This window comes from Herbaspirillum sp. 1173, from assembly GCF_031455335.1.
Taxonomy (GTDB): domain Bacteria; phylum Pseudomonadota; class Gammaproteobacteria; order Burkholderiales; family Burkholderiaceae_D; genus Herbaspirillum; species Herbaspirillum huttiense.
In genome coordinates, this window is sequence record NZ_JAVDSP010000012.1 from 108,326 (window position 1) to 164,015 (window position 55,690).

General features: G+C 55.7%; 35 protein-coding genes and 2 pseudogenes (1 of these 37 only partly in view). 18 read left to right on the forward strand and 19 right to left on the reverse strand.

Features of this window, described 5'->3' with window-relative positions:
• The 6 genes from J2X56_RS25390 to J2X56_RS25415 form a co-directional block, all read right to left on the reverse strand.
• A protein-coding gene (locus tag J2X56_RS25390; RefSeq protein WP_310163767.1) for a hypothetical protein crosses the window boundary here: on the reverse strand, positions 1-193 show its 5' portion. It extends 599 nt beyond the left edge of the window; 193 of the gene's 792 nt are visible here — the first part of the coding sequence; the start codon lies at positions 191-193; its stop codon lies off the left edge, out of view.
• Between the two features lie 10 nt (positions 194-203).
• Positions 204-7,055: a filamentous hemagglutinin N-terminal domain-containing protein gene (locus J2X56_RS25395; protein ID WP_310163770.1), complete on the reverse strand. Its 6,852-nt coding sequence runs from the start codon at positions 7,053-7,055 to the stop codon at positions 204-206.
• Between the two features lie 95 nt (positions 7,056-7,150).
• Positions 7,151-7,999 (reverse strand): peptidyl-prolyl cis-trans isomerase, encoded by an 849-nt coding sequence (locus J2X56_RS25400; protein ID WP_310163772.1) that lies wholly within the window; start codon positions 7,997-7,999, stop codon positions 7,151-7,153.
• Positions 8,000-8,049: 50 nt separating this feature from the next.
• Positions 8,050-9,837: a ShlB/FhaC/HecB family hemolysin secretion/activation protein gene (locus tag J2X56_RS25405; RefSeq protein ID WP_310163775.1), complete on the reverse strand. Its 1,788-nt coding sequence runs from the start codon at positions 9,835-9,837 to the stop codon at positions 8,050-8,052.
• The gene (locus J2X56_RS25410; RefSeq protein WP_310163777.1) at positions 9,831-12,428 is read right to left on the reverse strand and encodes a filamentous hemagglutinin N-terminal domain-containing protein; all 2,598 of its coding nucleotides are present in this window, start codon (positions 12,426-12,428) and stop codon (positions 9,831-9,833) included. Before J2X56_RS25410 ends, J2X56_RS25405 begins: the two co-directional genes overlap by 7 nt.
• Before the next feature lie 1,243 nt (positions 12,429-13,671).
• The gene (locus tag J2X56_RS25415) at positions 13,672-14,829 is read right to left on the reverse strand and encodes a porin (RefSeq protein ID WP_310163780.1); all 1,158 of its coding nucleotides are present in this window, start codon (positions 14,827-14,829) and stop codon (positions 13,672-13,674) included.
• 296 nt (positions 14,830-15,125) lie between these two features.
• Here J2X56_RS25415 and J2X56_RS25420 point away from each other — a divergent pair, with 296 nt between their 5' ends.
• Positions 15,126-16,703: a hypothetical protein gene (locus tag J2X56_RS25420; protein ID WP_310163783.1), complete on the forward strand. Its 1,578-nt coding sequence runs from the start codon at positions 15,126-15,128 to the stop codon at positions 16,701-16,703.
• Positions 16,704-16,875: 172 nt separating this feature from the next.
• Here J2X56_RS25420 and J2X56_RS25425 read toward each other — a convergent pair.
• Positions 16,876-17,805, reverse strand: a pseudogene (locus J2X56_RS25425) (IS3 family transposase); the annotation flags it as partial.
• Here J2X56_RS25425 and J2X56_RS25430 point away from each other — a divergent pair.
• A pseudogene (locus tag J2X56_RS25430) lies at positions 17,797-18,243 on the forward strand (methyl-accepting chemotaxis protein); the annotation flags it as partial. The pseudogenes J2X56_RS25425 and J2X56_RS25430 sit on opposite strands and share 9 nt — an antisense overlap.
• On the opposite strand, the gene J2X56_RS25435 reads toward J2X56_RS25430, so the two are convergent.
• On the reverse strand, positions 18,188-18,601 hold the full coding sequence (locus J2X56_RS25435) for a hypothetical protein (RefSeq protein ID WP_310163784.1): 414 nt from the start codon (positions 18,599-18,601) through the stop codon (positions 18,188-18,190). The pseudogene J2X56_RS25430 and the gene J2X56_RS25435 sit on opposite strands and share 56 nt — an antisense overlap.
• A gap of 803 nt (positions 18,602-19,404) precedes the next feature.
• Between J2X56_RS25435 and J2X56_RS25440 the strand changes: the two genes are divergently transcribed.
• A complete protein-coding gene (locus tag J2X56_RS25440) occupies positions 19,405-19,704 on the forward strand; it encodes a hypothetical protein (protein WP_310163785.1) in 300 nt (99 codons plus the stop codon).
• A gap of 514 nt (positions 19,705-20,218) precedes the next feature.
• On the opposite strand, the gene J2X56_RS25445 is transcribed toward J2X56_RS25440, so the two are convergent.
• The gene (locus J2X56_RS25445; RefSeq protein WP_310163788.1) at positions 20,219-20,791 is read right to left on the reverse strand and encodes a GNAT family N-acetyltransferase; all 573 of its coding nucleotides are present in this window, start codon (positions 20,789-20,791) and stop codon (positions 20,219-20,221) included.
• Between the two features lie 111 nt (positions 20,792-20,902).
• Here J2X56_RS25445 and J2X56_RS27070 point away from each other — a divergent pair, with 111 nt between their 5' ends.
• Entirely contained in the window at positions 20,903-21,151 is a 249-nt protein-coding gene (locus tag J2X56_RS27070; protein WP_409025230.1) for a DUF2637 domain-containing protein, read from the forward strand.
• Positions 21,152-21,214: 63 nt separating this feature from the next.
• On the opposite strand, the gene J2X56_RS25455 is transcribed toward J2X56_RS27070, so the two are convergent.
• Positions 21,215-22,492, reverse strand: a complete 1,278-nt coding sequence (locus J2X56_RS25455) for an AAA family ATPase (RefSeq protein ID WP_209567020.1) — start codon at positions 22,490-22,492, stop codon at positions 21,215-21,217.
• Between the two features lie 473 nt (positions 22,493-22,965).
• On the opposite strand from J2X56_RS25455, the gene J2X56_RS25460 reads away from it, so the two are divergent.
• Positions 22,966-25,182 (forward strand): OsmC domain/YcaO domain-containing protein, encoded by a 2,217-nt coding sequence (locus J2X56_RS25460; RefSeq protein WP_310163794.1) that lies wholly within the window; start codon positions 22,966-22,968, stop codon positions 25,180-25,182.
• 118 nt (positions 25,183-25,300) lie between these two features.
• Here J2X56_RS25460 and J2X56_RS25465 read toward each other — a convergent pair whose 3' ends face one another.
• From J2X56_RS25465 to tssJ, 9 genes are all read right to left on the reverse strand, one after another.
• A complete protein-coding gene (locus tag J2X56_RS25465; protein ID WP_310163795.1) occupies positions 25,301-26,128 on the reverse strand; it encodes a hypothetical protein in 828 nt (275 codons plus the stop codon).
• Between the two features lie 150 nt (positions 26,129-26,278).
• Positions 26,279-26,686 (reverse strand): hypothetical protein, encoded by a 408-nt coding sequence (locus tag J2X56_RS25470; protein WP_310163798.1) that lies wholly within the window; start codon positions 26,684-26,686, stop codon positions 26,279-26,281.
• A 572-nt stretch (positions 26,687-27,258) separates the two neighbouring features.
• Positions 27,259-28,062, reverse strand: a complete 804-nt coding sequence (locus J2X56_RS25475) for a hypothetical protein (protein ID WP_121045715.1) — start codon at positions 28,060-28,062, stop codon at positions 27,259-27,261.
• A 336-nt stretch (positions 28,063-28,398) separates the two neighbouring features.
• Positions 28,399-29,364: a hypothetical protein gene (locus tag J2X56_RS25480; RefSeq protein WP_310163802.1), complete on the reverse strand. Its 966-nt coding sequence runs from the start codon at positions 29,362-29,364 to the stop codon at positions 28,399-28,401.
• Positions 29,361-30,785 (reverse strand): hypothetical protein, encoded by a 1,425-nt coding sequence (locus J2X56_RS25485; protein ID WP_121045716.1) that lies wholly within the window; start codon positions 30,783-30,785, stop codon positions 29,361-29,363. The genes J2X56_RS25480 and J2X56_RS25485 overlap by 4 nt, the downstream gene beginning before the upstream one ends.
• A gap of 20 nt (positions 30,786-30,805) precedes the next feature.
• A complete protein-coding gene (locus J2X56_RS25490; protein WP_310163804.1) occupies positions 30,806-33,739 on the reverse strand; it encodes a type VI secretion system Vgr family protein in 2,934 nt (977 codons plus the stop codon).
• A 39-nt stretch (positions 33,740-33,778) separates the two neighbouring features.
• Positions 33,779-34,552, reverse strand: coding sequence for a type IVB secretion system protein IcmH/DotU (gene icmH, locus J2X56_RS25495; RefSeq protein ID WP_371925474.1), 774 nt, complete (start codon positions 34,550-34,552; stop codon positions 33,779-33,781).
• A gap of 2 nt (positions 34,553-34,554) precedes the next feature.
• Entirely contained in the window at positions 34,555-35,901 is a 1,347-nt protein-coding gene (gene tssK, locus J2X56_RS25500) for a type VI secretion system baseplate subunit TssK (protein WP_039783881.1), read from the reverse strand.
• A 61-nt stretch (positions 35,902-35,962) separates the two neighbouring features.
• Entirely contained in the window at positions 35,963-36,592 is a 630-nt protein-coding gene (gene tssJ / locus J2X56_RS25505) for a type VI secretion system lipoprotein TssJ (protein ID WP_034330816.1), read from the reverse strand.
• A 367-nt stretch (positions 36,593-36,959) separates the two neighbouring features.
• On the opposite strand from tssJ, the gene J2X56_RS25510 reads away from it, so the two are divergent.
• The 13 genes from J2X56_RS25510 to J2X56_RS25570 all read left to right on the forward strand — a co-directional run bounded on the left by J2X56_RS25510 (position 36,960) and on the right by J2X56_RS25570 (position 55,599).
• Entirely contained in the window at positions 36,960-37,586 is a 627-nt protein-coding gene (locus tag J2X56_RS25510; RefSeq protein ID WP_134134468.1) for a tetratricopeptide repeat protein, read from the forward strand.
• A gap of 91 nt (positions 37,587-37,677) precedes the next feature.
• Complete coding sequence (gene tssB / locus J2X56_RS25515) at positions 37,678-38,178, forward strand: type VI secretion system contractile sheath small subunit (RefSeq protein ID WP_034330819.1); 501 nt, start codon at positions 37,678-37,680, stop codon at positions 38,176-38,178.
• An 11-nt stretch (positions 38,179-38,189) separates the two neighbouring features.
• On the forward strand, positions 38,190-39,683 hold the full coding sequence (gene tssC / locus J2X56_RS25520) for a type VI secretion system contractile sheath large subunit (RefSeq protein ID WP_134134470.1): 1,494 nt from the start codon (positions 38,190-38,192) through the stop codon (positions 39,681-39,683).
• A gap of 34 nt (positions 39,684-39,717) precedes the next feature.
• Positions 39,718-40,209, forward strand: a complete 492-nt coding sequence (locus J2X56_RS25525; RefSeq protein WP_034330822.1) for a type VI secretion system tube protein Hcp — start codon at positions 39,718-39,720, stop codon at positions 40,207-40,209.
• Between the two features lie 190 nt (positions 40,210-40,399).
• Complete coding sequence (gene tssE, locus J2X56_RS25530; protein ID WP_121045721.1) at positions 40,400-40,888, forward strand: type VI secretion system baseplate subunit TssE; 489 nt, start codon at positions 40,400-40,402, stop codon at positions 40,886-40,888.
• Positions 40,889-42,733 carry a type VI secretion system baseplate subunit TssF gene (gene tssF, locus J2X56_RS25535; RefSeq protein ID WP_121045722.1) on the forward strand — a complete coding sequence of 615 codons (1,845 nt, stop codon included), beginning with the start codon at positions 40,889-40,891 and terminating at the stop codon, positions 42,731-42,733.
• Positions 42,697-43,785 carry a type VI secretion system baseplate subunit TssG gene (gene tssG / locus J2X56_RS25540; RefSeq protein WP_121045723.1) on the forward strand — a complete coding sequence of 363 codons (1,089 nt, stop codon included), beginning with the start codon at positions 42,697-42,699 and terminating at the stop codon, positions 43,783-43,785. Before tssF ends, tssG begins: the two co-directional genes overlap by 37 nt.
• Positions 43,786-43,857: 72 nt before the next feature.
• The gene (gene tssH, locus J2X56_RS25545; RefSeq protein ID WP_121045724.1) at positions 43,858-46,533 is read left to right on the forward strand and encodes a type VI secretion system ATPase TssH; all 2,676 of its coding nucleotides are present in this window, start codon (positions 43,858-43,860) and stop codon (positions 46,531-46,533) included.
• 96 nt (positions 46,534-46,629) lie between these two features.
• On the forward strand, positions 46,630-49,500 hold the full coding sequence (locus J2X56_RS25550; RefSeq protein WP_310163821.1) for a type VI secretion system Vgr family protein: 2,871 nt from the start codon (positions 46,630-46,632) through the stop codon (positions 49,498-49,500).
• A 41-nt stretch (positions 49,501-49,541) separates the two neighbouring features.
• Positions 49,542-50,510, forward strand: a complete 969-nt coding sequence (locus J2X56_RS25555; RefSeq protein WP_204727136.1) for a hypothetical protein — start codon at positions 49,542-49,544, stop codon at positions 50,508-50,510.
• A 14-nt stretch (positions 50,511-50,524) separates the two neighbouring features.
• Positions 50,525-53,743 carry a T6SS effector BTH_I2691 family protein gene (locus J2X56_RS25560; protein WP_204727135.1) on the forward strand — a complete coding sequence of 1,073 codons (3,219 nt, stop codon included), beginning with the start codon at positions 50,525-50,527 and terminating at the stop codon, positions 53,741-53,743.
• A 2-nt stretch (positions 53,744-53,745) separates the two neighbouring features.
• On the forward strand, positions 53,746-54,696 hold the full coding sequence (locus tag J2X56_RS25565) for a DUF6708 domain-containing protein (protein ID WP_204727134.1): 951 nt from the start codon (positions 53,746-53,748) through the stop codon (positions 54,694-54,696).
• A gap of 396 nt (positions 54,697-55,092) precedes the next feature.
• Positions 55,093-55,599: a DUF6708 domain-containing protein gene (locus J2X56_RS25570; protein WP_310163829.1), complete on the forward strand. Its 507-nt coding sequence runs from the start codon at positions 55,093-55,095 to the stop codon at positions 55,597-55,599.
• The last annotated feature ends 91 nt before the right edge of the window (positions 55,600-55,690 follow it).

A 55,690-nucleotide genomic window follows, 5' to 3' on the forward strand; every position in this document is an offset into this window, starting at 1 on the left:
ATTCATTGGCTCGGTGGATAATTGGACTGACTTCATTATGCAGACCAAGCAGCCACGCTTTTACAACTGTCCCAATTTCACTTACAGCAACATTTCCCATCGGCCTGTTTTCATCATATTGCGTTCCCAGATAGAAATTGAGCATTTCATCATTAAAACCATTCGTTCTTGACTTAATTGGGTCGAATGACATCTTCCTATCCTTAACAAGGTTTACCATTACAAAATCTGACAACAGTTGAATTTCTTGCAGCGCCAGCACCAACTGTGTTGGTGCTGAAATTACCGTTTTGCAAATTCTGAAGCGCTTTCTGCTTTATCGCTTGCGATAAATTGGAATTTTCAATCGCAGCCTGTGCATCCGTAAGCGCTCCGCTCAAAGCACTCGATTGCGGTGTAAACGTAGGTGATGATGGAATGCTTCGATCGCCGCTACGGAATTTGTTATCCCACAGCGTCACTTCACCGGTTACAGAGTTCACAGACACCACATCCGCGCCGTGTGTGCCCACAGCGCCACCGTACTGAACCACCGTTTGATTAGGGAGTGCGGCAATGTCATTTGCCAAATTCAACTCCCCCACGTATGCATTTAGATGCGAGTTAGCAATGTTCGGATTAGAGGAATTCAGCGTATTGGGAGTGTAACCCAGGCCAGCTACAGGATCAGGTAAGTTCGGATTAAGTGTCACCCCGTTACTAACACGGGGGGCTGTAGCTGCCGCATCGCCCGATCTATTTTCTCCGTTAACGGAAGCGATTACTTTAGCCGAGCACAAAAATAACGAAATAGCGCACAGGGTCGGATTAATCTTCAGATTATCCCACCACTGTCCGGTCTGATTTGGCAGGCTCTTGATAGAGCTAGAGATATCATCCCCACTAGCCGGAAGAATCGTTCCCCAATTTCTAAATTGGCCAGTCTGGTTAGGTATCCCCTCCAACGCATACTCATCGTCAAGACCATATTGGTTAGGTTTTCCTGGTAGAGATAAGCTCATTCCCGGTGGCGGCATTTGCATCAACGCCGCAAGGGCCGCAGTCATCATGGAATATGCTGTTATAGGATTCGGCATCGGTAGGACATATGCAGTTACCACCTTGGGTGAGGTTGCATTGTTCGTCGCCTCGTTCTGGGCAGCAGTCGCTGCACTAACCGCATCACGACCCAATAAGGCCGCGAGACTACCCCCTGTCAGCAGCGACAACGCGGTTATCGCTGCGTTGTAATCCTGATTGTTGTACGACGTGATCGTAGTTTTTTCATTACCATTTACGATCGTCTTGACGGTCTCGCTACCTGCATAGAGGCCATCACGAATCAAAGGAGCTACCAACGCACTTGCAGCACCGCCGATTGCGCCCCCGGCGCATTCAGTATCACGTAATGCAGCAGCAGCACAGCCCAAAAGCGCATGACCGAGCACGTTCTGTATCGAGTAAGCGCTAGAGTTACCGCCGATCCCATTCGCGCCAATCGCAGCCGCATCGGCCACTACCCCATTCAAGAATGCGGTACCGAAGCTTCCCCCATAAACTGCAGAATTGATTGCAGCGCTTATGCCGCTACGAATAGCCGTGTTAGCGGTGTAGGTGCCTGGATTGGTCATAAAGTCTTTCCAGGCACCTTGACTCAGCTGGCTTGCTGAACCGCTGCTTGGCGTAACAGTGCTTGCGCTGTTTGATGCACCCTCTGCAAGTCCAGAGTCAGAAGGCGTCCCCGGAGCATTCCCAAGCACACCTGCAGTCAGTCCAGCGACCACGCCAGACACAGCGCCTGATTTGAGAGCCGTACCCAGATCCAACCGGCCCGTGGTGATAACCTGGGTTGCGATACTAGAAAGCGTGCCGATGATGGCTGCATTGATACCGGCAGCAACAATCGCTGCGGCCGAACCTGCGGCAACTGCGCTACCGGTGATGGTCTCCATTACGGCTAAACCTGCCGCCCCGCCGGTCATCACGGAAAGTGCTACCGCAACGGCAATCGCGATAACCTGACCAAACGCGCCCGGTCCACTTGTGTCTTTTATGAAATCAGTACGGATATTGTCGTGCGCAGCAACCTCGGTGAAATCTCCCCCGAGCTGCTGCCTCAGCGAATTTAGTAGTGCGTTGGTTCCTGCCACGTCACGGGTTCCATCTGCATTGACGACCCGGAACGCATCACCAATTGCAGTGATCCGGTCAGCCTGGACGTTCAGGTTGACCGCCGACATAAAGCCACCGGGCTGCAATTGCGTACCGCTGTATTCGACCCAGCCACCCTCTACCTTGTAATCCGAGACGCCAATATCGACGCTACGCTGCTCGTTGGTCAGGCTGGCCGTCTTCACGGCAAGGTTGGTGGCCTCGATGATGCCGGTATTGGTAATGCTCTGGCTGAACGTCAGTTTCACGTCATTGCCACTGATCACGCCACCCGTCGTGTTACTGGCGTAGCCAGCAGGCAAATAGACCTGCGGCATCAGTGCATTTATGCTGCCGCAAGTGGTGCTTTTGAATGAACAAGCTGGGTCAGGCACACTCTGTTCGGTGTACCACAGCATCGGCTTGTCCAGCGCGCCAATTTGCGCCTGGGTCAGCGGCTTTCCTAGCTGCAGGTTGTGCTCCACCGCATATTGGATGGCATTGTTGTAGAGAACGGCCTTTTGCTGATCGTCAATGCTGAGACTGTTTGTCGTGCTCCATGAAACACCTTTGACGAACGTACCGGACCCAGTGTCCTTGAGCGCCTCTTGCCGAATCAGGTTGCTTTCGGTCGACGCATCGTAATAGAACAGATTGGTATCGGGACGCAGAGATGCCGGCAGATTGCTCACCAGAAGGTCCGGTCCGAGAGACCCCAGTAGGCCCCCGCTGGCCATGTTGACGGCATAGATCGGGCTCTTCGTTGATGGAACACCACTGCCGTCTACTGGTGTGCCACTGGGGCCGATGGCGACCAGCTGCGGTGCCAGAGTGGACGCTGCCGTAGGCTGATTGGAATCGGTGATTCCGTTGGTAAGCGTGGAGCCTGTGAGAGAAACGTCCGATCCGTAGATGTTGCCCGTATTAAGAACATTTCCTCCGGCAATCACCGTTAGTGCATTGCCGGCCTGGATCGCCGCCGCTTGCACACCATCAGCGATGACACCATGTGTTTCGTGGACCTTGTCACTGCAGAACCAGCAGGTCTCCTCGACCCAATGTCCCTGCCAATAGGTATTGAGGGCGACCGCCGTATTGGTGATGGAGTTGCTGATATTGATGTTGGCATCCGCACCGGCAGTAATCAGCCCGCCTGTGTTGACTAGATAATCCCCATCAATGGAAACGTTACGAGCACCACTGATGATCGCTGCCGCACTCGCCTGATTCTGTCTGTCGACATTACATTCGCTTCCCTTGTACGTCCCGCCGCCATTGCATCCCTGAGCGAAAGACGGATTTTCGTTACCAAAGCTCATGTGCGTCGTTACCGGGGCTACCACGCGGTTGGTGATTGTCGATGCGGCGAGATTCACGTCTCCTGCCGTGGACAAGATCGTGCCAGCCAGGTTATCAATGCTGCCTGCCGTCAGGTTGACGTTCCCGCGCGCGGACAAGGTGCCAAACTCGTTAGCAATCGATGCCGCTTTCACGGTCAGTGTACCGCCCGCAACTACGTTGTTCGAGTTCTGTTGATAAGCGAAAGTGTCGACGTGGGCGTTGTCTTCACGGCAGGTGGCGCTCGGAAGACATCCTGGGCGAGTCGTAAAGGAGGACTGATAAGTCCCCTGATTGACAAAACTGCCTGGCAACGTGATCGTAATGTTATTGCCTGCGACAAGGTCGCCGGCATTCACTAGATTGCCAGATCCATTCAGACTGACATTCGCTCCAGCACGCAAGGTGCCACGTGTACCGAGGACAGAAGTCTCAACGACATTGCTGGGAGCGACAAGAGATGATGCGTTGTAAAAGTGAGAACCGATAAGGTAGTGGGGGAAGACAATAGGCGTTTGCGCTATGTCCGCAAACTTTTCTACGTTTTCCACGTCAAGCCGAATTGCCTGCGCGAATGCCTCCAGTGATGCCTGATTAACTGTATCACCAGCCCTGTACGTTATAACCGTATCAGATGAGCCATTGCTGAGCACTGACAAATTGGCGACCATGTTGCGGCCTGCGGAGATGGTGCTGCCACGGTTCGACAATGTTCCTGCCGATATTGCGACGTCATTCCCCGCTAAAATCTGACCAGAAGTGCCCTCAACCTGGCGCAGCATCACCCTGTCAACTGTCGGTAAGGCGTAGGTTCTTGTGCCAGTGTTCAAACAAGCTGAATCCATGCAGCTTGTGGGATTGGTGAATGTTCCTGTGACCGGATCAACGGTAGTCGACGATCCAAACAACGTGGAGATATAAACCTCTATATTCTTGTATTGGTGATATATGAGTCCAGCATCTCCATCCCCATTGGCCCAATCCGCCGTGTATAGACCGAGGTACGCAGTGCCGGTCAGGTCAACGTTGACGACTCCTTGCTGCAAAGTAAAGACGGTTGTTACGGGAGCAGCCCGATCATTATTGATCGTGCTCGCCTGAATCGAGACATCGCCCTGCGCCGCAATTGTTCCCGCAACGTTCGTGAGCGTGCCGATCCCGGTCGCAGTGAAATTCCGATTAGCCTTGATCGTCCCATTGCTGTTATCAACGTTACCGCCCTGCAGGGTCAAGTCGTTAAGCGCCTCAATCGTACCGGCATTGATCGCTCCGCCATTGATCGTGGCGTTTCTTTCTGCGTGAATCATGGCTCCCGCAGCGTTGCTAACCGGGGCATTGATCGTCAGATCCTGCCCAGTAACGATAGCTCCGGTATTGGCCAGGCTGGCACCGGAAGACGATAAGGTCAGATTGCCTGATGCCTGCAACACACCGGCATTGTTGATCCCGTTGCTACCGAACAGCGATACATTGCTGGCATTGGCCAGCCACGATCCACTGTTGGCAATCGTATTTGCATTGATGGTCAAGTTGCGTGCAGCATTGAGTTGTCCTGCGAGCGACGAGAGATCCATCGCCGCATTGGCTGCGTTGATGGTCAAGCTGTCGCTAGCTGCGATCACTCCCCCTGCATTGTTGAAGCTGCTGCCAGCGCCGCTGACCGATAGCGCCAGATTGCCGGCCGGCGCAGCATTGGCCGCCGCGTTAGGATCCCCTACATAGATGGTTCCACCAATATTGCTGTACAGGCGTCCCATCTGCAGGGTCATGCCAGTTTTCGCAAGCAGACTGCCGAAGGAATTATCAAGCGCCCCTGATAAGCGCGCGTCGACGGTCGCCCCATACAAGGTCCCGTAGTTGCGCAAATCGTTTGCAACGATGGTAGTGCCCGAAAGTCCGGAGAGATTTGCACCCAGCGCATTTCCTACTGTCGCGCCGCTCAAAGACAACTGGCCGCCCGCCGTCCAGCTTCCTGTGTTGGCAATGCCGGTCCCGCTCAGCAGGGTGATATCACCGACGACAGCGCCGGTTTGACCCGTCACGATACTGCCACTGGCATTGACCGACAGCTTGCCGCCGACGACCGTATCACCAACGATGACATTGCGGCCCGTCAGCGCTGTGTCTTGAGCGGCGGTCAGCTTTGCTACCGCCACATCGGTCCCACCCGTGACCGACGCAGCACCGTAACTGGTCAAGGCATTGGCGCTGACCGAACCATCGGCCCGAACGGTGGCCCCTTGGCTGCCGTAGACGTTGCCGAGGCTGACATCGCCGTTGGCGTCAATCGTTACCACGCCATTGTTGGCGTTAGCTGCCCCCACTTTGACACCCAGACCAGCGGTCGTTCCTATCACCTTGATCTGCCCAGCATTCATCGCGCCAAATGCAGTAGCATCAATCTGCACACCTGGCTCGGGCCCGCTGAAATTGGGTGCCGAGCCATTCGGGGCCACCTGATAATCGCTGCCAAGCTTTCCCTGGCCGGCGACCGCTTCCGAGACCCGTTGCTGCCCCGTGATCACATTGATCTGTCTGCCTGCGTTGATGGAGCCATTGACACCTACGCTGCCCGCAATGAGGTCGACCACACCAGCGCTGCTTTCGATCCCAGCGCCAGGTGTGCCATTGGCACCTGCTGCGCCCTCAATCTGAATATGTCCCCCCTTGACGTCGTACGCCACGGCCGCAGCCGTATCAAAACTTGTCGACACGCCACCTCGAGCAGTCAGAAACTGGGGTTCACCCGTGGTCATGACCACGCGTGGTGTGTTGATGAATCCGCAGGCTGTACAACTGATGCCATTAGGATTGGCAATGATGACGTCAGCAGGGGAGCCAAACACTTCAATCGTCCCGCCGATGCGGCTGGCGCTGCCCTGTACAGTGACTTGGTTGATGATCTGAGTTGCCGTGCGGCCACCCAATGCGCCATTGGCCACTACTGTCCCGCCCAGGGTCGCGCCGCCACTGATCAGGCTGTTGTTAAGAATCAAGCCAATAGCGTCAACGTTGAATTGACTGTATTGGTTGAGGGAAATCCCGGCGGCGTTGGGTGCGGTGATATTGACGACCGGGACCCCGCCACCCGTCCCACTGCTGCTAGTGATCGCAGGCTGGAAACGAATAGGCGCGGCGGGATCGGAAATCGGGGCCGCCTGGGCACTACTGCCGAAACGCAAGGAAGGAAGCTTGTTCTTCAACTCGCCTGACAAGGCCGCCAGGAGGCCAGGCAGCTTCTCTTCCAACGTTTCCACCACAGGAAACCAGTTTCCATCTTGTTTGGCTTTATTGAGCTCCTCTTGCAAACGCATGGAAAAGACCTGCCATGCGATGGCATCATTGAATGCATAGGTACGCTCAGCGTTCGATGCCATCTGCTGTGCAGAATGCTGAGCATCCTGCCAGACAATTTCCAGTGGTCCCGACCAGAGGAGAAAGGCCAGCATAGCCGCCAACATTCGCTGCCATAGCGTGCGGGGTTTCGGTCCTGTACCAACAGAGAGTGTCAGTGGAGAATCAGCCAACGGTGGCCCCTGCCGCAAAATTTTTCTCGACATGGCATTGGATGACGTGGCGCGTTGCATGAGATTCCCCGATTTTTCTTGTGTACGTATTGCCGGACCTGCGCGTTATCAAACGACACTCCGGTCTTTCATCACCGATGCGGTGACGACGATGCTTATTGCTGGATTTTTGCTGAAGAGGTCAATTCGCCAACCAGTTTCAGGGTGGCTTGCTCGAGCGCTTTGCGTTCCATGGTTTGGCGCAACGCGGCCTTTACGTCGTCGTACTGTGGTACTTGAGTTGGCCGCAGTTGATCTAGCCGGATGACGTATCGCTCGTTGTTCCAGACGACCGGTGTCTTGGTCACACCTCCAGGCACCAATTCCGAAATCGCCTGCGCTACCGGTAGAGGAAGGTTTTGCGTCTTTCCTTCCGTAGCGGGCAACTTGAAACTCACCCATTCGAGCTCGCCGCCTCGATTCTTGTTGGCAGCAGTGCTGTATTGCGCAGCCAGCTTCGCAAAGTCCGCCCCGGCCTTGATTTGTTCCAGGACTTTCTGGGCGCTGGCATCGTCCTCAACCTGAATCAGCCGAGCCTTGTACTCATTCGGACCGAGGCTGCCAACGATGGCGTTGAATTGTTCGCGCACCATATCATCGGTAACGGGCGATGGCTTGATCGCATCGCGCAGATAGAGCTGGATCATCGCGGCATCCTTGGCCTCCTGCATGGCCTTCTTGACTTCAGGACGGTTTTCCAGGGCCGGACTCTTAACGGCCTGCTGACGGAATAGCTCCCTTGCAATCAATTGCGATTTGACTGCGTTGCGTAGCGGTGCAGAGTCCGGCAATCCCGTGAGCTTGATCGCCTCTTGAACTAGGCTTTCCGGGATGTTCTTTCCATTGACGACGGCGGCCACACCGGCAGGAGGCGAGGACTTGTCGATCGTCTGCGCAAACAGCAGCGCGGGGACGACCAATAAGCTGGTGCAAAGCGCGTGACGGAGAGAAAGGCTATTCATCATTTTTCATATCCTTTTTAAAATTGGTCTTCAGTCAGATTTGGTCTGCGGCGCTAGTACGACCAGTTCAATGTGGCTAGTAGCAAGGTTTCCCTACGCGGCAGGAAGTTGGGTTGTTGCACGGGCCGGCCGAGTGTGATCTCACTAGTCCAGGCATGTTTTCCACTTTGGTACTGCAGTCGTGTGCCCAGGCCAATACCGGAGAGCCTGCGTGTGTGACCCTCTGCAATCAGTTCGGTGATACCCGTATCAAAAAATACGTAAGGTTCGATACGTACATCGGCCACGGTGGGCGTATTGCTCCACACGATTTCATTTCTCGAATAGGCCCCCCGGTCACCACTAACTCCGCTCTCACGGAATCCTCGAACGGACGACATGCCCCCGACAAAGATTTGCTCTGACCCGAACAATGCCTGCCGTGTCCATTGGCCGTTGACCTGCATACGCATCATGAATTGGGTCGCGTCGGGAGATGGCAGCGCAAAAGAAAATGCGCCATTGACATCCATTTTCGTGAACTGGCCATGCGCTTCGCTATCCTGAATCTGCGTACTATCCTTGTCGGCGCCGAAGGCCGACAAACCGCGTGACACGCCGCCCTCCAGTGTCAGGCTTGCCGGCCGTTTTTCGATGAGAAAGCGCCATAGCTTGTTGATCGCTACGCGTAGCACGGTAAGCTTCTGCGGTGCTAGCGGAAGATTGTTGATATCGCGTTCCGAACGGCGCAATGACAGGGTGACATCCAGGGCCAGTTTGGAGGCCTGGCTACGGGAGAGCACGCGGTTCCAGCCCCAGGTGCTGGCCAGGGTCTTGCCGTATAGCAGCGCAGTATCGCTGATGAGTGCCTGATATTCCGATAGCGATGTCGTATAGCTGAATGTGTTGTAGCCAAGCGGCACAGATGCTGATCCCACTAGAGCATTCGTTTCACGGCTGCCGCTGTAGTTGAACGAGACGATTTCTTGGAACCCGAACAGGTTGTCCGCCTCGACCCCAAACCGCGTGCGGTTCAATCCGGTCTGTTGGCTACCGTAATTGTCCAGGCCCGCACTAAACCACAATCGGTCACCAGCCGTATTCTTGATTCCGATGATGGAACCTCCCGGCGAGCTCCCGGGCAAGATTTGCATTTCGGCCTTATTGCGCCGCATACGATTGATCTGTTCAACGCCTTGTTCCAGGTCGGCAAGATGAAGCACGTCGTCCGGCGCTGCCGGTATCGCCATCCGTACACCAAAATCCGTGACCCAACCACCGCTGTCCGGGTGCGCTCCGGCAGTGCTCGGAGAAATCTGCTGGCCGTTCAGTTGAATGGACTCGATCTTCCCCGACACCAGCGTGATGACCAGTTTGCCTGATCGTAGGTTTTGTTCGCCCAGATAAGCACGACTCGTGATGAGCCCTTGGTTGACGAAACGCTCGGTCAGACGGCGCAACAATTGATTGATGCGGGCGCTTCCCAATTTCTTGTTCAAGAATGGCCGAGCAATGTCTTCCAGTTCGGCTGACGACAATACGGCGTCCCCGGCGAAATCAATATGTTCAATGAGGAATGTCGGACCAGTCTCAGGAATTTGCTCAATGTCACTGATATCCGGTGTGGAAACATCGCGTCCGGGAGCCTGAATTTGAGCGGGGGGCTGGTCGATCTCTCGCTGCCGGTCACGCTCTCGCTGTTCCTGCAAAAGACGTTGTGCCGGATCTTGTTCTACGCGTGGCACTTGGGCCGCAGTAGGCAAAGTGAGCGTTAATGACACAATAGATGCAGCCAGCTTTAGCAGCTTGCTGCGCGCTTCTTTACTACCGCGTCCTTTGCGGAACCGATTATGCGTCACCATAGACCGCTTCCCAGTCCTAGGCTGCTCTCAATAGAGACTGGATCACGACGCGCCGGACGGATCGTCAAAATACCATTGGCTGCAGTCAGTTGACTGATCCCGGTAAAACTACCGCCGTTGATGATTCCCTGTCCGTTCAAGGTCAGTTTGTTGGCGGCGAGCCACGACCCGCCAATATCCGTTGCATAGAGTCGCGCCCAGCTGCTGCCAAACCAACTCTTCATGCCACTTTGGGAATAAGCACGGTAGCCTAGTATTCCTTGAGCATAGATGCTGGGTGCCGTGATACTCAGGTCACCCAGTGCGGTCACGTCGCCACCAACATTGACTGCTTCCGTTCCGGCGCGGATGGTGATGTTGCCGCTCGCCGAAAGCGTACCCCCATGACTAGCGATATTGCTGGAGGCTGTAGCACGGCAAAAGATCATGCAGCTGCGCTGAAGGTGCGCGCTGCCATCGAAGAGTGCCTCGTTATGGAAACGCTCACTGACGGCAATATTTACATTGCCGTTATTGACTAGCGCGATGCCGCCCTGATTCACAAAATTGGACGCCGTTGCGCTTAATCCAGTCTCGGCCACCAGATAGGCCAGTTGGTCTGGCATGGCGACCTTGCCATAGTCGACATCAAAACCGGAATTACGCTCGGTAAAGAACACCCAACGTTTGGTGCTATTAGCATAGCTGCTAGGTTGTTCTCCGTTCGCACCAGCGGTCTTGTCGATGAAATTGGAGATTGTGCCCCCAGCAACAAGAGTCATCGCGCCATTACTGATGATGCGGGCATTACGATTAGAAATATCATTGCCCGCTTGAATAAGCACGTCATCTGAATTTCCGAAGATGGCTCCCAGCATTGATGATGACGGAGATTGGTTCGACACGGTACCTGCTGCTCGCAGAGTGACCGCCCCAGCCGATGCACTATTGCCGGTGATGCGGGAATTACCCTGCAGCAGGCCCCCGATATTGATTAGGTCGCCGCTGCTATTGATCAACAATCCACCCGCAGAGGCCACGACAGAACTTCCTTGCTGGCCAAGGTTATTCGTTGAAAAACCTGCATTCTGCAAGACGACGTTTCGCGCTGCGAGTAGATCTGTTGCGAGCAGGCTTGTCGTACCCCCTGTGGTAATTTCGACATCCCCCGCCTGCGAGCGAATCAGGCTTTTAGTGGATACGCCCGCCTGCATGCCGTTGGTCGAGGAAAGTCCACTCGCATTGATAGAAACACCTGTCATCCCGTCGACCGTTGCACCGGTCAGCGTCATCGCACCACTTAGAGCGGCGGTGAGAGTGCCAGTACGAGAAGTCGCGCTGGGACCGCTCGTGCCAGACGGGGAGGACGAGAAGGTAAGGTTGTTAGCCTTAAAAATCAGATCCTGATCTGAACCAAGCTGGGTAGAAATCAACTGTAGATCCTGGCCCTGGTTGTAGATCGCAAGGCCTCCCGTTGCATCTAGCTGGCTACGCTGGGCTGTGATCGCAGCGGTACCCGCGACGCCATCACTGCCGATAAGAATATTTCCGCGCTGAGAAACGATGACATTGCCGTTCGCGTCTATCCCTCTTGAACCAGCCGTCACAGACGTGTCCGCAAACGAAATACGCTGGCTCCGGATGTCAACGGTACGGCTTGCTTGTATGGATGAACCAGAGCCATTGGCCGCGCTGTCAAGGCTGGTGCTGGCTACGATCACGTCATTGGCGGCTTTGATATGTCCGCCGGCAATGTGCAAATCACCATTACCCGCAACGCTGAAGTCGCCCACGGTTGCAAAGATCGAACCGGCGTGGCGCACGCCGGCACCTTGATCGGTGATGATCAATTCGACCTTGCCTGCGCTCAAGCTCCCCAGTGCAGTGATATCCAACGCGGTCACGCCGGTCCCGCTTGCTCCAGCGGAGGTATGTCCAATCCATGCACTCAATAGATCCGTTGGAGAGACGCTGCCATCAATCTCTGAATGCGTTGATCCCGTTACGGTCCGGATGCGCGAAGCGCTATTGGCCACGGTATTGAGCACGGGCCCATTGACCGATATCTGCTTGGCGATTAACTCCAGATCGAGCATCGCGCCACTCAAACCATCGGGGCCGATGGTGATCTGTCCTGCGCCGGTATTAAGAATGATGTTGCGCTGAACGTTGCCTGGCGAAAGTGTGATGTCGTTGAAACTGACCTGACCGGTGGTCAAGGCGACGTTACCCGTGTTGACGAAACTGCCGCCGTTAACCGTAATGCCATTTGGATTGGCGATGATGACGTTGGCGCGTGAACCGATAACGGTAATGTCACCCTGTATCAGACTAGGATTCGTGCTGGTAACTTGATTGACGATGTTACGGGCGTTGACGCCGACGTTGTTCAACGCCGCCCCGGCCTTGCTGACGTTGAAATCGGTATAAGTGTTGTGTGAAACGCCCGATACCGCTGGAGCGATATTGATGGTCGCTCGGCCTGCCGTCGTACTTACGCTGGTGGCCGTAGCCCCATCTGGCGTAATTCCTGCGCCATAGGCGGGCAATACCGTGCCACTGATCAGCACGGCCAATACCTTCCCGATGGGGGCATTGTGGATGATCCCCATGAAACACTTTCTGATTGTTTTTTTGATTGCGACTGCAGTGATATGAGGCCAATCTAGTTCTCGGCCTTCCTCTCAACTGCTCCCTGATTACAAGTATTTACACTTGTCGAGGCAGAGTTATAAAGGATGTTTTTCCGTATGGAAATGCCTGAAATGGCAACTTTTTCTCATTTAGCGAGACATTTTTGGCGAAGGGGATTTCGCGGGCTCAATGGTCAGTCGATTTGTTGATTATCTGCAACAAGGATTTTTCCACAGAGATTGTCGTTGTTGTCGCTTGCTTAACAGCTACCTCAGCAGCTGATGCGGCTGACATTGTTAGCAAGGAGGGGTGTTTTTTTGCGGACAGTTCGTGCGGCCACTTCACCTACTTTCCATGGCTGTCGAAGTCTGCCACGGTCATAGTCGTTGGTGCCGCGACCTGAGCATTTACTGCTCTTCTACGCGAGGCGCGGGCTGTGATTTATTTATAAATGCAGCTACGGCTTGTTCTCGTACCTCCGTAGCGGAAGAAGCTCGTACGAAGCTGAGTTGATCACGGTATTTCTCGTCAACCCAAAAAGTCCATGACGCCGGGTAGTCCTTTGTAGCCGGATTATGGGTCGCTGTACCGATGCGCACACCGTCAACTCGAACGACCGCATCTCCACGCTGGTCTTTGATTTTCGTAATCACCGCTTTTGGCATTGATATTATCCGAGAGGCTATGCCCTCTACCTTTCCAGGCGAATAGTCCATCCTTTCCTTTTTTCCCACTTTTGTAAAGGCATGCCCAGATTCGGGGCATCACACCACCCTTAGTCAATCCCACAACTCCTCGGGGAAACCGAGGCAAAAAGGCATGGAGAAAACTTCAGAAATACCTAGTCATGGGGGGGGCGACGGAACGAGGTGTCGCCAAATTCTCCATTCAGAAATCGAAGCCAAAAATTTTCGGGACTTTCACTTTAGGTACTGTAAAGTCTGAAAAAGTCGGGAAAGATGGTTCAATGGATTGGGAGGAGTTCTGATCCGCTGAATGCATAGTGGCTGCTTTCAATGAGGATGCTAAATCGGTTTTTACTGGTTAGCATCCGTCGTCTTTTGCAAATTTGGCTGCGTATTGGAGCTCCGTTCTGCAGTGCTTTGCTAGCAAACCAAAAGAAAGAGGCCTGCATGATTGCTCATGCAGGCCTCTTCCGGTACGACTCAGGTTCAACTCAGGTTGAAACCGATGTGTTCACACCGGTTTCAGGTCCTTGAATTAGAACTTGTGACGGATACCAACGGCAACAGCGGTTTGGCTGTCGCTGGCGTTGCCAATGGCGGCGGTACCGGTTGCATCGCCGAACACGCCGGTGTTGGCCATGTCGGTTGCGCGGATGTTAGCCACGAATGCGTACAGGTCGGTACGCTTGGACAGCCAGTAGTCGGTGCCCAGGCTGATTTGGGTCAGCTTGCCCTTGGAGGACGAGTTGAAGTCAGCACGGGTGTGGGTCACTGCGCCCAGCAGCTTCAGGGACGGGCTCAGGGAGTAAGCGGTACCCAGTTCATAGATGTCGGCCTTGTTGGCAGCACCCAGAGTCTTGGCAGCAACGGCGGTCGGCGAACCGGTGTTCAGGTCTTGCTTGACGCGCGAGTAGTTACCGTACACGCGGGCCGGACCGAACTGGTACGAAGCCACGACGTTCAGGCCCTTGTAGGCGCTGTTACCGGCTTGGGCAGCGGTAGCGGTCGAGATCAGGCTGGTGTCCGAAGGAGAAGTGCCTTGCTTGGACTGGTAGTAGTTGATGCCCAGACCCAGAGGACCGTTGTCGTACTTGCCGCCGATGCCGAAGGATTGGCCAGCGGAGGTTTGGCCAGCGGTTTCGCCGAAGCCGTACATCAGGTTACCAGTGAAGCCGCTCAGGTTGGCGGTGGTGTAGCTGATGGAGTTGTTGGTACGGGTACCTTCCAGGCGGTTCAGGTTGTGGCCAACAGCGCCGGTCACGCCACCGAAATCGTTCACGGAGGTGTAAGCGGAGATGGTGTCAGCGAAGTCGGTTTGACGGCCGACCAGCACGGTGCCGAAGCCACCCGACAGACCAACGACCGACTTGCGACGGAACAGGTTGGTGGTACCAGCGGTGCCATCTTGACCGTTCAGAGCGCCGTTGTCGTTGTTGAAGCCGGTTTCCAGTTGGAACACAGCCGACAGGCCGCCGCCCAGATCTTCAACGCCCTTGAAGCCGATACGCGAACCCTGGATGACGCCCGAGTTGATACCGAACTTGCTGCCGGTGCTGGCGTTGCCAGTGTTGACAGCCTTGCTGGTGTAAACAACACCGGTATCAACGATACCGTAGATAGTAACGGAGCTTTGTGCTTGAGCAGCACCTGCGAACGCGCCGAGGACGGCCAGTGCCAGCAGAGATTTTTTCATTTGACATCCTTCTATAAAAATAGTCTTGAGGATCCGTACTTCTGGTCGGATGGTGAGACATTAAGGGTTCTCATCTACCGTCGCAGGGGATTCGTCTTTTGAGCAGACTTTTTTTTGGCTATGAGTCGCAAAACAATCGGAAGTGTTGTTTTTTTTTATCGTTCGATCACTTTCGCATAGGACTGGAAGCTATTAATGGCAAATATTATGCCCGACGATAGATCATTTGTAGCGAAAAAGAGACTTTGTTGCTTCTGCCTAATTGGCACCCTTGGATGCTAGGAAGAATTAGACGTATGGCTAGTAGGAAAGATTTGGCACTAATTAAGGCCGCTCGTAACGGGGATCCTAATGCTCAGGTTGAACTTGGAAAACGCTATATATTTGGGGGTGACGGGCTGTCAAAGAGCGAAACTGCAGCGTATCACTGGCTAAGTAAAGCAGCTATTCAAGGACAAAAAGAAGCCTGCGTTCTTATTGCAGAGCACGTTTCCTTCAGCACGATTACCGCTATTAGAGACCGCCAAACTGCGCACTGGTTTAAAAGTGCTTTCGAGCAAGGAGTGCGATCTGCGGGGATTATTTTCGGGCGCTTAATATTAGAAGAATTAGCAGACGCGACCGAAGATGGAGCTGTTGCGTATAGCTATACACAGGTAGAAGAAGCTCTTCGCGTTCTTGAGGAGTTGGCGAAAGAAGGAGATGCTGAAGCCAAATGGTTGTTCTCCAAACATCATATTGCAAAGCGTCAATTGACAATGTTAGATGGCGTAGATATTTCTGAGCAGTCCGATATGTCTCCGTCTGCGCAACTAGTTCAAGAGTGGTTGGGGCAAGCTGCCGATGCAGGCGTGCAAGAGGCGGAGTTTGTGTTGTTGGATAGATTGTGGGTTGAAAACGACTTGGTCGAATTTCATCGTCGGGCGGAAAGTTTTATTACTGGGTTAGTTCGAAAATTCAGCGGGTCAGGACTGCAGTATTTCGAGAAATCTCTCCCTAAGTTACAAATTCCCGAAAAAGTGTCTACGCTACTAATGCGTTCAGCTCTGGTGCAACAACAACTTCCGCATATCGATCTAAACCGTCTTCGGAGCGTTCTTGAGCTTGTCGCAATGGCTGGGAAGCCAGAAGCTTTTTTGCAACTTGGTTTATTGCACGCACGAATGGATGCAAATGGCAATCGGTTGATGGTTGAGGAGGCCGAAGTTGAGTATGAAAAAGCTGCTTTTTGCCTTTCCCAAGATATGCTTATTGCACATCCAGATGCCTGCTACGCACTTTATTTGATTCACCTTGATAGCGATTTTTGCCAACAAGATGCGGAGATTGGGATGCGTTATCTAGCCAAGGCAGCCGAATTAGGACATGCTCAAGCTCAATTCGAATTCGGTCAAATCGCTTGGCTAAATAAACAAGATGGGCGAGACAACGATATAAGCGCGTTCTACTGGTGGCAAAAAGCCAAGGACCACGGTCATAAGGGAGCTCAAGAATATCTCTATCGTTATGGAAGTCACGCAGTTCCAGCAGAATGGGCTGTAACGGCCCGAGCCAAGCTCTTGAATAAATATGCCCAAACACACCCGTTTCTTCTTGCGAGGATCGAGTTAGCGGCTATGTTTGGCCTAAGCAGATCTGAGGCATTATCTATTGATGTTAGGTCGGCGGATAGGGGGCACTGTTTGCTAGTCGATCTTAAGGGTGTTTATCTACGCGCAAAGCGCAGATTAATCCCGATTGAAACCCGCGAGCAAAGAATCTTATTAGATAAGATGGGAAGATTGTTTGGAAACGTTGATTGTGGTCCAACCGGGCCTGAAGGAAGTTATCGCGCGCGTCAAGAGAGGCTGATGCGGTTACTGCGAGAAAATTAGCCGCTCGTATCTTCGATGAGCGATTTCGTTGGTGAACTGCATCCAAAAATGGCCGATTCCTGAAGTGAACTCATCGGACTGAGCCGTGGCCCGTCGGTGAAGTGATATGCATGTAGAAGCCTTTCAGCGGAGCTGACCGGCCTGAAACAACTGGTCCAGACTTAAAGTTAGTCTAAGCGGCAAGTCGCAGTGGTGCAGGGGTTGTTGCCGGCAGTGTAGCCTGCGGTGGCCGGCGGCCGGTATTTCAGTGAGCTATGCGGCCGAACGGTATTGTATTGAGGACGCCATCGCTCGATGATGACCTGAGCTTCTCGGAGGGTATAAACGATTTCTCCGTTGAGCAAGTTCATCGCGGAATTTGCCGTTGAAGGACTCGCAGTGTCCGTTCTCCCAGGGGCTTCCTGGCTCAATGTACAGCGTTTTGAACCGACCGAAGCAAGCCAGCGCCGAAGGTTCTTGGCGACCATTTCCGGTCCATTGTCAGAGCGCAAATATGCTGGAACACCGTAGGCCACCATGGCCTCAGCCAAGATATCGATGACGTCATTACTGCGATTTTTTCTGGCCACGTGCAGCGCGAGGCAGCGACGGGTGAACTCATCGATGAGCACCAGGATTTTCAGAACACGTCCATCCTGCGTTCTCTCCATGACGAAGTCCCAGCTCCGGACATGATTGGCATATTCCGGCCGCATTCGGATGCAGCTACCGTCGGCCAGCCACAGCCTTCCTCTCTTTGGCTGTTTCACTGGCACCTTCAAGCCTTCTAGTTTCCAGATACGCTCTACCCGAGAGCGACTCAGCTCCCAGCCTTGAGCTTCTAGCATGGCGTGGATGCGCCGATAGCCGTAACGCCCATACTGGCTGGCCAGTTCGATGATGGCTCCAGTCAGTGGCGCCTCATCGGCGCGTGGCTGGGCAGCATAACGAACCGAGGAACGGGAGAGATGAAGCGCCCGGCGGATACGCCGTTCAGCGTGACCCAAGCTCGCTCTGACATGAGCTACGGCCTGGCGGCGACGTGCCGGGCTCAGAAGTTTCCCCGGCTCACCTCGCGCAGTATCTGGTTATCGATGACGGCATCCGAAAGCGCTCGGCGCAGGAAGCTGCACGCGCAGGTGAGCAAGGAAGAGGATTTGCCGTGGTCGCTAACGAAGTAAGAACCCTTGCTCAACGTTCGGCTACCGCAGCGAAGGAGGTTAAGCAACTCATCGAGCATTCGGTTGGACAGGTTCAAAAAGGTAGCAAACTGGTGGTGCAAGCGGGGGAAACGATGACCGATATCGTAGGTAGCGTAGCGCGTGTTACCGATATCGTCAGTGAAATTTCTTCGGCCAGTCGGGACCAGAGCGAAGGGATCGAGCAAATCAATTTGGCGGTTACCCAGATGGACGAAGTGACTCAACAAAATGCGGCGTTGGTTGAAGAAGCAGCCGCTGCAGCTCAATCCATGCAGGATCAAGCGGAAACGCTTTCTCGTACAGTCAGCATCTTCCGACTGCCTGCTTGTACGCAAGACTCGTCTCTCGTTGTGCGTTAAGGCTGGGCTTCACCACTGCTACGGAAAAATCGCTCCCGCGAGGTCTGCAGCAGTGGCGTTCCAGCCTGCACGCAAAGCCAAGCCCGCGCACACTCCACCAACCCGCGCTCGGTCTGGCGTCGCTCGATTCCCTCGATGACCATGCGCGATGCCTTATGGCATCCACCTGGACGTCCACTAGCTCCATGATGACCTCGCCGCTGTCCCGCCGCAGCCGGGCCACCTTGGTCGGCCGGCTGCGGTCGCCATCCTCGAAGACGCCCACGCGCAGCTCTCCGATATTGCTCGCCTCATCGCCCAGCAGTGCGCGGGCAATCTCCACGCCGTTGCGGCGCATCTGATAAACGATCACTTGCATGCTCACCTCACGTTCGGCAGCGCCGTCCAGTCGTTTGTGTAATGCGGCGTCACCTGCTCGAAACGCGCCGCGCGGCCGTGCGGACCGGCGGCGCTGGCCAGATCAGGCTTTTTAGTTGCTCCAGAGTATAAGGCTGATCAATAAAATATCTTATGGAAATCCGATGCTAATAGGGCCGACGAAGCTCATCAGGAATTTAAGTCGATAGAAGTTATTCCATATTAATGGGATAAATAGTCCGAAGAAGAAAGTTCCAATTATTAAAAAAAATATTCCTTGTTGATTTCATCGAATTGACAGTTCTCTGTCAGGCTTCAGCCGCAACTTTGTGAAATCATCAGGCTTTACATCTTTAAAGATCGTGCCCACCCTCATTAGTTTTTGACAAATCCATTCCCACTCATGTGACGGCAATTTTCACAGGTCAATTGCCGTTGCTCTCACCACTGCTGATCACCGGCGTCTGCTCAAATCTCGAGAGAAGAAAGCATAGAGAACCGGCATTGACATGAGTATGGCTTTACTTCACTGCACATTTAAATTTTGGGGGTTTAGCTTGGCCATTGGTCAAATATTGCGTGTTAGATATTTTCGCAAGCTGAGCAACACGTGAACGCTAAAACCACAGTTGATGACCTGCAAAAATGGCGCACTCACCATTTTTCAAGGCACATGTCGTTGCAAGAAAACTTCGAGAATTAGCGAAGGGTTCTCGAATAGTGCGGAGTAGCCATCGGACGAATACTTACACACCAAACTTAGACTCTGAAAAAGTTAATCTGCCCTGAGAGGCTTGAGAAATCATGATTGCTAACTTTAAATTCTGGCTTTCAAAAGTTATTGCCAATGTGATGCTCTCACTGAGCATCGGATTCTTCGTCGCACTCTACTACTTCTTCTTCGCGTTGTTTGATTGGTGGCGCCAAAGGAAATGTGATCACAAGAAAATCCGAGAGAACAGAGGCGGTCATGCAATCTGCAGTGACTGCAACAAAAATCTGGGGCCTATTGATGAATGGCAGGAAAAGCAAGCGGAGAAAATGCCCGTAAATAAGCATTCGGAAAGGGCGCTTAAGACGGTTAAATTGAAATCTAAGTCCTAAAATTAGACTTCAGCAGCCGCTGCCATTTCTGCAATGAGCCATGGATCAGAAAGGTCTGATCGCCGATGATGGCTGTGTCGCCATGGCTGGCCTTGTCTCCAATGATGATGAATAGACGACTCATGATTACCTCGCCAGGTTAGACATGGCACATAAATGCTGCGCTGCTGTGCTGGCTTTGATGAGGGGTAACAGAATTTATTCCGAACGCGCGGGAAAGTCGCTCTGATGGCTCCTGATGCTGTCGAAGGCCGGGGAGTGAAGAGGGTGGATGTCGAAAAATTGACAAATATGCAATTATTTTGTCTTTTTCAGGTCGGCGCGCGCAGTTGCCCCCACCCCGCGCCTGCCCGCTACATAGGTCGGTTTTGACTCAGATTTGCGTCAAGCGCCGAAGTCCGTCCCGCCTGGCCTGACGGTGCTACTGGCGGCGATGAGATTTGACGCATTTTGACGCATGAAGCGCAAAAAAAAGGAGCCAATGGCTCCTTTCTTTCGCGACGTCTAAAAATCACTAATAATGATAAATGTCACGAATCATCTTGATGGTCGCTCGCTCTTTTCCGCGTCCGTGATTTCGATTTTGCGCCGTTGCCCAAAGCGACTCTTCAAAGCCCATTGATGCATAGAAAGAAAGAATTTCTTTGTCGTTGACTGCATCGGTTATAAGCAGGCGTGAAGCGGTGATGGTCGCCTGGCCGGTAATTTCACCGACTGCCAAATCAAGAATGCGGCGGCCAATGCCTTGACGTTTTAAGTCAGAATGGACCGCCAACCGGCCGATTTTAATGGCAGGGTAGAAGCTTAGCGAGACCGGGTACGCTAACCCCAACTCCCCGACCTCCGTTTGATTAAGCGGAATCGCGTCGTTAGAAAGCGTTATAAAACCGACCAAACTAGGGAAGTCAGTGTGAAAAAGGCAACTGGTATGACTTAAATGATCACTATGCAACGCTGCTGCGTCCTGCGTAAGAAATTCATCAAGTTCATCTCTGCCGGAGGTGAAGGAGTCGATACGATGCAGCTCAGTCGGCTCAACTTCACTTATTGCAATGAGGCCCGTGAAGCCATCTTCCGACAGGTTCAAGCAGCTTCTTTCCTGAAGCGAGCAGTCGCTGACGACTCTTTCGCTGCACGTGCTTTGCGCGCCAACTCTGTTGCCCGTTGACGTTGCTGCGAAGTGATTGGAGTTTCAACAATGGCGCGGATTTGCTTCGCGGTCTCTCGAATAAGCTTGCGGCGGTCCGCAGCTGCCACTTCAACCTTTAAAACTGCGCCATATTTTCCCATGTGCTGGGATCGAACAACTGTGGCTGCACCCACCTTAATTCGTGCTGGCTTGACGTCAGAAGCCTTCAGTTCCTTACGAGACACATCATGGTCGTCCACAACCTTTGCAATTAGCGATTTCATGATTTTCTCCAAAGACCAAAAACAGCAGACATAACAACGAATAATAACAAAAACTGCAGCGCAGCACAGAATGTACACAACCGAACAGTCCCGTAGATCAAATTCCCAAGTTCAACTGTCTCCGATTTGCAAAAACTTGCGCCACAGCATCATTTAACCTGCCTTCGTCAAGCCCCTTGAGGATTACGAAGGGCTGCATCATTGGGTCAGCAAACCGATAGCGAAAGTTCCGAGACGAACCAAAACGTTGCAAGACGCAACCTCGTTCCTCTTCACAAAAGCTATTCATATGAAGTGCATATGTGGACGGCAAATAATTTTTTCCAGGGATGAGACGATTCAAGGAGCTTGCAACTGCGGACTGCTGAAATTGGCCTAGCTCGTCTGGCGGGGTCAACGCGCACGCGAGAAGGACAGACGCATATAAGGTCTCTCCCCGCTGGCTTTTAACGGCAGTATGGTAGCGCTCCTTGATTGACTGATCTAGCTCCGAGAGCGACCTACCGATAGCCTGATCCACATCGTCATGGCCTACGAAAAGGGACTTTTTCTCGATACAGTAGCGCGCCGAGTGCATCGCCAGAAGGTGCGTATAGTAAGGGAGTCCACGAGATAGAAAGACCATTTTCCATACTGCATCTTCGTCCGTTTTAACTCCGCATCGCTTAAACCGAGTAAGAATAATTTCGCTCAACTCATCTGTAGACATCCGGGGCATCTGAACTTGGATGAGCGAACGCGTAATGGAGTTGTGGCCGAGGATAAGACTGGAAACATCCTCGGCTACACCGACAATAATTACCGTGGCGTTCGTCGAGTAATCGGACAATGATTTTATGGTGTCAGCAACCTGGGTGGTTACTGACTTATCTAAAATCCGATCAAACTCATCCAAAACGATTATGGGAGTTTGATTAGGAGAGAAATTGGAGAGGAGCAGTTGAACATCATCAGGGGAAAGAGGGCCAGTGATGTCGTCAGCAAATGTCCGGTTCTGTAGAACACCCTCCACCTCGACTGCAAAGGAAATCCGTTTGAACACCTTGGTCCAGAGAGAAGTAAAAGTATCATTTGGATCAGCGTTCACTCGAACATAAATCACTTCCTTGTTCGGTCGATGCATAACTAGCCGCAAGATATTTGCAAGCGACGTTTTCCCTACACCCCGCTCGCCATAGACTATTGCGTGACGCCCCCGCTGCAACACGGCATCGTGAAGTGACAGAATTTGTGCAGCTCGCCCGGCGAAGAGGTCTTTTTCTTGGACAGGTGCCCCTGGAGAGAACGCGTCTGTCACCTCTTGAAAGATGAAGTCCCAATCCGATTGAGCAGAAATATGCCTGGTGGCCATGGATTTCTTTTCATTTTTATTCATGGTTCAAATTTATCACAGCCATTAAGCTATTCGCATTTGGCGGTATAAAATCCGCTTCGCAATTTCCGAACGACCGAGGCCCTGTAAGGGTTTCCGAGGCGCTAAAATTCGTAATTGCGAAGCAAAAAATGAGCTAAGTATTTGATATAATTGAAATTCGCGCCGGACTTGTAATCAGGGGGTGGCGGGTTCAAGTCCTGCAGCCAGCACCAAATACCGAAGCGGCTCACAGCGATGTGAGCCGTTTTCTTTTGGTTCGCAATCTTGCAGGCCCATCGTGATCCAGCAGCGCGCTGCGTGCTCAACATGGGCCGGCAACGCTGGTGCAACCGCACTAGGCTATCATCGAAGCTCTTTTCGCGACGGCTGCCGGACTCGCTCCACGGCCGTCGCCGTCGTCGCGACAAAATTGTGGGCCGCTGTCGCTCGCACGCCTTACCGCCATCTCTTCGGTTCATTCTCGGAATCTCGCCATGGAAATCAAAGTCAACTTCCTCGACAAGCTGCGTCTTGAAGCCAAGTTCGACGACTTTACCGTCATCGCCGACCAGCCCATCCGCTACAAGGGAGACGGTTCGGCGCCGGGTCCCTTTGATTACTTCCTGGCGTCATCGGCCCTGTGCGCAGCGTATTTCGTGAAGCTGTACTGCAATACGCGCAACATCTCCACCGAGAATATCCGCCTGTCGCAGAACAACATCGTCGACCCGGAAAACCGCTACCAGCAGACTTTCAAGATCCAGGTCGAACTGCCACCCGACATCGAGGAAGCAGACCGCCGCGGCATCCTGCGTTCCATCGAGCGCTGTACCGTCAAGAAGGTGGTGCAGCAGGGACCGGAATTCATCATCGAGGAAGTCGAGAGCCTGGACGCCGACGCGCAGTCCCTGCTGACGCTCAAGCCCGAGGCTGGCTCGAGCACGCACATCCTGGGCAAGGACCTGCCGCTGGAGCAGACCATCGCCAACATGTCCGGCTTGCTGGCTGAGCTGGGGATCAAGATCGAGATCGCTTCGTGGCGCAACATCATTCCCAATGTGTGGTCACTGCACATTCGCGACGCGCACTCGCCGATGTGCTTCACCAACGGCAAGGGCGCCACCAAGGAAAGTGCGCTGGCTTCGGCGCTGGGCGAGTACATCGAGCGCATCAGCAACAACCACTTCTATGCGGGTTCCTACTGGGGCGAGGAGCTCGCCAATGCCGAGTTCGTGCATTACCCCAACGAGCGCTGGTTCAAGCCCGGCCGCGGGGACAAATTGCCGAAGGAGATCCTGGACACGTATTGCCTGGAGATCTACAACCCCGATGGCGAGCTGCGCGCTTCGCATCTGGTCGATACCAATTCCGGCAACGCACAGCGCGGCATCTGCTCGCTGCCTTACGTGCGCCAGTCGGATGGCCAGGTGGTGTATTTCCCCTCCAACCTGGTCGAGAATCTCTTCGTCAGCAATGGCATGAGTGCCGGCAATACCTTGCCTGAAGCGCAGGTGCAGTGTCTGTCGGAGATTTTCGAGCGCGCGGTCAAGCGTGAAATCCTGGAAGGCGAGATTTGCCTGCCCGATGTTCCCCAGGAGGTCCTGGCAAAGTATCCCGGTATCGTGGCCGGTATCAAGGGACTGGAAGAACAGGGTTTCCCGGTACTGGTCAAGGATGCCTCGCTAGGTGGCGTCTATCCGGTGATGTGCGTGACCTTGATGAACCCGCGCACAGGCGGCGTGTTTGCTTCCTTCGGCGCACACCCGAGCTTTGAGGTAGCGCTGGAGCGCAGCCTGACGGAACTGCTGCAGGGACGCAGCTTCGAAGGGCTCAACGATCTGCCGCAGCCGACCTTCGAGAGCAATGCCGTCACGGAACCCAACAACTTCGTGGAGCACTTCATCGATTCGTCCGGCATCGTGTCCTGGCGCTTCTTCAGTGCCAAGGCGGATTACGCATTCGTGGAATGGGATTTTTCCGGCCAGGGCGAAGATTCCAACGCAGAGGAGGCCGCTACGCTGTTCGGTATTCTGGAGGAGATGGGCAAGGAGGCCTATGTCGCTGTCTACGACCAACTGGGAGCGACCGCTTGCCGCATCCTGGTGCCGGGCTATTCCGAGGTGTATCCGGTCGAGGATCTGATCTGGGACAACACCAACAAGGCGCTGCTGTTCCGCGAGGATGTCCTGAACCTGAATCGTTTGGATGACAAGGCCCTTGCAGCCTTGCTGGACCGCCTGGAAAACAACGAGCTGGATGATTACTCCGACATCGCCACCCTGATCGGTATCGACTTCGATGAGAACACCGAATGGGGCCAACTGACGGTACTTGAACTGAAGCTGCTGATCAATCTGGCCCTGCAGCAGTTTGAAGAAGCACATGACCTGGTCGGTGCCTTCCTGCAATACAACGACAACTCGGTGGAACGCGGCCTGTTCTACCAGGCGTTGAATGTCGTGCTGGAAGTGGAGCTGGATGATGAGCTGGAGCTATCCGACTATGAGACCAACTTCCGCCGCATGTTCGGCGACGCGCGCATGGATGCGGCCATCGGATCGGTGAACGGCAGCGTCCGCTTCTTTGGCTTGACGCCGACCAGCATGAAACTCGAAGGGCTGGATCGCCATCAGCGCTTGCTGGATAGCTATCGCAAGCTGCACAAGGCGCGTGCCCTGTTTGCGCAGGCGGATTCTGCTTCAGCAGCTTGATGCAGTTGTCCTTGCTGCGGAAATGACCACTCCGCCTGATCTGCGATCAGGCCGTTTTTTCTTGTGCAAAGCCCGGGAAGATGCATCCATTCTTTCAACTTTCGCCTGAAGCAGGCTTTCAAGGAATGGATGGGTCCTGGTAAGCGCTATCGATGACAACGCCGCGTCGTCGCAACGTCTCTTCAGCCTGATCCCGGTCTTGCTTCAATAGCGGCAATTCCGAAGTGAGTGCGTTTTGCCAATCTGATCGCTTTGCAGGCCCAACTATCTGACGTGCCTCTTCCTTGCTGCCAACCAGGGATAACTTGAGGAAGTAAGCGCCTGGCTTGTTTCTGTCAAGTCGTTCCATGTCGCGGGTCAGGGTCAAGGTCAGGTAAGCATGGTCAAGCTGGAAGCGCCATGTCGCATCAGCGGGAAGACTCATCCATTCATCCAGGTCAGGCACGTAGGCGGGATCCAGCGAGTGCACCGGTGAGGTGATGGCAAAGTGCAAGGCTTGCGCTCCTTTCAGCCGCGGCAGCGAGCGCTCTGTGTAGTGACGCCAGCCAGCGGCTCTTATGTTGTTCAGGATGCGCATCATTCTCTGCCTTGCCTCATCGTGCGGGATATGCTCTTCAGCGCCCAAGCCGGCGTAGATGTTCCATTCAATGATATTTTCGTCCGGGAAGTGGGAATCCTCGTTACCAGAAATTCCAAGAACATCATTGAGCATGAATGCGTGTGTGCCGTTGCGTATCTCCACGGCACCCAAGGCATCGCGAGGCCAGTCCACTGAATAAAAGTTGACGTTGGGGGGGCTGTTGATCAGAACTATCTGATTTGGGTAGCGTGCGAGAAGTTCTTTGCCGGATTGATTGGCGCTGATTTCGATCTGATGGAGCATATTGATCGACTTCTCTGATTTGTCGGGAGAACAGGCGGTCAGGAGCGCGATGATCCAGAACATGGAAGTCATCGCGCCAACTCGGAATAGCCGGAATGCTTTCACTAGCATGAGCAATATAAAGTGAAGCTGCAGTGCGATCTCATTGTCTATTTGGTCTTGCCCGGCTTGGATAAGAGAGTCCTCATCTCGCTTTGGGTGGGTAGGCGATTATCAGAAGCCCGGCGGATCCCGATAGGCTTCGTCAATGTTGACTCCCTGTTTGCGCAAAGCGCTTTCGGCCTGCTGGCGCTCTTCTTTCAGCAGCTTCATTTCAGCGGGTAATGCTTGCTGCCAAACCGTCCGCTTGTCAGGGCCCACCAGTTGGCGGAATTGCTCTTTTTCACTCCGGAGGTTGAATTCAATGAAGTAGGCACCCGGCTGGTTGACGTCGTTCAGAGGATGATCGCGGGACAAGGCGATCGTCAGGTAGCCCTCCTTGCTCCAGAGTTTCCAAAGCGTGCGCCCGGGAAGATGCATCCATTCGTCCAGGGTTGGCTCGTAATCCGTATCCAGTCCATAAATGGAGGACGAGGATTCTGCATAGCGTAGTGCGTTTGCACCCGACAGGCGGGGGGGCATCCGGATCGATATAGCGATGCCAGGAGGCCTTGCGCAGATTTGCACGAATGGATTGAAATTGCTTCCTTGCATCGTCGTGCATGATCAGACTGCTTTCCGCCAGGCCAGCATTGATGTTCCATTCGATGATGTTTTCGTTGGCAAATGAAGGCGAGTAATTCCCTGTTGCGCTCAACGCATGGTGAATGACAAACAGTGTCTCCGATGGCCCGATTTCAACTGTGCCGCGCGCGTCCTTGGTCCATCTGGCCGCATAGAACTTTGCGCCAGAGGGATGATCGCTCATCGAAAATAGTCCGGGATAGTTCTTGAGGATATCGTCGCCGGACTGGCCGAGTTGGATATGAATGCGCTCGTCCATTGCGCGGTGCTCGGCTCCGCTGCCATTGCCGCAGCCGCCCAGCATCGCGGTCGCCATAACGAAAATCAGCATTCTGCCTATCGTGGATTTGAATGCGTAGGACACACGAGTCCGCTGGTATTCAAGGGAGTAAAAGATGAATGCACTGGGAATTTCCTCAGCTTGATCGTCAGCGGGCAGAGATCACCATGCCAGCAATTCGTACCGGACGTTATTGGAAGACCGCCGGATCCTGATAAGCCTGATCGATGGTGACGTTGTCATTCTTCAGTTGCGCTTCCTTCTTTTCTCGCGCCTGCTTCAAGGTAGGTAGTTCCTTCCTGAATTCCATCTTCCAGTTGTCGAGTTTTTCATCATCGACATAGCCGCGCAGATAGGCGTCCTGCGCCGTCAATGAATAGGTAACGAAGTACGCACCACTCTTGTCCGGATCAAGCCGGTTGGGATCCCGGTACAGTTTGATTTCGAGGAACACGTGATCGGCGTAAAAGAGCCAGGGAGTGCCGTCAGCCAGCCTCATCCATTGCGCCAGCGACAGGTCATGCGAAGGGTCGAGCGGATAGCCGGAGTTCTTCAGCGCGTAGGCCAGCGCTTGTTCACCTTTGAGTCGCGGGCGGCTGATCGGGATTACCTTCGACCAACCTGCTGCGCTCAGTGCGTGCAGCAATACGGTAAATTGTTTGCGCGCGTCGTCATGGGAAATCGTTTCTGCATCGCTGACCCCACCATTCACGGACCACTGCGAAATATGCTCTGCCGCAAACCTGGCGGAAGCGGTTCCCGTGACGCTGAGCACGGACGGTATCGAAAACGATTGCGGACCATGGTCGAAGATGACCTTGCCCGGCTTGCTGGCCTGCCACTCAGCAGTGAAGAATTGGAGGTTGCCGGGGTGTTGGCTTGCCTTGAAACGGCTGGGATACGCTTCTTTGAGCGATGTCGCCGATTCGTGAATGTTGAGATGAATGGCCTCGCTCGTTACGGCGGATTCGGCAAGCGCATGCTTCCCATGCATACCCAAGGCTCCTAGCAAAAGCAAATATAAAGTGAAGCTGCAGTGCGATCTCATTGTCTATTTGGTCTTGCCCGGCTTGGATAAGAGAGTCCTCATCTCGCTTATTGCGGTCGCCATAACGAAAATCAGCATTCTGCCTATCGTGGATTTGAATGCGGTGGACACACGAGCCCGCTGGTATTCGAGGGAGTAAAAAGATGAATGCACCGGGAATTTCTCAGCGTGATCGTCAGCGGTCAGACAGAGCGTTCAGCCATTTGAAATTCTCCCCAACATCCAGGTAATGGATATCGATACCGTTGAGCACATGTCAGCTTTGAAGCCCTCCGTTTATCTTCATTCTTGATCGGAGTCCCATTGCCAGATGGTGGCGCCATATTGGGAATTCAGGCTTGGCATGGTCTCTCCGCGCTTGAATTTGCGTCGGGAATTCAGTTGGGCAGGCGTGAAATAATATCCATCCTCCGGGCACAGTTCTCCGCTTGCAACGCGTCGCTGGAAATCCTGCGGTGCGTTTAGCGATGTTATCTTCCGTTGATGGGCCACCTTCTTGACCAGCGTCCATGTACATGGAGCAGTCTGATGCAGAGCTTCTTCGCCGTATTTTTCCGAGGTGCCAGGAATGTAGAGAGATTGCATTCCCAAGAATATGCTGCATTCGGGTGCCTCATCAATATCCGGGCCCAGGAACTGAGCACTGGAATTGGATTGGTCTGGAACATAGATGCCTGGTTTTGGTGGTGGCTGTCCTGTTCGCGCGGTGGTTGAAGGGTCAAGCGCGTAGCCAGGCCAAGTATCCGGCGCATCGAGTGGCCCGCGATCCTCCGGCGTATAGCCGGGTGACAAGGTTCCGGCCGACCAGTATGCACCTAGAGTAGAAATGATGTTGCTCGCCCGGACGAGCGCCTGACTCAGCAGGTGCCGATACGTACGTACGCCTTCCTCGCCCATCCACTCGGCGGAAAACTCGAGCTGCCCCTTGAAGTCAGAGCGCACTCCATGCGCGCTGTTGAGTCCATCGAGGTCTCCATGAGACAACTTGATATAACCGCTGCAGAGGCTATCGAATGTATCTCGGAAGTTGGGAAGCACCTGCTCTCCCCAAACGATATCAGGCTGTTCAGGTAAAGCACGATTGCGGTAATCGGGAGGTAAGTTTTGCATGAACTGACTCAGCCGTGATTCCACAAATTCAAGTAGCTCGTGCCAGTTGTCTCGCAATTGGCCCAGGTATTCAAGAGATGTGTAACGTTCCAAGAGAAAAATCTCTTGTGGATCGAGATGGCCAGGAGAGTTAATCATTTCTTTTTCGACTCGTACCAATTGTTAGTGAGGACCGGGACACCAACCAGATCGGTCTTTTGACCGAATTCATCATAGCCCCAATGGGTAGGTTGTCGCTTGCTCACCAAGGCTTTCTTCAGGTCATCCGGATTGACCACAATTTGTCGTGCTCCACCTTCAAGCACATAGCTTGAATTCTTTAATTTCTGCGAAGCTACCACACCCTCCCACACCTTTAGGCCGCCTTCGGGAACAATGTAGGTAATCACTTCCCCGTTGCTGTTCCAGCTTGCCCAGACTGCGAAGCGTTTGCGCCAGTCTGCTTTGCTCTGGAGCTTCTGGAATTCTTCTTCAGTCATCCAACAGATCGAATTGTCCGCTGACTTCGGGTCAAGCACTCGACGCAGTTTGGTGCCGGGGGGCAGGTCCAATGGTCGTATGGTATTGAAAGTGTCGTACGCATTTTTTGTGGCGAGCCCATCATCAAATCGAGGATACCCCGGGGGAATGGGGGGCGCTTTTTCCAGTGGAGGATACTTCAACGTCTTGGATTTGGTCGCCCAAGACGGAAGGTCTTTATCGAAAGCCTCCTTTTCTGCATCAGTGGTGGTTCTGCGGAAGCCATGTGGATTGACTGTGTTGAGACGGGCGCGATGGAGCATGTCCGATTCAATATCCAAGCGCCGGGCTAGCTGGTCCAACAGATCTTGTAGAGGTTTCAGCGCCTTGGCAAGCATCCGATCTGCTTGAGCGCGCACTTCATTTACCAGTTTCATCAGACCGATGGCGCGATCACCCAAAGCAGCTCCCCCCCATTTTCTGACCAACTCCAGAAGCGATAAAGTGGCTTTCTTCCCATCATCAAAGGCCGCAAGCAACTTGCCGACATTCACTTGGGCTTTTACTTCCCGCAGCTTCACGGCGAGATACTTATAGGGATTATCGATCTTCAATGCTCTCAGCGTTTTGACGACCTCAGGTCTAGCAAGAAAGCGGTTCAGGAGAGAAATGCTGAGTTCGATATATTTCGTCATATCGGGCAATACGGCGGTTGCCTTTCTGGCTGTTCCTAGTGAAGCGCGGCGTAGCGCCGAGAACATCACTTTGCCGCAGCCCTTCACCAACGATCCCAACGTCGGGAAGAGGCCGATCAGCGTCAAGCACAAAGCTACCCAGTGCCATACTTCATTGGGCTCCGAATGGATTTTCTTGCAGTTCGCGACGATATCCCGAACATCACAAATCTGGTCTACAAACGGGATCATCGAAACTACGGTACTCACCGCAGTTTGCGCTGTCGTCGGATTCTCGTTGAAATCACCCTGAATCACGCCCCAGAGCCATTCTCCTGCAGCCGAGAGATCTTTTCTCGCACTTGAGATCCACCGGCCAGGCGCAGAAGAAAACCAGGCCAGAGCATTTTCGAATTGGTCATTCATGGATTGATAGGAAAGCGCCGTTAAGAACTAAATTTTTCCTGCGCCTTTGCGACCAGCTCGGATAGGGGTTTCCAAGGTGACTCCGGATCGGGTGTCCTCGGTTCGTATTCCACATGGGTCGGCTTCTGGGGCACATTTTCATGATGCGCACTTCCTTTCGCATCCAATTTTCCTTGAATGGTGGCACCGTCCGAGAACTTGATTTTGTACGCGACGTCCCGCATCGGCTCTCCATAGACGTCCCGATAATTGATATCGATGAAGTTGCTTATTTCAGCATTGGGATCAGGCAGAGGGGATAGAGAGGCCGCCAGCGAGGCCCCACCCGGAAACGCATGCGTCCCCCCCTTCACCGAAAACGTCCCCGGACAGGCAAACGTGATATTCCCACCCTCCAGCGTCACCGAAGCCTGCCCCGCCTGCAGCACGATCTTCTGGCGCGCCTTGATCTCAATGCCTTCATTGACGCTGATGACGCTCACATCCTTGTCTGCCAGGATTTCCAGCGCATCGGTATGCGCCTGCAAGGAAACCGGGCCATTGCCGGCGAAGGCCTGGATGCCGCCGTCGTTCGCAAACAGCGTGGCTGCCTTGCCCGCCGCGAGGCTGGCGGTGTCGGCGGCAGTCCAGTGGGTATCCCCCTGTGTGGTCCAGTGAAGGTTTTCGCCAGCGTAGAGCACGGTGGAAGCCGCACTGGCCCAGTTGACGTTGGTGGGTGACTCCATCAGCACAGCGGCCTTGCTGAACTTTTCGACCGGTTGCGCGCTGTCGCTTTCACGGGAGCCCGCCTGGCTCTTGAATGCGTCTTGTCCATTGACGCTGGCCGGATGCTTGCCCTGATCCTGCGGGTCGATGACGGAGATGAACTCAGTCTTGGCCTGGTAGGCATCCGCACTGTGCAACGCCTGCTGCTGTGTGGCCGCCTCGCCCATGGTCTGCGCAAGTTGCTGCGCCCCCTTCAACTGCGCCACAGCTTCGTGGGCATCCATCTGCGTGCTGGTGACGCTGGCACCCGCAACCGGACGCGCCGTCGAGGAAATCAGCAAGCCCTCCGCACCGCGCACTACGCCCCAAGCGTCCGTACGCAGTTCAAAGCCCAGGCCGCGATAGTTGCCACGCTGGGCTCCGGTATCTGCCTGATCGATCAGATGGCCGAGATTGAGCTGGGATTTGCCCTGGCTCGAGGCCAGACGCATGCGCAGTTGCGACTGCGTGTCGTCCACCACCCATTGATTGAAACCGCTGCCATCATGCGCCGTGCTGTGCCAGCCCGAAATCGTGCCGGCATGGTTGGCGTCAGACTCGGCTCCTGCCGGGAAGGGCGGCACATCATTGCCGTTGTAAAGTTGTGCGACCACGACGGGGCGATCAATGTCACCCTCGATGAAATCGATCAGCACTTCGCTGCCGACGCGTGGCGTGAACTGGCTGCCCCAGTTGGGGCCGGACTGCGCTTCTGCCACGCGCACCCAGGTGCCGGAGGCGTCGTTGCCGGGAGCATTGCCGTCCTTGTCATCGAGATTGCCGGTCTCGCGCAAGCCGCCTGGATTGGGCGACTTCCCGCGCTGCCAGTGGAACTGGACTTTGACGCGGTGATTGCGGTCCGTGGTAACGGCCGCATCCGGCAGGCCGGTCACCAGCGCAGTCTGGGTGCCGCGCGCCGTGGGTTTGAGGCGCTCCGTGATTGCAGCAGGAACGATGGGGACTACCTCACGCACGGCGACGAAGCTGTTGCGGTAGGTCCCTGCCTTCAGGTCGTCCTCGGATACGCTGCCCGAAGAGGGCGTCTTGCCGAACAAATTTCCCAGCGAGGCGGGGGCGACCTGATCGAGGATCTGGGCAATGTTGCTGTCGAAGTTGTTGCGGGCGCTGTGGCTGACCGAGAGCAGCTTGAAGCGGTTCTCGCCTTCGGGATAGCGCTCATGCTGGCTCAGCGTGAATTGCGTTCCTGCACTGAGCTGGCGTGCCGCACCTGCGCCCTCAAAGCGCTTGTTCTGCATTTCCAAGGCCTGCAGCATCAACTGCGCATGGGTCGCGGCCGCCTCCTGGTCTGCAAAGTCCTGCTGGCCGGTGCCGTCGTAGACCGCCAAGGTAGGGACTTCGCCGGCATCCAGGCTGGAGCTCTCTTCGGCCGAAGGTGAAGAAATCTTCTCGGGATGCCAACTGGCCAGCGCCACTGCGTTGGAACGCACACTGCGCACGGCGCTGAAGTCGGTGATCGCATCGCTGGATTCGGTGGCGGCGATGCGGTGAAAGCGGATGCGCGTATCGCCGCCGGGAAGATCAGGTGCCTTGGCCTCGCGGTCGAAGATGACCAGCTTGTGTCGCGCCTGTTGCTGGCCGGAGGCCTGGCCTTGCTCACCCTCCTGCTGATGCTCGAAGCGGAAGTTCAGGCCCTCGCTGGCCAGGATGCGGCGCAGGAAGGCGAAATCACTCTCGCGGTATTGCGTGCAGATGTCGCGCTTGGACAGCGTCTGGGTGACATCCAGAGCGAAATTGGCTTGCGGGTATTCCTTCAGGACGGCGCTGGCGATGTCGGTAACGTTCATGTCCTGAAACAGGAAGCTGTCGCGGCGGCGGTCGAGGAAGGCCAGGAAGGATTCCAGCCGCAGCCTGTAGCGCGCCAGTCCGCCATCGGCCCCCAGCCACGAAGCCTGGGTGCAGTAGCCGTGCCAGGCGCGTCGGCTGCCGTCGGCCTGAAGCAGACGCAGGGTCAGTTCAGTACCGATGAACTGCTTGAGATCGAGATCGGTGGAAACCGAAAGGGCATCGATGTCGAACTGGAAGTTGTCATTGACGCTCTCCTGGCCGTGGAATCGCTCCACGACCAGGGATTCGGGCAATCCAGCTTCCTGCGCGCTGGCCAGCGTGATCAGGCGCGCGTGTTGCGACAGGCCAGGGCCGAAGAGTTGGTTGATGACGCTGGAAAGTGAATCGGGAAAAGGCAGATTCATCTGTGTGGCCTTCCAAGACTATCAGGGGAGAGATCGCGTTCAGGGCAGGGTGATGGTCAGGTTAGCGGTACGCGGTGCCAGCTTGACGATATCGGAATAGCCGGCCAGTCCGTTCTCCGTGCCGCTGGTCAGCATCCAGTTCAAGCCGAGGTACGCGAACAGGGCGATGAAGGCAAACAGCGAAGCCACCACCCACAGCGGCACATCATTGCGCAGCTTGTTGACGATGGCGTCAGGCCGCGCCCAATGTGGCGCGAAGCCGGCGCTCTTGCCCTTGAGATGGGCGATTTCGTCCCCCAGCCGTGCAGTCAGATAATTCAGTTTCTCCGGACCTTCCAGCGCGTACTTGCCCTGGAACCCCAGCAACAGGCACATGTGAAACACTTCCAGCGCCTGGATGTGCGCATTGCCGCGGACCCGCAGGTCTTCCAGTTGCTTGAAGAAATTTTCACCTGCCAGTTGATCGCCGAACATGGTCAGCTGCAGCGGACGCCGCTCCCAGGCGTCGCGGATGCCGAAGCTGGAGCGCAGGATGATTTCATCGACCGAGGCGCAGAACGCGTATTTGGCGGCGTAGACATCTTCCGGGGAGACGTCGAGTTTCTTCGCATTGCGTTCCACATCGCCCAGGAATTTCTGCATCTTCACCGAGAACGAAGCTTCATCCACCGGCGCGCTGCCATTCTTGAGCATGAAGAGCGCGTAGAAACCGTCATACATCAGATCCAGCAGCGAGCGCGCATTGACCGGCGCGGCGGCCATCTGGGCCGGGGGGAGATGGTCCTGATCGAGCAGGGAAGGGGCCGAAGTCATGTTCATTGCGTCACCGCCAGGAGTTCGAGTTTGAGGTCACGGATGCCGGAAGGTACATAAATGCAGATCGATTGCGCCTGCAGCATGCGCTCATACATGGCACCCTTGCTTTCCAATGTGAAGTAATAGGTGTCGGGGCGCACGGGCAGTGCAGCCGGCACTTGCGGCGAGTGCACCAGCTTCACGCCGGGCAGTGCGGCCAGCACGAATTTCTCCACATCCTCGGGCGCGCCGATCTTGAAGCGCAGCGGCACCACATCCACCAGCTCGATGGCCGGCAGGTCGGCGTTGACGGCCAGGTAGAAACTGGTCTTCTCGTCGATCTTGCCCGAGTCCAGCATGCCCATGTGATACGACGGCTTGCTCTCGTGCAGGGCGATGGCGAAATAGCGTGACGAGATGACGGTATCGAGCAGCTCGCGGATGATGCCATCGAGCCGCGCAAACGGCGGACCAGGATCTCGATGGTCATACGGTGGCAGGTCCGCCAGCGCCAGGCTGCGCGAGAAGGTCATCAGCGAGCCGGCCAGCCCGAGCAATTGTTCATACAGGCGCTCGGGATGCAGCAGGGGATTGTTCAGATAGTGCGAGAGGCTGGCGTAAGCGGTGCTGGCCGTATGCAGCAGCCAGAAGGAGGTGATGTCACCCGATCGGAATTCCACCACGCTCTTGCTGGGTTCGCGATGATGTCCGTAGAGCGCGCTGACCTTGGCCTGCAACGCATCCAGCAGGCGGCGCAGGCGCAGGAACAGCAAGGGCGCCGCATGCACCGACAGGCTGGGGGCGACGAAATCGGGATCCAGTTCGAATCCTGATGAGCTTGCGCGGCGCAAGCGCACGATCGGAATGCATACCAGGGAGTCGCGCGGTTCATTTTCGGAGACCAGTCGCACTGCCTTCTTCAAATAGCTCATCTCCGCCTTGGCCGCATCGGTGAAAAGATCCGGCGTCTCGATGTTGTCTTGAATGTAGCGACTGGACTGATGATTGCCGGTGCCCGAGGCGAAATTGCTGCCGAAGCTCTTCAGTGCCGGCAGGGCGGCGTAGAAGGTGACGGATTGTTGGGAAAGCGGGATTTCCGTCAGTTCGATGGGATCGGGCAGATCGTCGCCATCAGGTGCCTTGTAGATTTCCCCATCCTGGAAGATGGCTGACAGTTCGAGGATGCGCAGCGTATTGTTGTTCAGGGCATCGCGGTCCACCTGCAGGGAGGAGATGCCCCAGCAGTAGGGATTGAGCGCCAGCGCGGTCTGGTGCAGGCGTGTTTCGTGATAATGATCCTGGCGCTGGAAATGCTGTGGCCGGAGGAAAAGACCTTCGCCCCAGAGGACTTTGTTGGAGTGATTCACTTGGATTGCCCCGTCGTGATGATTGTCATGTCGCGATGTCCTGCGAATTGTTGTTTGAATTTCAATGACACTGAACCGGTGCCAGCATCAGATTCTTTTCCAGCGGCTTGCCCTGCATATCGATGGCCACAGCCCCCGCACCCACTGTCAATGAGCAGGATTGCAGGCCGACGGTAATGCCATTCTTCTCCGCTTCATCGGCCTTGAAGACGACACGCCAGCGCTGCGGTGCCGGATTGACGAACAGCGCCACGACACCGATGTAGCCGGCCTCATAACTGACCTTTTCGGAAATTTCATAGCGCTGGCCCGGTACCAGCGTGACTTCCTTGACCTCCAGCAGGTCGGCTCCCAAGGCTTCCTTTTCTTTTTGCGCACTCAGGAACGTGTCATATGACGCCTGTTGGAAACTAATGTTCTGCTTGAGCTTATAAATTTTTACCACCAGGGCCAGCGGCCGCTGCTGCGAATCGACATTGAGCGCCTTGGACGCGTGCAGCTTGATCGGCACGGTACGCGGCTGTTTCTGGGCGTCCGGGAGCTCGGGCGTGTCCGGCTTCTTCAGGCCGAGTGCCTCCAGCGTGGACTTGGCGGCCTGGGCGACCCCGGAGGCCGCGCCGACGGCGGCGCAGCCGGATAGAGAAAAAATGACAACTCCAGTTGTCAGGTGATTAATCAATCGGTTTTTCAACGCTGCCCCGTGCGGTTTATTGGATTTCTGATGAGCGATTTCTCGCGAGCCGAAAAAATTTTAGGAAGTCTTTACAGATTGTGGAACTGCATTTTCCCTTGAAGGTCTATGCGATACATTTGGACGAGCTTAAGTTCAAATTACTTAAAACTATTAAGTCGGGCAACAACCTGATAGTCGTGATTAGAACGTGGCGTAGTGAAAAAGTGCGGTTTCCAGAAGCATCAATTTCGCCAGAAAACTGCCGTCGCATCTCATTTGCAGCCTAAAAATCAGGAATCTCCGGAATTTTTCGGTGCCGACTAATTTGCTTGCGCGATGTCGTGCAAGGCTTTCTTAATGTCAAAAATATAAGGAGTGGTTTCCAATGCGTGCGAGCAAATTCAAGACAGGTCTGATCATTCCGGCGTTGCTGGCGGTGATGTTGGCGGGTTGTGCCAATACCCAGGGCAAGCCCAATCCGGAAGATGAGGCCAAGAACACGCTGGAAAGCGGAGTGGCCCAGGCCAATACCGCGCAGGCGGAAGGCAAGACCGACGAGGCCGTGTCGGTGCTGAAGGTAGTGGCAAGCCGCTTCCCTGCTGACAAGACGCCCTGGCTGCGTATCGCCCAGATCCGCTTCGATGCAGGTGATTACAGTGATGCGATCGTCAACGCCCAGGAAGCCCTCAAGCGCGATCCCGCCGACAAGGTCGCCAACAGCATCGTGACCGTCTCCGGTCTGCGTCTGGCCACCAAGTCGCTGGGGGATCTGCGCTCACAAAATGCATTGAATGGTTCGGTCAAGACCGAAGCACAGGACCTGACCAAGATCCTGCGTGAAAGCCTCGGCGAAAACACCTTGGTGCCCGCTCCGGCCAAGCCTGTTGCAGCGGTCCGTCCGCGCGGCAAGGCAGCCCGCAAGGCGGCTCCTGCACCGGCTGCAGATGCGGATGCCGGCAATGCCAGCAGTGGCGGTGGCAGCGGTCCCAATCCCTTTGGCAATCTGAAGTAAGGCGCGCCAGCGGGGGCAGCTTGTGCTGTCCCCGCTTTTCAAGCCGCCTCAGGCGAATGGGGCGTTCACTCAATACAGCAGCGGAGCAAACATGGCCAAAAGAGAAAGCATCCAGAAAAAACTGCAGAAAGTGCGTCCCCCGCGCGTGCAGATGACGTATGACGTCGAGATCGGTGACGCCATCGAGAAGAAGGAACTGGCCTTCGTCACCGGTGTGGTCGGTGATTTTGGCGGCAACTCGGAGGTGCCGCAGCCGCGCCTGAAGGATCGCAAGTTCATCAACATCGATCCCGATAATTTCGACGAAGTCATGAAGGGCATCGAGCCGCGCGCGGTCTATCGCGTCTCCAATGAGCTCTCCGACAAAGGCGGGGAATTCGCGGTGGAACTGAAGTTCCGCTCGATGGAAGACTTCCGTCCCGAGTCCGTGGTGCAGCAGGTCGAGCCGCTGCGCAAGCTGCTGGAAGCACGCACCAAGCTGGCCGATCTGCGCAACAAGATCGCCGGCAACGACAAGCTGGAAGACATCCTCAGCGACGTGCTCAACAGCACCGAGAAGCTGGCCGAACTCAGCAAGCAAACCAACAAGTAAAAGAGATCCCCATGTCCGCTCAAGCCAATACCGAAGCTGCCGCAAGTGCTGCGCCTGCCGCTGCTTCCAGCACTCTTCTGGATGACATCGTCGAACAAAGCAAGGTCGCCAAGTCCTCTTCCGAGCATGACCGCGCCAAGGATCTGATTACCGAACTGGTCAGCCAGGTCATGGAAGGGACAGTGGTCGTTTCCGATAACCTGTCGGCGACCCTGGATGCCCGCATTGCCGAACTGGATCATCTGATCTCGAACCAGGTCAGCGCCATCATGCATGCCCCCGAATTCCAGAAGCTCGAAGGCAGCTGGACAGGCCTGAACTACCTGGTGCGCAACACCACCGTTGGCGAGAATCAGAAGATCAAGATCCTCAACGCCACCAAGAAGGAACTGGTCAAGGACTTCAACTCGGCCCTGGAATTCGACCAGAGCGCCATGTTCAAGAAGGTATATGAAGAAGAATTCGGTACCTTCGGTGGCGCGCCTTTCGGTGCCTTGCTGGGCGATTACGAGATCACGCGCCAGCCTGAAGATATGTACTTCATCGAGCAGATGTCGCGCATCGCCGCTGCGTCGCACGCCCCCTTCATCACCGCCGCATCGCCTGAGCTGTTCGGCCTGGAGAGCTATGCCGACCTGGGCAAGCCGCGTGACCTGTCCAAGGTCTTCGATACGGTCGAATACGCCAAGTGGAAGTCCTTCCGCGAATCCGAGGATTCGCGCTATGTCGGCCTGACCCTGCCGCGCTTCCTCGGCCGTCTGCCATTCAATCCCAAGGATGGCACCACCGTTGAAGGCTTCAACTTCGTCGAGGATGTGGATGGTACCGACCATTCCAAATACCTGTGGTGCAATGCCGCCTATGCCTTCGGCAGCAAGCTGACCAAGGCCTTCGAGGACTTCGGCTGGTGCGCGGCCATTCGTGGCGTGGAAGGTGGTGGCCTGGTCGAGGACCTGCCCACCCACACCTTCAAGACGGATGAAGGCGAAGTCGCCCTCAAGTGCCCCACCGAGATCGCCATCACCGACCGTCGCGAGAAAGAACTGTCGGATCTGGGCTTCATCTCGCTGGTCCACTGCAAGAACACGGATTACGCTGCCTTCTTCGGTGCCCAGTCCGCTCAGAAGCCCAAGAAGTACAACACGGATGCGGCCAATGCCAACGCGGTCCTGTCCTCGCAGTTGCAATACATCTTTGCCGTCTCGCGCATCGCTCACTACATGAAGTCGATGATGCGGGACAAGATCGGCAGCTTTGCTGCCGCTTCAAACGTCGAAGACTTCCTCAATCGCTGGATCGCGCAATACGTGCTGCTGGATGACAACGCCACGCAGGAAGCAAAAGCGCAATTCCCGCTGCGCGAAGCTTCGGTACAGGTGTCGGAAGTGCCGGGACGGCCAGGCGTTTATCGCGCCGTGTCGTTCTTGCGTCCGCATTTTCAGTTGGATGAACTGTCCGTGTCGCTCCGGCTGGTTGCGGAGCTGCCGCAGGCAGGTAAATCTTAACTATTTTTCCTCCCTCATGTTTACAGGATAAGTTATGGCAATTGACGTCTATCTGCAAATCGACGGCATCAAGGGTGAATCCACTGATGACCTGCACAAGGATTGGATCGAGTGCAAGACCGTTGACTGGGAAGTCCTGCAGCCGAAATCGGCAACCGCATCGACCGGTGGTGGCCACACCGCCGAGCGCTGCGAGCACAAGGACATCGTGTTCACCAAGGTGGCTGACCTGGCTTCGCCGCTGCTGCTGCAAAACTCTTCCTCTGGCAAGACCATCCCGAAGGCCAAGTTCGAATTCATGCGCGCCGACGGCAAGGGCGAGCGCGTCCGCTATTTCGAAATCGAACTGACCAACGTCATGATCAGCAGCGTCGCTCCCTCCATCGAGTCGGGCGAGATCCTGAACGAAGTGGTCGGCCTGAAGTACTCCACCGTCAAGTGGAAGTACACCCAGCAGAAGAAGGATGGCGGGACCGCCGGCAATACCTCGGGCGGTTGGGATCTGTCGACCAACAAGGTCATCTGAGGCAACCTTGCACTGAACGGATGAGCTGTCGGCAAAAGAACAGCCATTCATGAAGCGTATGACGTCCGCCGGTCTTCCGGCGGACTTCCGCTTTCAACACCGTGTGATTCACTATCAAGATCGTTGATTGGTCGGCCAGGCCAGTCGATTCACCCACCCGATAATTCGATCACCAGACGGGGGAAAGCATATGAAAGGCTTCGCGCCCAGCCTGTTTGACAAGCTGATGAATGATGGACCGCGTTCCTCCTTCAGCCCTGTCGTCAGCCGCCTTTCCATAGAAGAACTCAAGGATGCCGTCGCACGCGATCTGGAAGCGATGCTCAACACGCGCTCCGTCGTGCCCGAGGAATTGCTGCAGCAATATCCCGAATGCAGCACCTCCATCATCGCCTATGGTCTCAATGATTTTGCCGGGATGAGCCTGGCCAGCCTGGATGACCGCACTGCCATCTGCCATTCCCTGGAAGAAGCCATCTCCCGGCACGAGCCACGATTGCGCAACGTCAAGGCCACGCTGGAGATCCAGGAAGGTTCGATCAACCGCCTCAATTTCGCCATCAGTGCCTTGCTCGTGGTCAATGCGGCGCGCGAGACCGTCAATTTTGACGCCATCCTGCAGCCGTCCACCCTGCAATATTCGATCAGCAAGTCGCGAACCACGCGCATAGGAGTCTAAGTGCAAGAGCTGCTTCCCTATTACGAGCGCGAGCTGAGCTTCCTGCGGCGCTATTCCCGCGAGTTCTCCGAGCGCTATCCCAAGATCGCAGGCAGCCTGTTGATGGCCGGCGAGATCTGCGAGGATCCACATATCGAGCGCATGATCCAGTCCTATGCGCTGCTCAACGCGCGGGTCTCCAAGCGGCTTGATGACGACTACCCCGAATTCACCGAGGCCTTGTTCGAGGTCCTCTATCCGCATTACCTGCGACCTTTCCCCTCCTGCTCGATCGCGCGCATGGACTCTGCAGCCTCGGCTGCGCAGCTGACCAACGCCACCGTCATCCCGCGCGGGACGGCGCTATCCACGCGGCCGGTGAAGGGCGTGATCTGCCGGTTCCAGAGCGCTTACGATGTGCCGGTCGCGCCCATCCGGTTAGCACAGGCGGTCTTTTCTCCCATTATCGACGCGCCTGAAGCGGTAGTGTTGCCGACTTCGGTGACATCCTCCCTGTCCATCACCATCGAGACCACCACCGAGCAGGTGACCTTGTCCAAGCTGGGCCTGGCCTCGCTGCGCGTCTTCATCGATGGCGAGGCCTCGTTCTGCGCCGCCCTGCGTGACAGCCTCTTCATGCGCAGCACGGCTGCCTGGGTCGAGCTGGCGCGCAGCGGCCGCTGGACCGGGCTGCGCAAGGTCCCGCTGGCCGAGGTGGGGTTCGCTGAAGAGGACGCGCTGATCGACTTCCCGTCGCAATCGCATCCTGCTTATCGCCTGCTGACCGAGTATTTTGCCTTCCCCGAGAAATTCAATTTCTTCGACATCGATCTGTCGGCCATTCTCGCCGTCCTGCCGGCCGGGACCAAAAGCTTCACCTTGCACCTGGGCCTGTCCGGCTTGCGCGCCGATTCGCATATCGCCCGCCAGCTCGGCGGCGTCAGCGCGGCCAATCTGCTGCTGGGCTGCACGCCGGTCATCAACCTGTTCAGCCAGCGGGGAGATCCGATCCGCCTGACGCATGCGGGTGCCTCCTACCCGGTCCTGCCCGACGGGCGTCGTGCCTTCGGTTACGAGGTCTACTCGATTGATTCGGTCCAGTTGGTGCGCCAGACGCCGCAAGGCGAATCGATCACGCGTTTCCGCCCCTTCTATTCCCTGCGCCACGGCCAGGCTCCCGAGAGTGATGGTCATTACTGGGCCATGCGCCGTGATGAGTTGGTCGCCCTGAAAAGCCCCGGATATGAAACGGAGATCTCGATCGTCGATATCGATTTCGATCCGGCCAAGGTCGAGACCGATACCCTGAGCATCGAGCTGACCTGCACCAACCGTGACCTGCCTGCCTTGCTGACCTACGGCCTGCCGGGCGGAGACTTGAGTCTGGAAGGTGGCGGCGTGATCCGCACCGCCGCCCTGTTGCGCAAGCCGACGCTGCCTTCGCGCTTCGAGCGCGGACGCGGCGCGCAATGGCGTCTGATCTCGCATCTCTCGCTGAATCACCTCTCGCTCATGCGGGGCGGGCTGGAAGCCTTCCAGGAGATGCTCACGCTTTACGACCAATCCAATTCACCCATTTCGCAACGTCAGATCAGTGCCATCGCCGCCATTGATCACAAAGCCACCACCGCATGGTTGCCGGGCAATCCGTTCGCCAGCCTGGTGCGCGGCATCGAGGTCAAGCTGACCGTGGATGAAGAAGGTTTCGTCGGCAGCGGCTTGCACGCCTTCGCCGGCGTGATCGATCGCTTCATGGGTTTGTACGTCCACGCCAACAGCTTTTCGCAGTTGACCGTGATATCCAAAAGAACCGGGGAGGAACTGCTCAAATGCAGGCCACGCAGCGGAGATTTGAGCCTAGCGTGATCGAGCGGCTGTTCGCCGCTCCTCACCGCTTCCAGTTTTTCCAGGCCGTGCGCATGATCGAACTCTGGTTCAAGCGCAACGGAGTGCCGCATGAACGTGCGGTCAGTGATTTCCTGCGCTTTGCCAATCGCACCGTACTCGGCTTTCCTGCCAGTGAAATCGAGGGGATTGAGACCTATCCGCCGCGCGAAGATGAGACTATCTCCGTCGCTGATATGGAACAGGCACTGCGCAGCGGGCAGATGAAGTATGTGCGGCTGACGCCGACCTTCATGGGCTTCCTGGGCGGCAGCGGTTCGCTTCCTGCGCATTACACCGAGCGCATCGCCCGTCACCAGATCGAGCAGCGAGATGAAGGTCCGCGTGCTTTCCTGGATGCCTTTTCCACGCGTTCGCTCGCCCTGTTCTATCAGGCGTGGAGCAAGTACCGGCTGGCCTTTCAATACGAAGCCGGCCGCCGCGATACCTTCCTGCCGTTGCTGTTGTCCCTGTCCGGGCTCGGTTTCCGTTCATTGCGCGAGCGCCTGCAGGATATCGAGGGCAACGGAGTCCGCGACGAATCCCTGGCGCACTTCGCGGGGGCCTTCCGACACCGTCCCGCCTCGGCACCCTACATGCAGAAGGTATTGGGCGAGTATTTCTCGGTGCCGTTGCAGATCGAGCAGTTCGTCGGCTACTGGTACAAGGTGCCGCGCGAACACCAGACCATGCTGGGTTCGACCAATTCGGCCCTCGGCACGGCCATGGCCGGCGAGCGAGTCTGGCAGCGCGACCTGCGCATGCGTCTGCGCATCGGCCCGCTGGCGATGAAGGATTTCGAGCAGTTCCTGCCAGGGAAGAAGGCCTCCCTGGCCTTGGCGCGCATGTTGGGCATGTTCACCGGATCGACGCTCGAATATGAAGTGCAGCTGGTGCTGCGTGCGCAGGATGTCCGCGGGATGGCGCTTGCGGGCACAAATGAAGGAGGACGCCTGGGCTGGGATACCTTCATCGCCACCGCGCCCGAAACAAGGGACCGTGCCGATATCCGCTACGAAATTGCCGTTCAGTGATGTGAAAGAAAACCACAAAAACCAAGATGGCCGCCAAGGCTGTCGCCATTCAAAGCAGGAAGGAAACGCAGCATGGGCATCAACCTGAAATCCCTGATCAGCAAACTCAACGAGTCCGCGCGCCTGGCCACGGAACGCGCAGCCACGCTGTGCATGTCGCGCGGCCAGTATGAGGTGGACCTGGAACACCTGTTCCTGGCCCTGCTGGAGCAGCCGCAGTCCGACTTTTGCCTGATCGCGCGACGTAGCGGCATCAGTCTCGACAGTCTGCAGGCTGATCTCGAACGCGAAATCGGCACCTTCAAGAACGGCAATACCCGGACCCCGGTGCTGTCTCCTCATCTGCAAACCTTGTTCGAACATGGCTGGCTGATCGCTTCGCTGGATAGCGGCAATCCCGCCATCCGCAGCGGCCATCTGTTGCTGGCGCTGCTGACACAGAGCGATCTGTCGCAACTGGCCTATCGCGGTTCCAAGCTGTTTGCCAAATTCAAGGTCGACGAACTGAAGCATGACCTGCACAAACTCACCGAAGGTTCGGTGGAAGCGCCCGCGATGGCAGATGCCGGCGGCAAGCCGGGTGAAGAGGACAGCGCAGGCGGCGATCCCGTGGGCGAACTGCAGCAGCGCGCTGCCAGCAAGACCCCGGCGCTGGACCAGTACACCACCCAGCTGACCCAGCGTGCCCGTGACGGCAAGATCGACCCGGTCATCGGACGTGACGCCGAGATCCGCCAGGCGGTCGACATCCTGCTGCGCCGCCGCCAGAACAATCCCATCCTGACCGGTGAGGCCGGCGTGGGCAAGACCGCGGTGGTGGAGGGCCTGGCCCTGCGCATCGCCCAGGGCGATGTGCCGCAGCCCTTGCAGGGCGTGGAGATCCATACGCTGGACATGGGCCTGCTGCAGGCCGGTGCCAGCGTCAAGGGCGAGTTCGAGAATCGCCTCAAGAACGTGATCGACGAGGTCAAGAAAAGCCCGCATCCCATCATTCTCTTCATCGACGAGGCGCACACCATGATCGGTGCCGGTGGCCAGGCCGGACAGAACGACGCCGCCAACCTCCTCAAGCCCGCCCTGGCACGTGGCGAGTTGCGCACCATCGCCGCCACGACCTGGAGCGAGTACAAGAAGTATTTTGAGAAGGATGCCGCATTGGCCCGCCGCTTCCAGGTCATCAAGGTCGAGGAGCCGACCGAGGAAGTGGCATGCGCCATGCTGCGGGCAATGGCCCCGCTCATGGAAAAGCACTTTGGCGTGCGCGTGTATGACGAAGCGATCACCGAAGCCGTGCGCCTGTCGCATCGCTACATCAGCGGCCGCCAGCTGCCGGACAAGGCCATCAGCGTGCTCGATACTGCCTGCGCCAAGGTGGCGCTGGGACAGAATGCCACGCCGGCGCTGCTGGAGGGCGTCACGCGGCGCATCGAGCGTCTGGATGCCGAAATCGGCGCACTGCAGCGCGAGAGCGCCAGCGGCTCCGAGCATCAGGCACGATTGGCCGAATTGCAGGCGCAACACGCCGCGGCCCTGGCTGAACAGGCCGATCTGCAGACCCGCTGGGAGCAGGAGCGTGGCTTGAATGAGCGCATCCAGCAGACGCGTGCCGCGCTGGAAGGCGCCAACAAGGAAGGTAGCAACAGCGGTGATGCCGATGCTGCGCGCGCCGACCTGAAGCAGTTGCTGGACGAGTTGAAGCAGCATCAGGGCGAGACCCCGATGGTGCCGGTCCAGGTGGATGGCCATGTGGTAGCCGAGATCGTGGCCGGCTGGACCGGCATCCCGCTGGGCAAGATGGTCAAGGACGAGATCAAGACTGTGCTGGGCCTGGACGCCTTGCTGCGCGAGCGCGTGCTCGGGCAGCCGCAGGCGACCTCTGCTGTCGCACAGCGCGTGCGTACCTCGCGCGCCAATCTGGACGATCCGGGCAAGCCCAAGGGCGTGTTCCTGTTCGTCGGACCGTCCGGCGTCGGCAAGACCGAGACTGCGCTGGCACTGGCCGACGTGCTGTATGGCGGCGAGCGCAAGCTGATCACCATCAACATGAGCGAATACCAGGAAGCCCATACCGTCTCCGGCCTCAAGGGCTCGCCGCCGGGTTATGTCGGCTATGGCGAGGGCGGCGTACTGACGGAGGCGGTGCGGCGCAATCCGTATAGCGTGGTGCTGCTCGACGAGGTGGAGAAGGCGCACCCGGATGTGCTGGAATTGTTTTTCCAGGTTTTCGACAAGGGCGTGATGGACGATGGCGAAGGCCGCGAGATCGACTTCAAGAACACCATCATCATCCTCACCAGCAATGTCGCTTCCTCGCAGATGATGCAGGCGTGCCTGAACAAGACTGCGGAAGAGTTGCCCACCCCGGATGAGCTCGATGCGCTGATCCGGCCACAGCTGGTCAAGGCCTTCAAGCCGGCTTTCCTGGGGCGTCTCAAGGTCATCCCGTATTACCCGATTGCCGATGAGGTGCTGGTCGAGATCATTCATCTCAAGCTGGCGCGCATCGCCAAGCGGATCGCCGGCAACCACAAGGCCGAGTTCAGCTTCGACAAGGCGCTGGTCGAAGCCGTGCTCGCGCGCTGCACCGAGGTTGATTCCGGCGCGCGCAATGTGGACAACATCCTCAACGGCAGCCTCTTGCCGGAGATCGCCGAAAGCGTATTGGCGCGCATGGCCGAAGGGCAGGGCATCAGCCGCATCAAGGTCTCGGCCAGCAAGAAGGGCGATTTCAAGTACACCATCCAGTAATCTTCACGAAGCGGTCAAGATCATGACGTGTTCCTCACCACTCCTTCACCCGGCAGCGCCCGCCGCTGAGTTTGTCCGATCAACGGCGGGGCAATCATGATTGCCTCGGCCATCGCCGCCCTGGCGGGGGCGTGGAATCAATCCACGCGGGTGATGCGGCTGTACATGGCCGCAGGAGCGGAGCTGGGCGCTGAGACGCTGATGGCCGAGAAATTGCAGGCCGTCGAGCAGATCAGTGCGTTCCAGGAGGAGCGCGGCGCGATGGATGGCACGGCGGACATCGCCGGTTATCGCCTGCAGCTCTCCTGCCTCAGCCTGAACGCCGGCATTTCCCTGCGCAAGCTGCTGGGGCAGCCGGTGCTGGTTGAGCTGGATACCGATGGTGCGCCGCGCGCCTTCCATGGCCACGTCACCGACTGCCGGATGGAAGGCGCGAATGGCGGCATGGCGCGTTACGTGCTGACCATTGAGCCGTGGCTGGCCTTCCTGCGGCATCGGCGCGACAGTGCAGTATTTCAGGACATGACGGTGCCGGACATCATCGAATCCGTCTTCCGTGACTACCAGGGACAAGGCAAGCTCCAGCCCGCCTGGCGACTGGACTTGCAGGATGCCTCGGTCTACCCCAGGCGCAGTCTGGCGACGCAGTACCAGGAGACCGATCTCGCTTTCGTCGAACGCCTGCTGGCCGAGGAAGGCCTGTTCTACTACATCGAGCATACCGGCGACCCGAGCAGCGCCAGCCTGGGAACGCACACTGTGGTCATCGCTGACCACAACGGCAGCTTCAAGCCCAATGCACGAGACCGGATCGCCTTCAGCCAGCCGGGAGCGGTGATGTCGCAGGACAGTATTGACCGCTGGCGCAGCGTGCGCCGCTGGCAGAGCAATGCGGTCGAGATCCTGACCTGGGACTACCGCCAGGCCGCAGTACGAGAGGCCAGCAGCATGAGCAGTACCGGTGGCGATGATGCCCACGCCAGCCAGGGCGAAACACCGGGCGGTCTGGTATTGACCCTGCGCGATGCGCCCGGCGTCTACGCCAACGAGAACCGTGCGCAGGCCGAACGCCAGGCGCGCAATCAGATGCAGGCCATCGAGGCGCGCAATGAAATCTTCACCGGCACGGGCACGGTGCGCAGTCTCAGGCCCGCGACCAGCTTTACCCTCACTGGTCACTACGACCATATCGGTGGCGCGGATGACCAGTTCGCGCTGCTGCGGGTGGTTCACCAGGCCCACAACAATCTGAACGCGGATCTCAAGGCGGAGGCGATGCGTCTGCTGGGCGAAGCCGCACTGGACGAGGGTGCGGCTGCGGGGAGTCTGCTCGATGCCGCCTTGCAGCCTGCGCGCGGCGTTGCACGGCCGGTTTACCGCAATCGTTTCGAGGCGATCCGCAACAAGATTCCGTATCGTCCCCTGCTGACGGATGCTGAGGGCAAGCGTCTGCATCCCAAGCCGGTGGCGAGCGGCCAGCAGACGGCCGTGGTGGTCGGCACGCAGGGACAAGCGGTCCATACTGACCGCGATAACCGGATCCGTGTGCAATTCCATTGGCAGCGCGGCGAGCGCAGTCACAGCGGCTTGAGTTCTCCGGCACCGGAAGGTCACGTTGGCGCGCCAGCCAATGAACAATCTGGCACCTGGGTTCGGGTGCTGGCGGGTATTGCGCCGACGGCGGGCGCCAATTGGGGTGGCCAGGCGGTGCCGCGCGTGGGGCAGGAAGTCCTGATCGACTTCATCGAAGGCGACATCGACCGTCCGGTGGTCATCGGCACGCTGTACAACGGTCGCGGGCAGGACAATGCCCAGGGCAACCAGGTCGGGCAGGGTGCAGGTGCGGCCACCGGCAATGCACCGGCGTGGTTCCCTGGCGATACGGACGGGCACCAGCATGCGGCGGTGCTCTCCGGTATCAAGACACAGGCATTGGGTGCCAGCCAGAGCGGCGGTGGCGCGTACAACCAATTGGTGTTTGACGATACCCCCGGCCAGTCGCGCGCCTCGCTGCAGCAGCATGCGGATGGCCATGACGGTGCCAGCGAACTGAATCTTGGTCTGCTGCGCCAGCAGACCGACAATCAGCGCCTGGCCGCCACCGGTCAGGGCTTCGAGCTGAAGACCCGCTACAGTGCGGCCGTTCGCGGCGGTCAGGGATTGTTGTTGTCTACGGAGAAGAGTTCGGGGGCGCAGCTGGATGTGCGGGGTGCGCTTTCGCAGCTGGCGGACAGCGTCGATAAGCAGAAGCAATTGGCGGAGACCGCCCAGAAGCACAATGCCAAATTCGAGGGCGAGACGGAAGCAGGCAAGTTGCCCGCGGTGGAATCGCTGGCGGAGTCGGTCGAGGTGCTCAAGGCGAGTGCCACGGCTTCATCGGGCAATGGCAGCGGTGGTGAGGGCAGCGAAGCAAGCACAACTGGCGCGACCGCCTTCAGCGCTCCGCAGTTGCAGCTCTCCAGTCCGGCCGGCATCGCGGCGGCAACACCGGCCAGCGCGATTCTGGCAGCCGGGGTGACCAGCAGCGTCACGGCGGGCAAGGACATCAACCAAATTGCGCAGGGCAATCTGCATCATCTTGCCAAGGCAGGGATCAGTCTTTTCACTTACGGAAAAGTCGGTGATGCCAGCAAGCCTGTTCAGGATGCCGGCATGGCGTTGCATGCTGCATCGGGCAAGGTCAGCGTGCAGAGCCAGGCGGGAAAGACCCTGATGACGGCGGCGAAGCAGGTGACGGTGGCCAGCGTGGGGAAGGATGTGCAGATCACGGGCAAGCAGCATGTGCAGTTCAGTGCGCAGGGCGCGTGGCTGAAACTCGAGGGCGGCAACATCGAGGTGCATGGGCCGGGGGCGATGGAGTTCAGGGCTAGTGCCAAGGAGTTGACGGGACCGGCGAGCTCTGGCTCCAGCGCAAGTTTGCCGGTACCTGGACCGTTGGCTGATTGTGAGTATAAGAGCGGGGTGTGAGTATTGCCGATCGTTTCTGAACAGACCTAAAGAATCCAGTCATGAGTCAAGAAGATATCAACGAAAAAATTCGCGCTGCATTGTTTCAGTTGCGGGAAGTCCATCCGAGTAGCTATATCCATCTACTGTTGGATGGAAATCGTTCCTGCGCTGAGGATGATCCATTGCATTTTCATCGACTTCCCGGAAGGGAAATTCCTATAACACCAGTAATAGTGAAGCGAGCTGATTTTTCGCATGACCCCGCTATTTGCCCCGCGCTCGTGACGCTCTATACACCCGGTGACCGTGGCTACCCTGACGAAGCCTTGCTTGATCTTAGCATTGCTCATGCGTGGCGTCGCCACGCTAGCATTAATGGCACCTATGTGTGCGGGTGGTTGGCATCGGAACGTCCGGCTGAAAGCCTAGCGCCACACATCGCCTCAGCCTGTGAATTATTCGACTTGCAGCTAGGCCGTAGAAGAGTTCTACCGTTGTTCGAAACCCATCGTCTGGCGCTTGTGGCTGATGCTGGTAATCATGGTTTTCTACGTCGTTGGCTGGGGCCAATCAGTCATTGGATATGGCTGGATGTGAGCGGTCGCATGCGATCTTTGGCGGCGCACGATCTCGAAATCACTAGCGTCGCAGGCAAGGAAAACCTCGGCCTGTGCGAATGGAAGATGCAGCAAAGTGTTGCTGATGCAAGTCTGATCGTAATGGCAATGCTTGAGGCCAAGCATCCCTTGCCTGCTCAACCTGAAATCGCCCTTAATGCAGCGTTGCAACGCGCACAGGACATGGGGTTGCAGCGCACCGAAGATTTGGTATTTGCGGTACTGAATGAATTTTCTTTCTCTCCGGATTGGGTGCGGCATCCCGCGTCACAGCGTGCAATCCATCAGGCACTGGAGGGCGAAAGGACATTGAGTGAGCTGATGAGCGAGCTGCCCGATGCGATCCTAGAAGAGATCGCCACGCAAGGCCCTGGCGATGTCGTACAAGGTAAGAATTCTGTATTGCGTTGAATATGGAGATCCAAATGGGCAACGAAGTCACCCAAGTAAAACCTGCCACCGGGGCAGCGATCCTAAGGAAAAATGCTGACACCGCACAGAAGTGCGCACTTGGGTCTGATGGGAAGTGCGGCTTTTGTCAGCGTACCGGCTATCCGATACTGCCGCTTCGCTACGCGGTGAAGCCGTCATTTGTTCCAGGACCGAAGGCAAATCTGCAGTCGTTACCTCAGATGGAGAAATTTGCTAGCCACCCGCTTAAGGGTAATCGCTACACGCTACGTGTCCTGCGCAAGGGCTACGTCCACGTTTACTTGGGAGTCAGGGGGCATTGGCAAACCTACGTTGCGACTGAGGATGGTTTTCTACGCCTCTTGAAAAATCCGGATGAGCCAGATGCCAAGCTTGATCGTCCCATGACGGACGCTTGCAAGCGTGATGGGCATAACGTTCCCGCAAGTTTTATCAATATCCCTGACCGATACAAAAAAGTATGGATTGGCTTCGCTGATACGCCTTGGCGCAAGGAGGTACGTAGCGCCTTCGAAGCAAAGCCGGATCGCAGAATGCAGCAGGTCGATATCACGTTGTTGGGAGCCGATCCGTCCAAACATGCAGGAGGGTTAGAACTGTCGGAGGATGGGGTTGCGATTCACGACATCGTCGAAGAATATACGAAAGACGGTGCCGAATACAAAAAACGTCAGAGCTATAACGCCAATATTGTTTCTGCTGAAAAGCCCGATTCTGGGACGTTTCAATGGCAAAGTGTTCATGGTGATTTTCCGCGCATCGATCAGCTTGGGGCGATTGGAGCGCAGGTTGCTTCCTACTATAAGAAAACGAAACGCAAAGTAGCAGCGCTGGCGTTGTTTGATCCTGTAGGCATCGTCCAAGAGATCAACGGCCATGTCGCGCATTTTGTCAAATGCAGGCAAGAATTTGGCGTGTCCGTCATGCGGCCACTGATCGTATCGCAGTCATTGGTGGGCCTGAAGAAGTTCTTCGAGCAGGCCGCAGCTGCCAACCGCGAACAGCAGGAAGCCAAGGAAAAAAAGCCGGACAAGCAATATGAACCGGACTACGAAGCGCTGCCCATGCCCGGAACCGGTGGCATTCCCATCTACCCCTTGAAGCAGACGACGAGAGCTGAACGTGCGAAGCGGGATGCTGATGATGCATGGAAAAGAATTGCAGATCGCTATGATGAAGGTGCGCGGGTAACCTTTGATAAACGCTACGAAAGCGGCATGAAGCAGTACGAGCAGCAGATTGAGCAGCAGGGAGGAGATTGGGCGATATGGGCTGATAGTGAAGATTGGCGCGTGCATTTCAACGATTACGTCACTCGCTATGCAGGTGACTTCAAGTCGTTGCTCGAAATGGTCGCCCTGTCGATATCAGGCGGAACTGGTGAGGATAAGGCCTCTCAGGCCCTCTGGCTAAAATGGTTATCTAGCAAGCCGGATTCTTCTCTTAATCCCGTCTTCAGAGGGTTGTTCGGAGATCGTAAGGAGTTGCTTGCATTTCTGCTGCCAGAAAAGAACTCCCTTAGTACCAAAGACAATGAGCTTAATAAGGGAGATAAGCTTTATGACATTACCAAGAATATCTTGGCCTCCGAGGAGATCGACGCTCCCGGAAAGCTGGAGGAGCTTATCGACGGGCGCGCGAAACAATGGGCATCCAGTCTGATGGCGACAATTGGAGCCGTAGCAGCACGGACCGAGCAGAAGCTTTCAAGGGAAGCTTCAATGACGATCAATCGTGCGATGCAGGCCAGCCAATATCTCTACTCAGGAGTTAGCATCATCTTCATCAAGGTGAAGATGACTATTGGGGATTACCTCAGTTTGCTGAAAGAGCGCGGTGCCAAAATAGGAACCTCAGCTCGCAAACAGGTCAATTCACTGCTGCTCGCTGGCTTCCTGAGTATCACAGATCCTAAGGTGCGAGATACATTAATTGAAGTCACTATCTGGACATTGGAAAAAGCGCCGGTTGTCAAGACGGCTCTGCAAGATGCAGTCAAATTCTCTAATGCGACTAATGCCGAGGTAATGTCTCAAGTGCGAGTCTCAGCAGTCATGTTGAGTTCGAAAACGATCAGTGAGTTGCAGTCATTGGCCGGCAATATTCAACTTAAATCCAAACAAGCTCGTGCATTCGCTAGTGATTTTCTTAAGCGGAATGTAAAAATTGCCACGGTTGGCGAACCAGTTTTGGCTGCAGGAGCCGTTTATTTTCAATGCTGGGCCCTAAAAGACTCGATAAAGGCAGTTAAAGAAAAATTAGGAAAGGAGGGCGATGAAGCGCAACTTTCCCTAATATCGGCAAGCATTGGAGTGTTGGCAGCCTCTATGGAGGCAATTGGTGCAAGCTTAAAGGTGGTTGGTACTGAGCTGTTGGGGAAGATGCTGATTCGTCTGGCCGGATGGGTTGCCTTGGCCTCTGGAATTGTCGATGCAATGCAAGCGTTCTCAGCATCGCGTAGGTCAACTACGCGGGGAGATACTCAAGCTGCTGATTACTACCTGATGGCAATGGCCGCTCTTCTTGGCGGCACTTTTGCGGGTGCGGCCGCCTTGCTCATGTCGTCTACGTCTTTGGTGGGAGGTACGTTAGTACTTGGTCCGTTAGGATGGGCAATCATATTGGTAGCGGGTGGGATTTTCCTAATGTGGTTAGCAATGAATGCTGAGTCAAATGCCGCAGAGAGGTGGGCTGATCGCTGCTATTTCGGAAAAAACACGTTGGGGAAAGGTATCTGGACCTCCGATCAGATCAATGAAGAGATGGGGGAGCTAAATGCGTTGGTATCAGGGTTACGCATTGAATTGGGCAGTAGAAACTTCACAACCCGTTGGTTTGGTGAGGATAAATTTTCTGGTGACAACGTAAAATTGCGGCTCACATTCGGTATGTTTAACGAAAAGACTTCGGCGTACGAATGGATATGGTTTGCCCGCCATAGACTAAAAGGACATGTCGAGCTGAAACGCGGGCGATTTGGTGTTCCAGCATTTCCCTTGATTACGGTCCCTTTATTGTCCGCCAATGATTTAAAGGACATAGATCAGTTCAATGTTAATTCTGGTCCTGACAGTTCAATGAAGGTTGTTGAGTTGTACGCTAAATTGGATCCGGCGATTTATGCGGAGACTACGGTGGTTATTAACTTCTGGCCTGACGCAAAGAGCAGTGATGACTGTTTGGCGGGCTCGCTGGTTACGGAGGAGGTGTGAGCATGCAGCGACGTAGCCGGTTTATACCGCAAAACTCGCGTTGGTATGAGGATCTTGTACCTAGAGAGTCACCATCGGGCGGCGTAGTTGAATTGAATAGCATTCTTCTCGATGAAGACTTGAATCATGTGGATGAAAGCTATTTGGAGTTTTCACGAGCTTCCTCTTTTATGAGGGGAGGGGGCGTGTTACTTGGTACCATTGTTCTTTCCATCCTTGGGTTTTTACTAATTCCGGCTTTGATCGATGGTGGCTCCGGGTTCTTTACAAGAAATCCTGTCCTCGGCACGCTGACTTGCGTCATCATTTTTGCCTGCTTGGTTGGTGCGCTGGTGTTAATGCTCTACGACTTCCTGCTTCCCAGGGATACTCCGGTCCGCTTTAATCGTCGTACTCAAAAAGTCTATTTCTACGAATATCAGACGTACAAGCGACGGATAACTGCCTGGCGTAAGGAGGTGAAGGTTTACGACTGGAACTGTATTGAGGCGGAAATAACCAGGATAGCCGGCTACACTGGAAAGGCCTACGTGGTCAGGCACCAGCTGATCTTGGTCGTCTGCAAGCCGGGCACCAATGAAGTGATTGATCGACTGCTCTTGAAGGGACTGGATCCTACGGTGGCGACGCTTTACCAGTTGTGGGCCTACATTCGTCTTTTCATGAAAGAGGGGACTGGCAATCTACCTAAGCTGGAAGCAAGACCGCAGGAGCAGGGTTTCGCGTACAGCTTGTTCAACTACATGCCCTACCTCTCGCCTACCGAGACGGGCCATCGCTTCCGTCAAAAGATGCGATGGTTTGACTATGTGCTGGCGTTTTTTATGGGGTGGTTCTTCTGGATCTGGCTCCCTCTGGGATTTTGCCATTATGTTGTAAGCCAATGTGCGCCAGATCCTAAATGGCCGGCTGATATCGATGCGGAAAGCCGCTCTCTGATCACGCTGACGTGACGCTGCTTAAAGATCTGGATAACAAGTCTGACTAGGGTCAGCAGAGCGTTATCAATACGTTGGTTAGGCCAAAAAAACTTCAATTCAAGTGAAGATCTTAGCCGCGACAGGATCCAGCGCAGTGACCCAGGATCATACTTGTGCTGATTTTCCATGGCGTTGAATCAGATTGACGATGCCTGAGTTGGATGCGTACCTGCACGAGACCAAGCAAAACAATGAGAAGAGGATCTTGGCGAGCGTGGTCGATTGGATTGCGATCGGTCAAAAGAGCCTCAAGACTCTGGCTGATATTGAATGCGGAGTGATGTACTTCAAATATCGAGGACTTATAGTCTGCTGCCCAATTGGTACAGGGTACGGACATCCTATTCATCAACGCGCTCGGAAAACCTGATGATAAGCGTCGCCCGCGTGACAACATGTAATGCAAGCCGATTTACTCCGAAAAATCCTCTTTGGTATGAGGACCTCCCTAAGCGCGATTCAGGAATTGACTTTAATGAGCGCTTGGATAGCCCGCTCCTTGATGAGGATCTGAATCACGTCGATGAAAATTACCTGGAGATTTCACGTACATCGTCTGTTATCAGGGGACTAGGTATCTTAGTAGGAGGATTGTTTCTTCTGAGTGTTATTGGCGTATTTATCCCTCTTCTTATTAAGTTGAGGGATGTTTATTTCAACCTCATTCCAGTGCTTGGACTTATTTTTTGCGTCATGCTGGTTGGCGGTATCGTGGCAGCGAGCGTATTCGCTCTGCACGACTGTCGGCTTCCGAGAGACACCCCGATCCGGTTCAATCGGAACACCAGAAAAATATACGTCTACGAATATACGGCGTCATTGCAACGTCTTAAGCGCTGGCGAACGGAAATCAAGATCTATGACTGGGATCAGTGACCTGCGACGAATTTTGTAGCCACCGGATAAGTGAGTTCTTTATGCTAACGCCAAGGAGAACTCAATGAAGAAGCGATTTACGGACGAACAG

What these genes read in the sequence shown, in the direction of transcription:
- J2X56_RS25395 (WP_310163770.1), bottom strand. Translation starts at nt 7,055, where the DNA reads ATGCAACGCGCCACGTCATCCAATGCCATGTCGAGAAAAATTTTGCGG.
- J2X56_RS25400 (WP_310163772.1), bottom strand. Translation starts at nt 7,999, where the DNA reads ATGATGAATAGCCTTTCTCTCCGTCACGCGCTTTGCACCAGCTTATTG.
- J2X56_RS25405 (WP_310163775.1), bottom strand. Translation starts at nt 9,837, where the DNA reads ATGGTGACGCATAATCGGTTCCGCAAAGGACGCGGTAGTAAAGAAGCG.
- J2X56_RS25410 (WP_310163777.1), bottom strand. Translation starts at nt 12,428, where the DNA reads ATGGGGATCATCCACAATGCCCCCATCGGGAAGGTATTGGCCGTGCTG.
- J2X56_RS25415 (WP_310163780.1), bottom strand. Translation starts at nt 14,829, where the DNA reads ATGAAAAAATCTCTGCTGGCACTGGCCGTCCTCGGCGCGTTCGCAGGT.
- J2X56_RS25420 (WP_310163783.1), top strand. Translation starts at nt 15,126, where the DNA reads ATGGCTAGTAGGAAAGATTTGGCACTAATTAAGGCCGCTCGTAACGGG.
- J2X56_RS25435 (WP_310163784.1), bottom strand. Translation starts at nt 18,601, where the DNA reads ATGCAAGTGATCGTTTATCAGATGCGCCGCAACGGCGTGGAGATTGCC.
- J2X56_RS25440 (WP_310163785.1), top strand. Translation starts at nt 19,405, where the DNA reads ATGATTGCTAACTTTAAATTCTGGCTTTCAAAAGTTATTGCCAATGTG.
- J2X56_RS27070 (WP_409025230.1), top strand. Translation starts at nt 20,903, where the DNA reads ATGGCGCGGATTTGCTTCGCGGTCTCTCGAATAAGCTTGCGGCGGTCC.
- J2X56_RS25455 (WP_209567020.1), bottom strand. Translation starts at nt 22,492, where the DNA reads ATGAATAAAAATGAAAAGAAATCCATGGCCACCAGGCATATTTCTGCT.
- J2X56_RS25460 (WP_310163794.1), top strand. Translation starts at nt 22,966, where the DNA reads ATGGAAATCAAAGTCAACTTCCTCGACAAGCTGCGTCTTGAAGCCAAG.
- J2X56_RS25465 (WP_310163795.1), bottom strand. Translation starts at nt 26,128, where the DNA reads ATGTTCTGGATCATCGCGCTCCTGACCGCCTGTTCTCCCGACAAATCA.
- J2X56_RS25470 (WP_310163798.1), bottom strand. Translation starts at nt 26,686, where the DNA reads ATGCCCCCCCGCCTGTCGGGTGCAAACGCACTACGCTATGCAGAATCC.
- J2X56_RS25475 (WP_121045715.1), bottom strand. Translation starts at nt 28,062, where the DNA reads ATGCATGGGAAGCATGCGCTTGCCGAATCCGCCGTAACGAGCGAGGCC.
- J2X56_RS25480 (WP_310163802.1), bottom strand. Translation starts at nt 29,364, where the DNA reads ATGATTAACTCTCCTGGCCATCTCGATCCACAAGAGATTTTTCTCTTG.
- J2X56_RS25485 (WP_121045716.1), bottom strand. Translation starts at nt 30,785, where the DNA reads ATGAATGACCAATTCGAAAATGCTCTGGCCTGGTTTTCTTCTGCGCCT.
- J2X56_RS25490 (WP_310163804.1), bottom strand. Translation starts at nt 33,739, where the DNA reads ATGAATCTGCCTTTTCCCGATTCACTTTCCAGCGTCATCAACCAACTC.
- icmH (WP_371925474.1), bottom strand. Translation starts at nt 34,552, where the DNA reads ATGACTTCGGCCCCTTCCCTGCTCGATCAGGACCATCTCCCCCCGGCC.
- J2X56_RS25510 (WP_134134468.1), top strand. Translation starts at nt 36,960, where the DNA reads ATGCGTGCGAGCAAATTCAAGACAGGTCTGATCATTCCGGCGTTGCTG.
- tssB (WP_034330819.1), top strand. Translation starts at nt 37,678, where the DNA reads ATGGCCAAAAGAGAAAGCATCCAGAAAAAACTGCAGAAAGTGCGTCCC.
- tssC (WP_134134470.1), top strand. Translation starts at nt 38,190, where the DNA reads ATGTCCGCTCAAGCCAATACCGAAGCTGCCGCAAGTGCTGCGCCTGCC.
- J2X56_RS25525 (WP_034330822.1), top strand. Translation starts at nt 39,718, where the DNA reads ATGGCAATTGACGTCTATCTGCAAATCGACGGCATCAAGGGTGAATCC.
- tssE (WP_121045721.1), top strand. Translation starts at nt 40,400, where the DNA reads ATGAAAGGCTTCGCGCCCAGCCTGTTTGACAAGCTGATGAATGATGGA.
- tssG (WP_121045723.1), top strand. Translation starts at nt 42,697, where the DNA reads ATGCAGGCCACGCAGCGGAGATTTGAGCCTAGCGTGATCGAGCGGCTG.
- tssH (WP_121045724.1), top strand. Translation starts at nt 43,858, where the DNA reads ATGGGCATCAACCTGAAATCCCTGATCAGCAAACTCAACGAGTCCGCG.
- J2X56_RS25550 (WP_310163821.1), top strand. Translation starts at nt 46,630, where the DNA reads ATGATTGCCTCGGCCATCGCCGCCCTGGCGGGGGCGTGGAATCAATCC.
- J2X56_RS25555 (WP_204727136.1), top strand. Translation starts at nt 49,542, where the DNA reads ATGAGTCAAGAAGATATCAACGAAAAAATTCGCGCTGCATTGTTTCAG.
- J2X56_RS25560 (WP_204727135.1), top strand. Translation starts at nt 50,525, where the DNA reads ATGGGCAACGAAGTCACCCAAGTAAAACCTGCCACCGGGGCAGCGATC.
- J2X56_RS25565 (WP_204727134.1), top strand. Translation starts at nt 53,746, where the DNA reads ATGCAGCGACGTAGCCGGTTTATACCGCAAAACTCGCGTTGGTATGAG.
- J2X56_RS25570 (WP_310163829.1), top strand. Translation starts at nt 55,093, where the DNA reads ATGATAAGCGTCGCCCGCGTGACAACATGTAATGCAAGCCGATTTACT.